60 protein-coding genes and 3 pseudogenes are annotated in these 52,260 nt (G+C 70.8%); 27 read left to right on the top strand and 36 right to left on the bottom strand.

The window, feature by feature from the left end:
- Positions 1 to 380 precede the first annotated feature (380 nt).
- Together AKJ13_RS01280 and AKJ13_RS32500 are read left to right on the top strand one after the other, a co-directional pair.
- Entirely contained in the window at positions 381 to 632 is a 252-nt protein-coding gene (locus AKJ13_RS01280) for a hypothetical protein (RefSeq protein ID WP_050731765.1), read from the top strand.
- Positions 633 to 641: 9 nt separating this feature from the next.
- Positions 642 to 848 (top strand): annotated as a pseudogene (locus AKJ13_RS32500) (hypothetical protein); the annotation flags it as partial.
- A 38-nt stretch (positions 849 to 886) separates the two neighbouring features.
- On the opposite strand, the pseudogene AKJ13_RS30080 reads toward AKJ13_RS32500, so the two are convergent.
- A pseudogene (locus tag AKJ13_RS30080) lies at positions 887 to 1,666 on the bottom strand (IS5 family transposase).
- Between the two features lie 91 nt (positions 1,667 to 1,757).
- Here AKJ13_RS30080 and AKJ13_RS01295 point away from each other — a divergent pair.
- The gene (locus AKJ13_RS01295) at positions 1,758 to 2,711 is read left to right on the top strand and encodes a LysR family transcriptional regulator (protein WP_050731766.1); all 954 of its coding nucleotides are present in this window, start codon (positions 1,758 to 1,760) and stop codon (positions 2,709 to 2,711) included.
- Between the two features lie 130 nt (positions 2,712 to 2,841).
- On the opposite strand, the gene AKJ13_RS01300 is transcribed toward AKJ13_RS01295, so the two are convergent.
- The 5 genes from AKJ13_RS01300 to AKJ13_RS01320 form a co-directional block, all read right to left on the bottom strand.
- On the bottom strand, positions 2,842 to 3,573 hold the full coding sequence (locus tag AKJ13_RS01300) for a DUF1796 family putative cysteine peptidase (RefSeq protein ID WP_050731767.1): 732 nt from the start codon (positions 3,571 to 3,573) through the stop codon (positions 2,842 to 2,844).
- Positions 3,570 to 4,532: an acetyl-CoA carboxylase carboxyltransferase subunit alpha gene (locus tag AKJ13_RS01305; RefSeq protein ID WP_050731768.1), complete on the bottom strand. Its 963-nt coding sequence runs from the start codon at positions 4,530 to 4,532 to the stop codon at positions 3,570 to 3,572. Before AKJ13_RS01305 ends, AKJ13_RS01300 begins: the two co-directional genes overlap by 4 nt.
- A gap of 385 nt (positions 4,533 to 4,917) precedes the next feature.
- Complete coding sequence (locus AKJ13_RS01310) at positions 4,918 to 6,123, bottom strand: DUF2252 family protein (protein WP_082316824.1); 1,206 nt, start codon at positions 6,121 to 6,123, stop codon at positions 4,918 to 4,920.
- Between the two features lie 317 nt (positions 6,124 to 6,440).
- A complete protein-coding gene (locus AKJ13_RS01315) occupies positions 6,441 to 7,814 on the bottom strand; it encodes a PleD family two-component system response regulator (protein ID WP_007560975.1) in 1,374 nt (457 codons plus the stop codon).
- 79 nt (positions 7,815 to 7,893) lie between these two features.
- Entirely contained in the window at positions 7,894 to 8,265 is a 372-nt protein-coding gene (locus AKJ13_RS01320) for a response regulator (protein WP_007560977.1), read from the bottom strand.
- An 80-nt stretch (positions 8,266 to 8,345) separates the two neighbouring features.
- On the opposite strand from AKJ13_RS01320, the gene AKJ13_RS01325 reads away from it, so the two are divergent.
- On the top strand, positions 8,346 to 8,642 hold the full coding sequence (locus AKJ13_RS01325; protein ID WP_050731860.1) for a DUF3572 domain-containing protein: 297 nt from the start codon (positions 8,346 to 8,348) through the stop codon (positions 8,640 to 8,642).
- Between the two features lie 190 nt (positions 8,643 to 8,832).
- On the opposite strand, the gene AKJ13_RS01330 is transcribed toward AKJ13_RS01325, so the two are convergent.
- Both AKJ13_RS01330 and AKJ13_RS01335 read right to left on the bottom strand, forming a co-directional pair.
- Positions 8,833 to 9,753 carry a cell envelope integrity EipB family protein gene (locus AKJ13_RS01330; protein ID WP_050731769.1) on the bottom strand — a complete coding sequence of 307 codons (921 nt, stop codon included), beginning with the start codon at positions 9,751 to 9,753 and terminating at the stop codon, positions 8,833 to 8,835.
- A gap of 192 nt (positions 9,754 to 9,945) precedes the next feature.
- Entirely contained in the window at positions 9,946 to 11,787 is a 1,842-nt protein-coding gene (locus AKJ13_RS01335; RefSeq protein ID WP_082316825.1) for an ABC transporter ATP-binding protein, read from the bottom strand.
- 125 nt (positions 11,788 to 11,912) lie between these two features.
- Here AKJ13_RS01335 and AKJ13_RS29965 point away from each other — a divergent pair, with 125 nt between their 5' ends.
- On the top strand, positions 11,913 to 12,431 hold the full coding sequence (locus AKJ13_RS29965; protein WP_064774595.1) for a helix-hairpin-helix domain-containing protein: 519 nt from the start codon (positions 11,913 to 11,915) through the stop codon (positions 12,429 to 12,431).
- 264 nt (positions 12,432 to 12,695) lie between these two features.
- Here the strand turns inward: AKJ13_RS29965 and trpB are convergent, their stop codons facing one another.
- The 3 genes from trpB to AKJ13_RS01355 form a co-directional block, all read right to left on the bottom strand.
- Complete coding sequence (trpB, locus tag AKJ13_RS01345) at positions 12,696 to 13,937, bottom strand: tryptophan synthase subunit beta (protein WP_050731771.1); 1,242 nt, start codon at positions 13,935 to 13,937, stop codon at positions 12,696 to 12,698.
- A 138-nt stretch (positions 13,938 to 14,075) separates the two neighbouring features.
- Positions 14,076 to 14,198, bottom strand: a complete 123-nt coding sequence (locus AKJ13_RS01350) for a hypothetical protein (protein ID WP_348270927.1) — start codon at positions 14,196 to 14,198, stop codon at positions 14,076 to 14,078.
- 180 nt (positions 14,199 to 14,378) lie between these two features.
- Entirely contained in the window at positions 14,379 to 14,726 is a 348-nt protein-coding gene (locus tag AKJ13_RS01355; protein WP_244471473.1) for a hypothetical protein, read from the bottom strand.
- A gap of 169 nt (positions 14,727 to 14,895) precedes the next feature.
- Between AKJ13_RS01355 and AKJ13_RS01360 the strand changes: the two genes are divergently transcribed.
- Genes AKJ13_RS01360 through AKJ13_RS01370 form a run of 3 tightly spaced genes read left to right on the top strand, consistent with a single transcriptional unit; the run spans position 14,896 to position 17,216 of the window.
- A complete protein-coding gene (locus tag AKJ13_RS01360; protein WP_050731772.1) occupies positions 14,896 to 15,201 on the top strand; it encodes a PepSY domain-containing protein in 306 nt (101 codons plus the stop codon).
- 15 nt (positions 15,202 to 15,216) lie between these two features.
- Entirely contained in the window at positions 15,217 to 15,885 is a 669-nt protein-coding gene (locus AKJ13_RS01365) for a response regulator transcription factor (protein WP_050731773.1), read from the top strand.
- Entirely contained in the window at positions 15,882 to 17,216 is a 1,335-nt protein-coding gene (locus AKJ13_RS01370; RefSeq protein ID WP_050731774.1) for a sensor histidine kinase, read from the top strand. The genes AKJ13_RS01365 and AKJ13_RS01370 overlap by 4 nt, the downstream gene beginning before the upstream one ends.
- 16 nt (positions 17,217 to 17,232) lie before the next feature.
- Here AKJ13_RS01370 and cysC read toward each other — a convergent pair whose 3' ends face one another.
- The 8 genes from cysC to AKJ13_RS01405 form a co-directional block, all read right to left on the bottom strand.
- Positions 17,233 to 17,883 carry an adenylyl-sulfate kinase gene (gene cysC / locus AKJ13_RS01375; protein ID WP_050731862.1) on the bottom strand — a complete coding sequence of 217 codons (651 nt, stop codon included), beginning with the start codon at positions 17,881 to 17,883 and terminating at the stop codon, positions 17,233 to 17,235.
- 70 nt (positions 17,884 to 17,953) lie between these two features.
- Complete coding sequence (locus AKJ13_RS01380; protein WP_050731775.1) at positions 17,954 to 19,075, bottom strand: hypothetical protein; 1,122 nt, start codon at positions 19,073 to 19,075, stop codon at positions 17,954 to 17,956.
- Positions 19,076 to 19,414: 339 nt separating this feature from the next.
- Entirely contained in the window at positions 19,415 to 20,116 is a 702-nt protein-coding gene (gene metW, locus AKJ13_RS01385; RefSeq protein WP_144426152.1) for a methionine biosynthesis protein MetW, read from the bottom strand.
- Entirely contained in the window at positions 20,113 to 21,318 is a 1,206-nt protein-coding gene (locus AKJ13_RS01390; protein WP_050731776.1) for a homoserine O-acetyltransferase, read from the bottom strand. The genes metW and AKJ13_RS01390 overlap by 4 nt, the downstream gene beginning before the upstream one ends.
- Positions 21,319 to 21,529: 211 nt before the next feature.
- On the bottom strand, positions 21,530 to 21,736 hold the full coding sequence (locus tag AKJ13_RS01395; protein ID WP_050731777.1) for a hypothetical protein: 207 nt from the start codon (positions 21,734 to 21,736) through the stop codon (positions 21,530 to 21,532).
- A gap of 90 nt (positions 21,737 to 21,826) precedes the next feature.
- Entirely contained in the window at positions 21,827 to 22,006 is a 180-nt protein-coding gene (locus AKJ13_RS01400; RefSeq protein ID WP_050731778.1) for a hypothetical protein, read from the bottom strand.
- Positions 22,007 to 22,137: 131 nt separating this feature from the next.
- Positions 22,138 to 22,305, bottom strand: coding sequence for a hypothetical protein (locus AKJ13_RS32105; protein ID WP_200905562.1), 168 nt, complete (start codon positions 22,303 to 22,305; stop codon positions 22,138 to 22,140).
- 127 nt (positions 22,306 to 22,432) lie between these two features.
- A complete protein-coding gene (locus tag AKJ13_RS01405) occupies positions 22,433 to 22,726 on the bottom strand; it encodes a hypothetical protein (protein WP_050731779.1) in 294 nt (97 codons plus the stop codon).
- Positions 22,727 to 22,919: 193 nt separating this feature from the next.
- Between AKJ13_RS01405 and AKJ13_RS01410 the strand changes: the two genes are divergently transcribed.
- The 3 genes from AKJ13_RS01410 (at position 22,920) to AKJ13_RS01420 (ending at position 25,600) form a co-directional block, all read left to right on the top strand.
- A complete protein-coding gene (locus tag AKJ13_RS01410; RefSeq protein WP_050731780.1) occupies positions 22,920 to 24,035 on the top strand; it encodes a histidinol-phosphate transaminase in 1,116 nt (371 codons plus the stop codon).
- Positions 24,028 to 24,963 carry a prephenate/arogenate dehydrogenase family protein gene (locus AKJ13_RS01415; protein WP_050731781.1) on the top strand — a complete coding sequence of 312 codons (936 nt, stop codon included), beginning with the start codon at positions 24,028 to 24,030 and terminating at the stop codon, positions 24,961 to 24,963. Before AKJ13_RS01410 ends, AKJ13_RS01415 begins: the two co-directional genes overlap by 8 nt.
- A 421-nt stretch (positions 24,964 to 25,384) precedes the next feature.
- Positions 25,385 to 25,600 (top strand): hypothetical protein, encoded by a 216-nt coding sequence (locus tag AKJ13_RS01420; RefSeq protein WP_050731782.1) that lies wholly within the window; start codon positions 25,385 to 25,387, stop codon positions 25,598 to 25,600.
- 147 nt (positions 25,601 to 25,747) lie between these two features.
- Here AKJ13_RS01420 and AKJ13_RS01425 read toward each other — a convergent pair whose 3' ends face one another.
- Positions 25,748 to 28,003, bottom strand: coding sequence for a lytic transglycosylase domain-containing protein (locus AKJ13_RS01425; RefSeq protein ID WP_050731864.1), 2,256 nt, complete (start codon positions 28,001 to 28,003; stop codon positions 25,748 to 25,750).
- Between the two features lie 296 nt (positions 28,004 to 28,299).
- Here AKJ13_RS01425 and dapA point away from each other — a divergent pair, with 296 nt between their 5' ends.
- From dapA to AKJ13_RS01440, 3 genes and pseudogenes are all read left to right on the top strand, one after another.
- Positions 28,300 to 29,199: a 4-hydroxy-tetrahydrodipicolinate synthase gene (gene dapA / locus AKJ13_RS01430; RefSeq protein WP_050731783.1), complete on the top strand. Its 900-nt coding sequence runs from the start codon at positions 28,300 to 28,302 to the stop codon at positions 29,197 to 29,199.
- A 16-nt stretch (positions 29,200 to 29,215) separates the two neighbouring features.
- Positions 29,216 to 29,689: an SsrA-binding protein SmpB gene (gene smpB / locus AKJ13_RS01435; protein ID WP_007559061.1), complete on the top strand. Its 474-nt coding sequence runs from the start codon at positions 29,216 to 29,218 to the stop codon at positions 29,687 to 29,689.
- A gap of 188 nt (positions 29,690 to 29,877) precedes the next feature.
- A pseudogene (locus AKJ13_RS01440) lies at positions 29,878 to 30,406 on the top strand (peroxiredoxin).
- A 15-nt stretch (positions 30,407 to 30,421) separates the two neighbouring features.
- On the opposite strand, the gene AKJ13_RS01445 reads toward AKJ13_RS01440, so the two are convergent.
- The 3 genes from AKJ13_RS01445 to rpoZ form a co-directional block, all read right to left on the bottom strand.
- Positions 30,422 to 31,063 carry an NYN domain-containing protein gene (locus tag AKJ13_RS01445; protein ID WP_007559065.1) on the bottom strand — a complete coding sequence of 214 codons (642 nt, stop codon included), beginning with the start codon at positions 31,061 to 31,063 and terminating at the stop codon, positions 30,422 to 30,424.
- Positions 31,064 to 31,511: 448 nt separating this feature from the next.
- On the bottom strand, positions 31,512 to 33,758 hold the full coding sequence (locus tag AKJ13_RS01450) for a bifunctional (p)ppGpp synthetase/guanosine-3',5'-bis(diphosphate) 3'-pyrophosphohydrolase (RefSeq protein WP_039902104.1): 2,247 nt from the start codon (positions 33,756 to 33,758) through the stop codon (positions 31,512 to 31,514).
- Between the two features lie 214 nt (positions 33,759 to 33,972).
- Positions 33,973 to 34,383 (bottom strand): DNA-directed RNA polymerase subunit omega, encoded by a 411-nt coding sequence (gene rpoZ, locus AKJ13_RS01455; protein ID WP_007559067.1) that lies wholly within the window; start codon positions 34,381 to 34,383, stop codon positions 33,973 to 33,975.
- Between the two features lie 268 nt (positions 34,384 to 34,651).
- Between rpoZ and fabD the strand changes: the two genes are divergently transcribed.
- The 6 genes from fabD to AKJ13_RS01485 all read left to right on the top strand — a co-directional run bounded on the left by fabD (position 34,652) and on the right by AKJ13_RS01485 (position 39,118).
- The gene (gene fabD, locus AKJ13_RS01460) at positions 34,652 to 35,593 is read left to right on the top strand and encodes an ACP S-malonyltransferase (protein WP_050731784.1); all 942 of its coding nucleotides are present in this window, start codon (positions 34,652 to 34,654) and stop codon (positions 35,591 to 35,593) included.
- A gap of 17 nt (positions 35,594 to 35,610) precedes the next feature.
- Entirely contained in the window at positions 35,611 to 36,348 is a 738-nt protein-coding gene (gene fabG, locus AKJ13_RS01465; protein ID WP_007559069.1) for a 3-oxoacyl-[acyl-carrier-protein] reductase, read from the top strand.
- A 280-nt stretch (positions 36,349 to 36,628) separates the two neighbouring features.
- Positions 36,629 to 36,868: an acyl carrier protein gene (locus tag AKJ13_RS01470; protein ID WP_007559070.1), complete on the top strand. Its 240-nt coding sequence runs from the start codon at positions 36,629 to 36,631 to the stop codon at positions 36,866 to 36,868.
- A gap of 185 nt (positions 36,869 to 37,053) precedes the next feature.
- Positions 37,054 to 38,316 carry a beta-ketoacyl-ACP synthase II gene (gene fabF, locus AKJ13_RS01475; protein ID WP_050731785.1) on the top strand — a complete coding sequence of 421 codons (1,263 nt, stop codon included), beginning with the start codon at positions 37,054 to 37,056 and terminating at the stop codon, positions 38,314 to 38,316.
- Between the two features lie 212 nt (positions 38,317 to 38,528).
- Entirely contained in the window at positions 38,529 to 38,780 is a 252-nt protein-coding gene (locus AKJ13_RS01480) for a DUF4926 domain-containing protein (RefSeq protein ID WP_050731786.1), read from the top strand.
- Positions 38,777 to 39,118: a DUF6883 domain-containing protein gene (locus AKJ13_RS01485; RefSeq protein ID WP_050731787.1), complete on the top strand. Its 342-nt coding sequence runs from the start codon at positions 38,777 to 38,779 to the stop codon at positions 39,116 to 39,118. The genes AKJ13_RS01480 and AKJ13_RS01485 overlap by 4 nt, the downstream gene beginning before the upstream one ends.
- A 285-nt stretch (positions 39,119 to 39,403) precedes the next feature.
- On the opposite strand, the gene AKJ13_RS01490 is transcribed toward AKJ13_RS01485, so the two are convergent.
- The 4 genes from AKJ13_RS01490 to AKJ13_RS01500 all read right to left on the bottom strand — a co-directional run bounded on the left by AKJ13_RS01490 (position 39,404) and on the right by AKJ13_RS01500 (position 43,127).
- Positions 39,404 to 40,117, bottom strand: a complete 714-nt coding sequence (locus AKJ13_RS01490) for a YidB family protein (RefSeq protein WP_050731788.1) — start codon at positions 40,115 to 40,117, stop codon at positions 39,404 to 39,406.
- A gap of 280 nt (positions 40,118 to 40,397) precedes the next feature.
- Positions 40,398 to 40,568, bottom strand: a complete 171-nt coding sequence (locus AKJ13_RS32110; RefSeq protein ID WP_007559075.1) for a hypothetical protein — start codon at positions 40,566 to 40,568, stop codon at positions 40,398 to 40,400.
- 98 nt (positions 40,569 to 40,666) lie between these two features.
- Positions 40,667 to 40,936, bottom strand: coding sequence for a hypothetical protein (locus tag AKJ13_RS01495; RefSeq protein WP_050731789.1), 270 nt, complete (start codon positions 40,934 to 40,936; stop codon positions 40,667 to 40,669).
- 157 nt (positions 40,937 to 41,093) lie between these two features.
- Positions 41,094 to 43,127, bottom strand: coding sequence for a BON domain-containing protein (locus AKJ13_RS01500; protein WP_244471474.1), 2,034 nt, complete (start codon positions 43,125 to 43,127; stop codon positions 41,094 to 41,096).
- Positions 43,128 to 43,340: 213 nt separating this feature from the next.
- Between AKJ13_RS01500 and AKJ13_RS01505 the strand changes: the two genes are divergently transcribed.
- The 4 genes from AKJ13_RS01505 to AKJ13_RS01520 all read left to right on the top strand — a co-directional run bounded on the left by AKJ13_RS01505 (position 43,341) and on the right by AKJ13_RS01520 (position 47,082).
- Positions 43,341 to 45,377, top strand: coding sequence for a molybdopterin oxidoreductase family protein (locus tag AKJ13_RS01505; protein ID WP_082316827.1), 2,037 nt, complete (start codon positions 43,341 to 43,343; stop codon positions 45,375 to 45,377).
- Positions 45,378 to 45,445: 68 nt separating this feature from the next.
- Entirely contained in the window at positions 45,446 to 46,285 is an 840-nt protein-coding gene (locus AKJ13_RS31225; protein WP_050731792.1) for a hypothetical protein, read from the top strand.
- A 107-nt stretch (positions 46,286 to 46,392) separates the two neighbouring features.
- Positions 46,393 to 46,635 (top strand): hypothetical protein, encoded by a 243-nt coding sequence (locus AKJ13_RS01515; RefSeq protein WP_244471475.1) that lies wholly within the window; start codon positions 46,393 to 46,395, stop codon positions 46,633 to 46,635.
- A 123-nt stretch (positions 46,636 to 46,758) separates the two neighbouring features.
- Positions 46,759 to 47,082, top strand: a complete 324-nt coding sequence (locus AKJ13_RS01520; RefSeq protein WP_050731794.1) for a hypothetical protein — start codon at positions 46,759 to 46,761, stop codon at positions 47,080 to 47,082.
- A 40-nt stretch (positions 47,083 to 47,122) separates the two neighbouring features.
- Here the strand turns inward: AKJ13_RS01520 and AKJ13_RS01525 are convergent, their stop codons facing one another.
- On the bottom strand, positions 47,123 to 47,350 hold the full coding sequence (locus AKJ13_RS01525; RefSeq protein WP_050731795.1) for a hypothetical protein: 228 nt from the start codon (positions 47,348 to 47,350) through the stop codon (positions 47,123 to 47,125).
- A gap of 457 nt (positions 47,351 to 47,807) precedes the next feature.
- Here AKJ13_RS01525 and AKJ13_RS01530 point away from each other — a divergent pair, with 457 nt between their 5' ends.
- Positions 47,808 to 48,062 (top strand): hypothetical protein, encoded by a 255-nt coding sequence (locus AKJ13_RS01530; RefSeq protein WP_050731796.1) that lies wholly within the window; start codon positions 47,808 to 47,810, stop codon positions 48,060 to 48,062.
- Between the two features lie 44 nt (positions 48,063 to 48,106).
- Here the strand turns inward: AKJ13_RS01530 and AKJ13_RS01535 are convergent, their stop codons facing one another.
- The 3 genes from AKJ13_RS01535 to AKJ13_RS01545 all read right to left on the bottom strand — a co-directional run bounded on the left by AKJ13_RS01535 (position 48,107) and on the right by AKJ13_RS01545 (position 49,242).
- Positions 48,107 to 48,349 carry a hypothetical protein gene (locus tag AKJ13_RS01535; RefSeq protein ID WP_050731797.1) on the bottom strand — a complete coding sequence of 81 codons (243 nt, stop codon included), beginning with the start codon at positions 48,347 to 48,349 and terminating at the stop codon, positions 48,107 to 48,109.
- 101 nt (positions 48,350 to 48,450) lie between these two features.
- A complete protein-coding gene (locus AKJ13_RS01540; protein ID WP_050731798.1) occupies positions 48,451 to 48,939 on the bottom strand; it encodes a phasin in 489 nt (162 codons plus the stop codon).
- A gap of 102 nt (positions 48,940 to 49,041) precedes the next feature.
- Entirely contained in the window at positions 49,042 to 49,242 is a 201-nt protein-coding gene (locus AKJ13_RS01545; RefSeq protein WP_050731799.1) for a hypothetical protein, read from the bottom strand.
- 122 nt (positions 49,243 to 49,364) lie between these two features.
- Here AKJ13_RS01545 and AKJ13_RS01550 point away from each other — a divergent pair, with 122 nt between their 5' ends.
- Entirely contained in the window at positions 49,365 to 49,559 is a 195-nt protein-coding gene (locus tag AKJ13_RS01550; protein ID WP_007566096.1) for a hypothetical protein, read from the top strand.
- 91 nt (positions 49,560 to 49,650) lie between these two features.
- Here AKJ13_RS01550 and AKJ13_RS01555 read toward each other — a convergent pair whose 3' ends face one another.
- Together AKJ13_RS01555 and AKJ13_RS01560 are read right to left on the bottom strand one after the other, a co-directional pair.
- Entirely contained in the window at positions 49,651 to 49,956 is a 306-nt protein-coding gene (locus tag AKJ13_RS01555; protein WP_050731800.1) for a hypothetical protein, read from the bottom strand.
- A gap of 78 nt (positions 49,957 to 50,034) precedes the next feature.
- Positions 50,035 to 50,292 (bottom strand): hypothetical protein, encoded by a 258-nt coding sequence (locus tag AKJ13_RS01560; protein WP_244471476.1) that lies wholly within the window; start codon positions 50,290 to 50,292, stop codon positions 50,035 to 50,037.
- A 341-nt stretch (positions 50,293 to 50,633) separates the two neighbouring features.
- On the opposite strand from AKJ13_RS01560, the gene AKJ13_RS01565 reads away from it, so the two are divergent.
- Positions 50,634 to 51,023, top strand: a complete 390-nt coding sequence (locus AKJ13_RS01565) for a heme utilization protein (RefSeq protein ID WP_244471477.1) — start codon at positions 50,634 to 50,636, stop codon at positions 51,021 to 51,023.
- 15 nt (positions 51,024 to 51,038) lie between these two features.
- Here AKJ13_RS01565 and AKJ13_RS01570 read toward each other — a convergent pair whose 3' ends face one another.
- From AKJ13_RS01570 to AKJ13_RS01580, 3 genes are all read right to left on the bottom strand, one after another.
- On the bottom strand, positions 51,039 to 51,338 hold the full coding sequence (locus tag AKJ13_RS01570) for a PilZ domain-containing protein (protein WP_050731867.1): 300 nt from the start codon (positions 51,336 to 51,338) through the stop codon (positions 51,039 to 51,041).
- Positions 51,339 to 51,442: 104 nt separating this feature from the next.
- A complete protein-coding gene (locus AKJ13_RS01575) occupies positions 51,443 to 51,625 on the bottom strand; it encodes a hypothetical protein (RefSeq protein WP_050731801.1) in 183 nt (60 codons plus the stop codon).
- Positions 51,626 to 51,882: 257 nt separating this feature from the next.
- Positions 51,883 to 52,245, bottom strand: coding sequence for a hypothetical protein (locus AKJ13_RS01580; protein ID WP_050731802.1), 363 nt, complete (start codon positions 52,243 to 52,245; stop codon positions 51,883 to 51,885).
- Between the last annotated feature and the right edge of the window lie 15 nt (positions 52,246 to 52,260).

Genomic DNA, 52,260 nt, shown 5'->3' on the forward strand with positions numbered 1-52,260 from the left:
TTTGTTACCGCAAGCGCCCGGGTGCAACACTGCACCGGAGTCTCCGGTGGACGGCGATGCCACCGGGCCTGCAGGATAAGGCCTTTTGGGCCGGATCCTCGGCGACGAAAATTCTTTCCCCAACGGGTTCTCGAGCTGTTCAGACGTCCACGCGTCCACGCCGTCATTCCGGGCTCCGCTCTGCGGCCCCGGAATGACGGCGTGATTGATCCGGCCACTCTATCGATGGCGAGACGCGCGCCGCACCGGCCGGCTTGTGCCGGTTCGGTAAAATCGTCAGCTTTCGATGACGGGCAACGGCTGCTGAATCAGCGAACGATGGACACCAATATCCGGATCGATCCAGGCCTGAGGGAAGCCGGAACCGGTTGGCGTCGGCCATGACAGCGCTCTCGCTCGACACTGATGCCCTGGTCCGCCGGCTCAAGGCCCCCGGTCTATCCGAGGATCTGTCCGAGGCGATCACCAGCGCGATCCGCGAGAGCCGCAATGCCGATCTCGCGAACCTCGTCACGAAGACCGATCTGTCCGATGCCAAGCTGGACATCATGAAACGGGTGATCGGATCGCTCGGCTTCCAGACGATCGCCACCGTCAGCGCCATCGCGGCCCTGTCGCGCACCATGCACTGACGGAACCGCAATCCCCAGGACCGCGACGCGATCCACGCGGTGTTCGTGGGCGGACCGGCCATGCCGGCCCGAGTGCGGGTGCTGGTGGACTTTTTGGCGGAGCGGATGCGCGGGGGGGGAGCGAGGGCTTTAGGAACTCACACCGCCCGGCACGTCGGTCTCGGCCGACTCGTCCCGCGGCGCCGCGAGCAGCCCGAGCACCGCCACGGCGCATAGGATCGTGAGGGCGGCCAGGGTCTAGGGTCTGGACTCGATCAGCACCAGAAAGCGGTGACGGCGGCGAAGGCGACGGCTGAGGCATAGTTGCGGGCGAGCTTGTCGTAGCGGGTGGCGACGCGGCGGAAGTCCTTGAGGCGGTTGAAAGTCGCCTCAATGCGCCAGCGTTCACGATAGCGCCGCTTGTCGTGGCGGATGCGTCGCTTGCGACCACGCTTGCCCGGGACGACCGACGTGATGCCCTGCGCTCGCAGGTCGGCGCGCAGCCACTCGGCATCGTAGCACTTGTCGGCAGCCAGACGCCGGATCCGGCCGGGCGCTTCGGCCAACACCGCAGGCGCGGTCGTCACGTCGCTGGCGTTTCCGGTCGTCAGCCGCAGGACGCCGGGGCGGCCGAGGACATCGGTGAGCGCGTCGATCTTGGTCGTCTGGCCGCCGCGCGTCCTTCAACAGGCTCAGGATGAGGGGGCCGATGGCCTGTGTCCTCGCCCCCCTTTGCCGCCGTGGGCCGAGCGGTGAGCCCGCCCATAAGTGCTGTCGAGGGCGGCTGCGTCGCCTGCCCACCCGGCCTTGGCCAGATCTGCCAACATGGCCTTCCAGAAGCCGCGGCGGGACCACCTGTTGAACCGGTTGTAGACGGTGGTGCGTGGCCCATACTCCGCCGGGCAGTCGCGCCAGCGGCAGCCCGAGGTGAGCACGTGCAGGATGCCGGAGATGATCTGCCGGTCGTCCCTCCGCTCGGGTCCGGGCTGATCCCTGGGCATGAACGGTTCGATCACCGCCCAATGCGCGTCCGAGAGCCAGAACAGGTCCGCCATCGCCACCTCCAGGCCGCAAAACGGCCGCCTAAATTTACAAAACGACAAACCCTGCAACAGCTTGGTGCGGTTCACACCCTAATCGGCCGACATGAACAGCCTCGGCGACATCGCAGCCTTCGTGCGCAGCGCGGAGCGGTTGAGCTTCGTCGAAGCCGGGCGCGACCTGCGCCTGTCGGCCTCGGCGGTGGGCAAGGCCGTGGCGCGGCTCGAGGCGGAACTCGGGGTGCGCCTGTTCCACCGGACCACCCGGCGGGTCTCGCTCACCGAGGAGGGCGCCCTGCTGCAGGCCCGCTGCCGGGCGATCCTCGACGACCTGCGCGAGGCCGAGGCGCAGGTCACGCAGAGCCGGCGGGCGCCGCGCGGCATCCTGCGGATCAGCCTGCCGATCGTCGGCTACCGCTTCCTGGTGCCGGTGCTGCCGGAGTTCCGAGCGCTCTATCCCGAGATCGAGCTCGAGCTCGATTTCAACGACCGCCAGGTTGACCTGGTGGAATCCGGCATGGATGCCGCGATCCGCAGCGGCAGCCTGGTCGATTCGCGCCTGATGGCCCGGCGCCTCGGCCCGTTCCGGTTCGTGCTCTGTGCCGCGCCGGCCTATCTCGACCGGGCCGGCACGCCCCGGCACCCGGCCGAGCTCGCGGGCCACGTCGCCCTGCGCTTCCGCTTCCCCACATCCGGCAAGCTGCAGGACTGGACCCTCGCCGAGCCGCCGCCCGCGGGCCTGCGCACCGCGCTCACCTGCAACAACATGGAGGCCCTGCGCGCCGCCGCGATCGGCGGCCTGGGCATCGGCTGCATGCCGGATTTCTTGGCGGAGTCGGCCTTGCGCGCGGGCAGCCTGATCCGGATCCTCGACCCGTACCTCACCGATCCCGGCCAGTTCTCGATCCTGTGGCCGGCCGGGCGGCACATGTCGGCCCGGCTGCGCGCCTTCGTGGATTTCGTGAGCGCGCGGTTGTTTCAGGCAGAAGAGGCAGGACCCGGTGGCTGCCGCACCGAAACATTCCCACCACCCCCTCATCCTGAGGTGCGAACGCAGTGAGCCTCGAAGGAGGGCTCCAGGGATCGCGCCGCTGGCTGGAAGGCTCCTTCGAGGGCTTCGCTTCGCTACGCGGTCTCAGGATGAGGGGAAGATCTGGAATTAAGAGAGCCAGGCCCCGGGCGATCGCCCCCTACGCGAACAACGCCGGCCGCCGTGCCGCTTCGGTGCGGATGATCTCCACGAGCTTGGCGTCCTCGGCCGGGTCGGCGAGGCGCAGGCCGACCGGGGTCGAGCGGGTCTGGATCGTCAGCCAGCGCAAGGTCGGCCGGAGGTCCGTGGCCTCTACCACCGCCACCCCGGGATGCTCCGGCTGGAGCTGCAGGAAGGTCAGGTGGTTGCGGCTCGCCCGGCGGCCGAGGAGGTCGTCGATCGCCTCGACCGTCTCCCGGGGCGTGTGCAGATGGGTCATCATCCACAACCGGTTCTCGGTGCCGGCCGAGTCGAGGGCCACGCGCAGGCGGCGCACGCCCTCGGTCAGGAAGGCGTAATCCGCCGCGTTCGCCGCCGGATCATGGTGATTGAACACGCATTCGAGCCCGTGCCGCTCCCGGTAGAGCCGGTGCCGGCCGCGCCAGATGTCGGGGCCGCGCCGCTCCGCCTCCGGGATGCTCTCGAGCTGGCTCCGGTCGGTGAGCGCGGCGAAATCGTCGTCCAGGCAGTCCCGGACCATGCCGGGCATGGAGAAGATCCAGTCCAGCGGGCCGGACCAGTGGCGCAGGTCCAGGGTCTTGAGCACGTGCGCCATCTGGCAATTGCAGCCGAGCGAGACGTGGTTGTGCCCGCCCGGCTCGCGCGCGTCGCGCCGCCCGAGGAGCCGCCCGAGGGCGCCCAGCAGGCCGCCCGTCGCGCCTGTGGAACTCACAGGGTCCGGCCGATGGCGAGGAATTTTTCGGCGCGGCGGTCGCGGATCTCCACCGGGCTCAATCCCTCGAACTGGGCGAGCGACTCGGCGATGGCGTCGCCCGCGCCGCGGATCGCCGCCTCGCGGTCGCGATGCGCGCCGCCGGTGGCCTCCGGGATGATCCCGTCGATGACGCCGAGCCGCAGCAGGTCCTGGGCGGTGATCTTCATGGCGGTGGCGGCCTCGTGGGCCCGGCCCTGGTCGCGCCACAGGATCGAGGCGGCGCCCTCCGGCGAGATCACCCCGTAGATCGCGTGCTCCAGCATCAGCACCCGGTTGGCGGTGGCGAGCGCGATGGCGCCGCCCGAGCCGCCCTCTCCGATCACCACGGCGACGTTGGGTACGCCGAGCGCCAGGCAGGCCTCTGTGGAGCGGGCGATGGCCTCGGCCTGGCCGCGCTCCTCCGCCTCGATGCCCGGATAGGCGCCGGCCGTGTCCACGAAGGCGATGACGGCTAAGCCGAACCGGTCGGCGGTCTCCATTAGGCGGACCGCCTTGCGGTAGCCCTCGGGCCGGGCCATCCCGAAATTGTGGCGCAGCCGCGCCTCGGTGGTGGCGCCCTTCTCCTGGCCGAGCACCAGAACGGGGCGCCCGCGGAAGCGGCCGAAGCCGCCCAGGATCGCCTCGTCCTCGCCGAAGCTGCGGTCGCCGGCGAGCGGGGTGAATTCGGTGATCAGCCCGGCGCAGTAATCCACGAAATGCGGGCGCTGCGGGTGGCGGGCCACCTGGGTCTTCTGCCAGGGCGTGAGGCTCGCGTAGATCTCGGCCAGGGCCTGGCTGGCCTTGGCCTCCAGCCGGCCGACCTCTTCGGAGATCGAGACGGCGCCATCGCGCTCGCCGACCGCCCGCAATTCCTCGAGCTTGGCCTCCAGCTCGGCAACCGGCTTCTCGAAGTCGAGGTAGGTGCGCGTCACCGCCATCGTGTCACAGGTCTTCCCGGGTTCGCCGCTCCGGAAGCGGCGGGCGCGAGGTGTTGGCGATGGCGGGTGTGGTGTCAACCGGCGCCGGGTTCGAGCAGCTTTGCGCGCGCATCCCGAGGCGGGATTTTTCGGCGGCGCGGTTGCGGTGGCGGGAGGGTGCGTCAGGTCGAGGCGCGCAGGGTCTCGTGAGGTGCGCAAGTCGTCTCCGCACCGGCGCATGCAGGGCGCGACGCGCTCCCTCTCCCGCACAGGAGAGAGGACCCAAGCCTCGTCCAGAAACCGCGTGACTCCAGCCGCCCGCTCGCGAAGGGCGACCTGTGACCAGCGCCATCCGTCATATCGATTGGCCAGCGTTCAACACGGCCTGCCTACCCGATCAAAAAAATCAGGCCGCCAGGTCTTCCCGGGCGATGCGGCGGCAATGCTCCAGGTAGCCGCGCTGGTGCGCGCCCATCAGGTCGGTCACCGCCGACCAGAGCCAGCCGGGGGTGTCGGGGCCCTGGCCGGGCGCGCGCACGGTGTCGCTCCAGCCTTGGCGGTCGGATGCCGACATCTGGCGGCCGTGAGAGCGGCCCAGGATGGCGGCGAGATGGCCGGAGACCCGCACCGCCTCCCCCCGGGAGAACTGCTCGGCGTCGATCTTGAGATCCTGCGGCATCAACTCGCGGACCGTGACCGGGGTGCCCTGGAAATGGGTGGCGACCATCCGGTCGCCGAGATTCGGCGACAGGGCGCGGGCGCCGGCCACGACTCGGGCGGCCGGGTCGGCCGGCATGTCGGCCCCCGGGGCGGCCGGGGCGAGGAACGGCACCGCTTCCTTGATGTCGAGGAGTGCGAGATGCGGGCGGTCGCCGCCCAGGATCTCCACCAGGCCGGCGTAGCGCAGGCGGCCCAGCGAGCTGCACCCCTTGATCCAGTAGGCGGCATCGAGCAGCCGGATCTCCGCCCCGGCCTCGGCGCCGCCGAGCGCCAGGACCAGCCGGTGCACCTCCGAGTCGCGGCTCAGCGCCTCGAACGCCTCCTGCTCGGCGGCGTCGAGGTCGAAGAACCGGTCGCCGCGCGGCAGGCGGGCATCCTTGCCCTTGAGCCGCTCCCGGGACAGGTGGCGCCAGCGGCGGCCGAGCGCCCGGCGGCGCGTGGTGGCGACGATCTCGGATTCGGCGACGCCCCGCTCGGCCTGTTCGGGATCGAGAACGCCGTCGGCGTAGCCCACCGCCATGGCATCCATCATCCGGGCGGTGACGAGGCCCGGCAGGGTCGCGTTGAGCGCGGCGGTGACGAGCGACAGGGCCAGCCGGACGAGGTCGAAGGCCGGGTTCGACACCAGGGTCTGGTCGAGGTCGCGGATCTGGATGTCGATCCGCCCGTCGGGGCCGGCAACCGCGCCGAGATTGCCGAGATGCGCGTCGCCGCAAATCCAGACTGGCGGCCCCGCCGGCAGGGTGCCGGCCGGCATGGCGGCGATCAGGTCGTAGAACTGCGCAGTGCTGCCCCGGACATAGGCGTGCGGCGAGGAAGCGATCTTGCACAGGCGGCGCTGTTCCAGCTCGCTCGCCTCGCGCCCGGACCGGGCCGGCACCTGCATATCCATCCGCGTCGTCCGATCCTCTGCTGCACCCGATCCGAACCAGGTCGGATCGATGTTGGGTGCGAGGTTAGATTTTCATCCTTGAGCGCGGGTGAGCATTTTGCCGCAGCAGAAAGCGGCTTCGCGATCCGGCTTTCCATCCGTGATGCAATGGCGACGGATAAGCACGCCATCATTCCGGCGCAGCGCAGGCCCGTGCGAAATCTAGAAGTGCCCTGGGGTGCAAGATCTTGAGCGGTGAGGCGTTCTGGAACCCGAGTTCCGGTTGCGGCCCCGGAATGAGGGGGCGAGCCTTCACGCCACCGGGGGGCGATGCCTCTTCAGGCCGCCTGCTGCTCGACCCGGTTCCGCCCAGAGGCCTTGGCCCGGTACAGGGCGATGTCGGCGCGCTTGAGCATGTCGCCCGGGCCGGCATCCTCCGGATGGCGGATCGCGACGCCGATCGAGACCGTCACGGGGATCGTCCGGGTCGCGCGCTGCACCGAGAACGGCAGCGCCTCGACCTTCTCGCGGATGCGCTCGGCGATGGCCCGGGCCTCGGCGAGGCCCGCCTCCGGCAGGATCACCACGATCTCCTCGCCGCCGTAGCGGGCGACGATGTCCACCGGCCGCGTGTCCTGGCGGACCCGCTCGGCGAAGGTGCGCAGCACCTCGTCGCCGGCCTCGTGGCCGTAGCTGTCGTTGATCGCCTTGAACCGGTCGATGTCGAGGATCAGCGCGGCGAGGCCCGGGCGCCGGGCGGCCTCGTCGGCAAACAGCGCGCCGAGATGGTTGTCGAGGTAGCGCCGGTTGTGCAGGCCGGTAAGCGCGTCGGTGACGGCAAGCTGCAGGGAAGCCTGCATGGCGCCCCGCAGGGCATCCGTGAAGCGCTTGCGCTTCACCTGGGTGCGGACCCGGGCCATCAGCTCGTTGCGGTCAACCGGGCGCATCAGGAAATCGTGGACGCCGAAATCGAGGCCGCGCACGACGCGGGCGCGGTCGTGCTCCTCGGCCACCATGATCAACGGCATCGCCCGGGTGGCGTCCTGCGAGCGGAGCTGGCTGCACAGGCGCAGGCCGTCGAACCCGGCGAGGTCCAGGCTCACCAGGGCGAGGTCGAACCCGCCCTCTGTGGCCAGGCGCAGCGCCGCCTGCGGGTCGGGCTCGATCGTCACCGCGTGGTGCTGGCGCAGGGCCCCGGCCATGCGCTCGGCCGAGCCGGGCCGGTCCTCGATCAGCAGGATCCTGGCGTCGAGGCCGGTCTCGGCGGTAGCGAGCGCCAGCGGATCGCCGATGCCGAACTCGCGCGAGGCGAGCGCCCGCTGGCGCAGCTCGTCGGTGACCGCCTTGAGGCGCACGAGGCTGCGCACCCGGCTGAACAGGGCGGTGTCGTCCACCGGCTTGGTCAGGAAGTCGTCGGCGCCGGCATCGAGGCCCCGCAGGCGGTCGGAGGGCTGGTCCAGCGCCGTGACCATCACCACCGGGATGTGGGCGGTGACCGGGTTGTTCTTGAGGTAGCGGCAGACCTCGAACCCGTCCATGCCGGGCATCATCACGTCGAGCAGGACCAGGTCGCACAGGCCCTTCTCGCAGATCGCGATCGCGTCCGGCCCGTTCATGGCGGCGATCGTGTCGAAATATTCGAGCCCGAGCTTCGTCTCGAGAAGCTTCACGTTCGGGAACAGGTCGTCGACGATCAGGACGCGGGCCGACATGGTTCCTCGCTGACGCGCGGTTGCGCGATTCCGCCCGGGGCGGTCGGCCGTTCGCCGTTACCGGCGCGCCGCTCCGGCGTCACCGGGGCTCAAGATACGCGCGAACCGTTGCCAAAAACTTCGCGACGGAGATCGGCTTCGACAGATAGGCCTCGCAGCCGCCCTCGCGGATCCGCTCCTCGTCGCCCTTCATGGCAAAGGCCGTGATGGCAATGACCGGAATGCTCTTGAGGTCGTCGTCCTCCTTGAGCCATTTGGTCACCTCGAGGCCCGAGACCTCGGGGAGCTGGATGTCCATGAGGATCAGGTCGGGGTGGTGCGCGCGGGCCAGCTCGATCGCCTCGATGCCGTGGGCGGTCTTCAGGGTCGCGTAGCCGTTCGCCTCCAAGAGGTCGTTGAACAGCTTCATGTTCAGTTCGTTGTCCTCGACGATCAGCACCGTCTTTTTCATGATCCGATGTCCCGGTGCGCGCCGATCATGATTAGCGGGCCGTGAAGCCCCTTGATGACCTTTGTAGCGATCACATGTTGATGAATGGCAAACCTCTTCAAGGGGCCGAATCTGCGGAACGGCTCGCCCTCGACGTTCTGCTGTGGATCGTGGCGGAGGATGACCGCCTCCTGCCCTTCCTGGCGGCGAGCGGCCTGAGCGCTGATACCCTGCGCGAGAGCGCCCAGGAACCGGCCTTCCTGGCGGGCGTCCTCGACCATGTGATGGGCGATGAGGGCGTGCTGCTCGCCTGCGCCGGGGCGCTGGAGATCAAGCCCGAGCGCATCGCCGCGGCCTGGCGCATCCTGTCGCCGCAGCCGGAGGACGATTGGGCCTGAGGCGGCGGTTTGCCGCGTCTGGGGTCGAGCCGCGGACGTCTCGTCACCCACCTGATCTTTCCGGGGTCGCGCAGCGGAGCCCGGAATCCAGAACCTCCGACGCTCCTCGGTTTTGCATCGTCGGCGGATCTGGCTTCCGGGCTCGCCTACGGCGCCCCGGAATGACGGGATGGTTCTGGAGGCTTCAGCCTCACGGCGTGCAGCCCTTGTCCCCCTCCTTGGCGGCGCGGCCGGCCTGGGCGTCGATATCGAGGGCGGTCATGTCGCCCAGGATGGCGAATTCCCCGTAATCGAGCTTGAGCGCGCCGCTGACGCCGTTCTCGTAGAGGTCGAAGCCGAGGGTGTAGATCGGCGTCCGCTCGCCCACCCCCGGCGTGTAGTAGCTCAGCCGCACCGGCCAGTGCGGCATGCCGGCGAGCGGGCCGTCGCGCAGGGGCTTGTCCCGGGCGGTACCCGCGGCCGGGCCAGTTCCGGCATGGCCGATCACCGCGAAGGTGTCGTAGATCTTCTTGCCGTCGTCGGAACCATCGAACACCTTGGCCGAGAGGGTCGACTGGCCGGCGCGGGCTGCCGCGATCAGGTGGCGCATGTGCTCGCTCGGGAATAGGACCGGCCCCTCCACGGTGAACGGCTTGGCCGCGCCCTTCAGTTTCACCGTGACCAATTCCCCCTGCCCCTGCTCCGAGGCGGTGCCGTCCACCGGGGCGGCCGGCTGGTTGTTGGTGAGCGTCGTGGTCTTGAACCGGAACTCGCGGCCCTTGCCGCCCTCGAAGGTGGTGCTGCGCATGTCCGACAGGCGCGGGCCGGTCTCGCCCGAGGAGAGCTCCGTCACCTGCCGGGTCAGCATGGTGTAGCCGCGGCAGGCATCGCCCCGGAAATCGATGACGATGCGGCCGCGGGCGCTTTCCACCGAGCGGGTGCCGCCGCCCTCGGCCAGCGACAGGTCGTAGACCGCCCGGTGGTTGGCCAGAACGATCTCTTTGGCCTCTTGGGCCGGCGCGGGGGCCTCGGCCTTGGCCTCGGGGGCCGGCGGCTCGGATAGGGCCGGCGCAGCGTGTGCCCCCCAGGCGGAGACGAGCAGGCCGGCCGTCAGGAGATGCGAGAGGCGCATGGGTAATCCCGGTTCAAGGTCCGCCAGATAGCAGGCGACGCGAAAGGGGCAATCCTCGGGCATCGGGGCGGCCCGCGATATGGGGTTTCCAAAGGGCTGAGCCCTTTGGCGGGGTATCGGGGCGGAGCCCCGATAGACCAGGGCGCCGCCCTGGACCCGCGAAAGGTCTCGGACCTTTCGAAACCGTGACGCTCACCGGTAGCCCTGCGCCTGCAGGGTGAACAGCTCGGCGTAGCGGCCGCCCTGCCTCATCAGGGCGGCGTGGCTGCCTTCCTCGAGCAGCCGGCCGCCCTCCAGGACCAGGATCCGGTCGGCCATCCGGACCGTCGAGAAGCGGTGCGAGATCAGCACCGTGGTCCGGCCCGCCGACAGCTCCCGGAACCGGGCGAACACGTCGTGCTCGGCCCGCGCGTCGAGCGCCGCGGTCGGCTCGTCGAGGATCAGGATCTCGGCCTCCCGCATATAGGCTCGGGACAGGGCGACCTTCTGCCACTCGCCCCCGGACAGGTCGACGCCCCCGGCGAAGCGCTTGCCGAGGGGCTGGGCGTAGCCCTCCGGCAGGCGCTCGATGACCGGGGCGGCGAGCCCCCGGGCGGCGGCCGCCGCGATCCGGTCCCGGTCGTCGGCGGCCGCGATCCGGCCGACCGCGACGTTCTCGCCGGCGGTGAGGTCGAACCGGACGAAATCCTGGAAGATCGCCGCGACCCGGGCCCGGAGGTCGTCGAGGTCGTAGGCGGCGAGCGGCCGCCCGTCGAGGAGCACCCGGCCCTCGTGCGGGTCGTAGAGCCGGGTCATCAGCTTGACGATCGTAGTCTTGCCGGCGCCGTTGCCGCCGACGAGCGCCACGGTCTCCCCGGCCCGCACCGCGAAGGACAGGCCGCGCAGGGCCCAGGTCTCGGTTCCGGGATAGCGGTAGCCGACATCCTCGAACACCAGCCCCTCCTGGATCGGGCTCGGCACCGGCACGGGCCGCGCGGGCGAGCGGATCTCTGGCCGGATCGCGAAGAACGAGAAGAAATCGTCGAGATACTGCGCCTGACCGCTGATCTGGGTGAGGCCCAGCAGCAGCCCCTCGATGCCGCCGCGCAGGCGCTGGAACGCGCCGGCCAGAAAGGCGAGGTCGCCGATCGTGAAGGCGCCGGCGACCGTGCGCCAGACGATCACCGCGTAGGCGGCGTAATAGGCCAGGGTGCCAAGGCTCGCGAAGGCAAACCCCCAGCGTGCCCGGGCGGTGGCGAGCGCCCGGTTCTCGGCGAGCAGGTTCTGCGCCAGCGCCCCGTAGAGCGCCGTGATGTAGCCCGAGAGGCCGAAGAGCTTGACCTCCTTGGCGGTCTCGACGCTGGCGCCGAGGTAGCGCAGGTAGTCGATCCGTCGCCGCTCCGGGCTGCGGATCCAGGCTAGGCGATAGCCGGCCTTGGTGAAGTGCCACTCGTTGAGGAGCGCCGGCACCAGGGCGGCGGCGATCAGCACCACGAGCCAGGGCGTGAAGGCCGCCACTCCGGCGGTGAGCGAGGCGAGCGTCACCAGGGACTGGAACTGCCCGAACACCGTGCCGATCAACCCGGTGCGGCCGCTGACCTGCCGGCGCGCCCGCTCCAGCCGGTCCTGCTGGGCGCTGTCCTCGAACTGCGCGAGGTCCAAGGAGGCGGCGTGCGCCATCAGCCGCAGGGAGGCGGCGTTGGCGTAGAGGTCGCCGATCAGGGTTTCGGTGAGGCTCGCGAGCCGGCCGATGAGGTCGGAGAGCAGCGCTAGACCGAGCTCGGCCGCCACCAGCCAGACGAGCCGGGCCCGGCCGGGATCGGCGAGCCAGTCTGAGAGGCCCGCCGGCGCCGGTCGGGCATGCTCGGCCAAGATGCCGTCGAGGATCAGCTTGGCGAGGTAGAGCGACAGGATCGGCAGGCAGGCCGCCACAAGGCGCAGGATCAAGCTCGCCGCGAGCAGGCGCGGGCTCGCCGCGGCGATCTCGCGGAACAGGGCCGGCAGGTAGCGCAGCGCCCCCAGGCGCTCGCCGAGGCGGGGGATCCGAACGCTCACCGGCGGCCGACCCGGGTGGATCGCCTGCCGACGGCCGGGTTGTGGTGGCCTTCGTCCGATTGGCCGACGGGTAGAGAGCGCATTATCTGAGGCCTGAAGAGTGTAATTTCATCGTCGAGTGACGCGTGCTGAGCGGTCCTGCAATTCTGCGTATTTCGGTCTTACTGATCTTGGCTGGCATCCTGGCGGCGCTGGTGCAGTTCCTGCTGCCGAACCCGCCGCCCGCGCCGATCCCGGCCCCCGTGGCCGAGGCGCCGGCCGAGCCCGTCCCAGCGGAGCAGACCGCGCTCCCGCCGACCCCGGAGCCTGTCCCCAGGCCCGCCGCGCCGCCCCCGGAGGCGGTGCCCGCGCGTCCCGCCCAGATGCCGTCCGACGCCCTCGCCTTCCCGTCCGACCCCGTGCCGGTCCAGCAGGGCCAGGCCGAGATCGACCGGGCCGAGGAGTCCGCCGGCCCCCGGGCACTGGCCCTGCTGGACCTCAACACCGCCTCGGCGGCCGACCTCAACAAGCTCCGGGGCGGCGGCGCGATCGGCCGGGCGATCATCGCCAAGCGCCCCTACGCCTCCGTGGACCAGCTCTTGTCGAAACGCGTCCTCAGCCGGGCGGTCTACGACAAGATCAAGGATCAGGTGACGGTGCGGTGAGGCGCGCCCGCGATGTCTTGGCTGAGCGCCGTCATCGCGAGCGCAGCGAAGCGACCCAAGGCCGCGCGCGATCTCAAGACGTGGCGCCTCACAGGGTTGCTTCGCTGCGCTCGCAATGACGATGAGGCTGCGGCCCGCCCAAACCGTCGCTCCATCCTAAGATGCCGCGCAGCGGCCCCGAAGGTGGGCTCCTTCGAGGGCTTCGCTTCGTTGCACCGCCTCAGGATGAGGGCGTGGATGGGATGAGCGCGGGACCAAAAAGCCTCAGAGCTTCGTCCCAAAAATCTCCGCCACCTGCGGGATGTCCTTGTCGCCCCGGCCCGACATGTTGAGCACCATCAGGTGATCGGCCGAGCGCTGGGGGGCGATGTCCAGCACCTTGGACAGGGCGTGGGCCGGCTCGAGGGCGGGGATGATGCCCTCCAGCATCGAGCAGAGCTTGAACGCCTCCAGGGTCTCGGAATCGGTGGCCGAGAGGTACTTCACGCGGCCCATCTCGTGCAGCCAGGCGTGCTCGGGGCCGATGCCGGGATAGTCGAGGCCGGCCGAGATCGAGTGCGCGTCGGAGATCTGCCCGTCCGCGTCCATCAGAAGGTAGGTGCGGTTGCCGTGCAGCACGCCCGGCTTGCCGCCGGTGAGCGAGGCGGCGTGCAGGCCGGACTCGACCCCGTGGCCGGCGGCCTCGACCCCGAAGATCTCGACCTCGCGGTCGTCCAGGAACGGGTGGAACAGCCCCATGGCGTTCGAGCCGCCGCCGATGCAGGCGATCAGCGAATCCGGCAGCCGGCCTTCCTGCGCGATCATCTGCTCCCGGGTCTCGCGGCCGATCACCGACTGGAAGTCGCGGACCATCGCCGGGTACGGGTGCGGGCCGGCGACGGTGCCGATGCAGTAGAACGTGTCGGCGACGTTGGTGACCCAGTCGCGCAAGGCCTCGTTCATCGCGTCCTTGAGGGTCTTGGTGCCGGATTCTACCGGGATCACCTCGGCGCCGAGCATCTTCATCCGGAAGACGTTGGGCGCCTGCCGGGCGACGTCGACCGCGCCCATGTAGACCACGCATTTCAGGCCGAACCGCGCGCACAGCGTCGCGGTGGCGACGCCGTGCTGGCCGGCGCCGGTCTCGGCGATGATCCGCGGCTTGCCCATGCGCCGGGCCAGCAGGATCTGGCCGAGCACGTTGTTCACCTTGTGGGAGCCGGTATGGTTCAGCTCCTCGCGCTTGAAATAGACCTTGGCGCCTTGGCCCGCCGGCGCCTTGGCGCGCAGGTGCTCGGTGAGGCGCTCGGCGTAGTAGAGCGGGCTCGGCCGGCCGATATAGTGGGTGCCGTAGCTCGCCATGTCGGCCGCGAAGGCGGGATCGGCCTTGGCCGCCTCGTAGGCCGCCTCCAGCTCGAGGATCAGCGGCATCAGCGTCTCGGCGACGAACCGGCCGCCGAAGATGCCGAAGCGGCCGCGCTCGTCGGGGCCGGTGCGGAAGGAATTCGGTTCGGGGGCGATGGTCACGGGGCAAGTCCTTCCGGACGCGAAGAGCGATCTGTTGCCGGGTGCCTAGACCCATGCGGGCGCCGCCGCAATGCGTCCTCCCGCCCGCGTAAATACGACGGCCGGGGCCGGTAGTCTCGATCGCGGGGCCTTTGCTTCTCACAGGATGGCGTCGATACCCTTCCGGCTGGCCAGCGCGAGCAGCTTCAGCGACGGGCCGCCGGGCTTCTTCTCGCCCTGCTCCCATTTGCTGACCAGCGACGTGGTCACGTTGAGGGCCATGGCGGTCTCGTAGGGCGGGTCTCGCACAAGGACGGCATGGCTCTTCGCGAAACCATCCGCTCGCTACTCGGTGCCGCCACCGGGCTCGTCCTGGCCTCGGCCCTGCTGCTGCGGCGGCACCGTCCATGTCTAGGCGGTGGCGGTCACCTGAGATTTGGCTTCGATCAGATGCGGCCGGCCCTAGGCCCCATCGGCAGCCGCGCAGGCCGGCACCGCGCGATCGCGCGCCGCCAGGCCGCATGGATAGGGAAGGTCCTGGGCGTCCGAACAGGTCTGGTCGGCATCGGGGGCCGCGACGCCGTAGAGGATGACGCGGCGTGAACCGACCATGACGGTCCCGCCGTCGAGCACCTGGGCCGGACCGCGCAGCGGCTCGGCCGCCTTCGCAGGGGCGTGCCAGGCGAGGCCGCCCAGCAGGAGCGCCGCCAGCAGCGGCAGGCGCGAGCGCCGGGCGGAGTCGTCGGGGCAGAGCACGGTGCCGGCGAGGCCGGCGGCACAGGCGAGGAGGGCACCGAGGATCAGGGACATGGAGGCATCTCCGCAAGAGGACGGCCCGCCTTCTGATTGGGTCCGGCCCCGCGACCCTGACGGCGCCTGTCAGCCTCCCGTCAGGCTGGGGGCGTCATGCCGTGCGGGCGCGGGATGATTTCGCGCGCTCGAACCCCACTTGCCCCGCCATGGTCGAGCCCGTCTCCGCATGATCCAGCCTCCGTCGCGCCGCGCCACGCTCCTGCTGCTCGCCGGCGCGGCCTGGCCGGCGCGCGCCTCAGAGGATGCCGACCGCGCCCGCCGCGCCCTGGAGAAGGGTGAGATCCGCCCCCTCGACGAGATCCTGCGGGCCGCCCGCGCCGCGGTGCCGGGGGACGTGGTGGCGGTCGATCTGAAGCGCGACGACGGGCAGTGGCTGTACAAGCTGCGCATCCTCGGTGCCGACGGGAAGCGGCGCTCCGTGAAGGTCGATGCCGGCTCGCTCAAGATCCTGGACGAGGACGACGATGATTGAGCCCGGGACCCGGCCATGCGCGTCCTAGTGGTCGAGGACGAGCCCCGCATCGCCGCGGACGTGAAAGCCGGGCTGGAACAGGCCGGCTACGTCGCCGACGTGGTCGCGGACGGCGAGGCCGCGTGGTTTCGCGCCGAGACCGAGCCCTACGATGCGATGGTGCTCGATCTCGGCCTGCCGCGGCTCGACGGGCTCGGCGTGCTGCGCCGGCTGCGGGCGGCCGAGGTGGTGCTGCCGGTCCTGATCCTCACCGCCCGGGACGGCTGGCGCGAGCGGGTCGAGGGCATCGATGCCGGCGCCGACGATTACCTCGTCAAACCGTTCCGCATCGAGGAGCTGGTCGCCCGCCTGCGCGCGATCCTCCGGCGCACCGCCGGCCACGCCTCGCCGGTGCTGCGCGCCGGCGCCGTGGAGCTCGACACCCGCACCCGGGCGGTCAGCGTCGACGGCCGCCCGACCGAATTGACTGCCCTGGAATACCGGCTCCTGTCGTTCCTGCTGCACCGGCCGGGGCAGGTGGTGCCGGCGGGCGAGCTGCTCGACCATCTGCACGGGGTCGGCACCGAGCGCGAGGCGAACGCCCTGGAGGCGCTGCTCACCCGCCTGCGGCGCAAGCTTGGGCCGGGGGTGATCGAGACGCGGCGCGGCCAGGGCTACTGCGTCCCGGCGCCGGACGGGCCGTGAGGCGCCATTCACTCCGCCTCCGGCTCGGCCTCGCGGCGGCGGCGCTGATCGCCCTGGCGCTGGCGCTGGCCGGGATCGGGCTGACCATAATCCTCGACCGGGTGCTCGACGCCCGCACCGCCGACGCCCTCGACCGAACCGCCAAGCTCATCGCCGGACGGGTCAGCCTCGCGCCGGACGGGAAGCCGACCCTCTCCCGGGAGCCGCCCGATTCGCGCTTCGCCACGCCGTATGGCGGACTCTACTGGCAGGTGGAGGCGGGATCGCACGTCCTGCGCTCGCGCTCGCTCTGGGACAAGAGTCTGGATCTCGGCCAAGCGGACGCGAACGGCACCGTCGATACGACCGGCCCCGACGGCGGCCGGCTCATCGCGGTGGTCCAGCCGCTGACGATCGGTCCGGGCGGCGCCGAGACCAATCTGCGGGTGATCGTGGCCGAGGATCGCCGCAACCTCGCGGCGAGCCGGACGACCTTCCTGCGCCTGCTCGTCCCGGCGCTCGTGGCCCTGTTCGTCGTCCTGGCCCTGGCAATGGCGCTGTTCGTCCGCCGGGCGCTGGCGCCGTTCCGGGTGCTGCAGGCGGATCTGCTGGCGGTCCATGCCGGGACGCGGACGCGGCTGCCGGAGGATTTCCCCGACGAGGTCCGACCGCTGGTCCACGACCTCAACCGGCTGCTCGACGCGCAGGAGCGGGCCCTGATCCGCGCCCGGGACGCAGCCACCGACATGGCGCACGGCCTGAAGACCCCGCTCGCCGTGCTCGACGCCCTGGCGCGGCGCACCGGACCCGCCGACCCAGCCCTCTCGGCCGAGATCGCCGAGCAGGCCCGGGCGATGGGCGGGCAGGTCGAGCGGGCGCTCGCCCGGGCCCGGATCGCCGCCTCCGGCGACCTGCGGCGGCGGTCCTGCCGGGTCGCCCCGGTGGCGAAGCGGCTTGTCGCGACCCTGCGCCGCCTGCCGGAGGGGGATTCCCTCGACTGGGTGGTGTCGGTTCCGGAGCCACTGGCCTATCCGGGGGAGGAGGGTGAGCTGATGGAGGTGCTGGGCAACCTCCTCGACAACGCGCGGAAATGGGCTCACCGCCGCGTGCGGATCACCGGAGCGATGGATGCCGGACGCCTGAGCCTCGCCGTGGATGATGATGGCCCCGGCATGAGCGCGGCGGCGATCGCCGGCATCGGCCGCGGCCAGCGCTGGGACGAGACCCGGCCGGGCACCGGCTTCGGCATCGCCATCGCCCGGGACGTGGCCGAGGCCGCGGGGGCGCAACTGGCGTTCGGGCGCTCGGAGATGGGTGGCCTTCGGGCAGAACTGAAATGGCCGGGCGGGTAGGGCGGCCCTCGACCGTTCACCGCCCCCGCTTCACCCTGCCCTCGACCCGCCGGCTCAGGCGCAGGAGCAGCGCGCTCAAGCGACGGGCGCAGGCCTGCGTCGTGCGGCCCTCGGTGGCGATCGTCAGGTCCGGCCGCTCGGGTGCCTCGTAGGGGGCCGAGATCCCGGTGAAGTCCGGGATCCGGCCGGCCCGGGCCAGACGGTACAGCCCCTTCGGGTCGCGGGCCTCGCAGAGGCCGAGCGGCGTGTCGACGAACACCTCCACGAACGGGATGTCGCCCGCGATCCGCCGGGCGAGCGCCCGGTCCGCGCGGCACGGCGAGATCAGCGAGACGATCACCACCGAACCCGCCTCGGCCATCAGCCGCGCCACCTCGGCGGTGCGGCGGACATTCTCGGCGCGGTCCTGCGCCGTGAAGCTCAGGTCGGCATTCAGGCCGTGGCGGAGGTTGTCGCCGTCGAGGACCGCACTGTGCCGGCCGCTGGCCACCAAGGTCCGATCGGCCGCCGCCGCGAGGGTCGACTTGCCGGCCCCCGACAGGCCGGTCAGCCACGCGATGACCGGGCCCTGGCCGAGATGCGCCCAGCGCTCCTCCCGGGGCTGGAGCGGGTGCCATGTCACGCGGCTCGAAGGCGCGTCGGTCGGGATCTTCTGCAAGACGCACATATCCATCGCCTCAGAGCATCGTCCGCGAACGCGGCTGCCGGTTATCGAACATTGCGCGGGAGGCGCCGCGTCATGGCACGCGCCAGGCCGGGTATCCGGCCACGTCGCCGAGGCGCTCCTTGACGTCCTCCAGCAAAGTGGCGGCCCGCCGCCGCCAGGCGGGGAGCGGCCGGAAGGCGACGTGATCCATCGCGGCTCGCATCATCGCGGCGACCAGGGCCTCCGTCTCCGGCGCGACCGGCCGGGCGGCGAGCTCGTTCGGGGGCGCGGCCGGCGCGGCCGCGATGACCGCATCCCAGGGCCGGCCCCAGCAGGTGGCGGCGAAGCGCTCATTGGCGGCGGCATACCGCGCCGCGACCCGGGCCAGCCCCTCCGGCGCTTCGCCGCGGAACCGGTCCGCGTCCAGCCCCCGCGCCCAGGCCCAGCGATCGACGACATGGCCGAGCTGCCGCGGATGCCCGATCACCTGCCGATGCACGCCGAGCCGGTACAGACGGCGCGCGGCCTCGACGGCGAGCGGCCCCGAACTCCGGTTGGTCCGGTATTCCAGATCGGCCGGCGTCAGCAGCGGCGCGAGGCGATCGCGCAGGCCGAGGTCGCCGATCAGCCGCGCGAGCAGCGGCGCGTCCGACCGCCGGTCGCGAAAGGGCACGGCGGTCACGCGGCCCTGCGAGGCCCGGCGCCACGGCTCCAGCAGGGCGGCATAATCGTAGCGCCCCGAGGTCCCCTCGACGCCCAGGAAGCCCCGGAAGGTGCGGCCCTCGGCGACGACCTGGGTCCGCAGGGCGTAGGCGGACGCCAGCTGCTCGGCCTGCGGCTTGACGACGAGCGCCGTCTCCAGGGCGAAGCCATGCCGCGCGCAGATCCCGGCCAGGACCTCGGGGACGCGCCAGCGCGACCGCTGCACGGCAAAATCCTCATAGGAGAGGATCAGCGTGTCCGCCTGGGTCGTGCCGAGGATCGCGTCGAGCCGCGCGAGGCCGGCTCTGCGCTCCGCCTCGGGCCGGCGCCGGTCGAGCCCCTGGCCGAGCCGGTGGTGGTTGACGTCGAGGCTGTCCGGGGCGCCCGGCGCGGCGAGCTTCGGATAGCAGATCCCGACGGCGTCGAGGCGCGGCCGCAGCCGCGCCAGCACTTCCTGAAACGCGGTGGAGCCGGTCCGCGGCATCCCGATATGCACGATTGCGCGTCGCACGTGTCCTGTCCGACCCTGTTGGATTCCATGATCCCGGACGGTGTCGGCACGGCAGAGCACAGGCCACGCGCGACGCGTGGACGTGAGTATCCGGAAACACAGCCGAGTAGATCCGTAATCACGGTCCGATCACGGAAACGCGACCAGAAATAGCCAAGCTCCGTTTCTGGTCTATTTCAGGACATGTCGCGGATGGATACAGGCCGCACGGCCGGAGCTACACGACAGGGGCCGATCGCATCCAACCCTCCACCTCAGGACGAGGTGGAGGGTTGGAATGCCGGCTTAAGGCTTTCCGGGCTTGTGCGTGTACCGTGAGCAGCGCGATCGGGCCCGGCGCTAGCGCCCGCCCTCGGCGCCGTCGCGGCGGAGCAGGAACACCCCCTGCGCGCCGAACAGGTTCCAGACCCACCAGGGCATGGAGAAGCGCATCGGCCGGCCGCTGGCGTCCAGCGCCGTGGCGGTCTCAATCCGGGCGCCGATCAGCCGGCATAGGCCGACGAAGTCGCGGATCGTGCAATGGTGGATGTTGGGGGTCTCCCACCAGGCATCCGGCATGATCTCGGTGACCGGCATCCGGCCGCGCAGGGCGAGTTCCGACCGGACCCGCCAATGCCCGAAATTCGGGAACGAGATGATCACCTGCCGGCCGATGCGCAGCAGGTGCTCCAGCACGATCCGGGGATTGCGGGTCGCCTGAATGGTCTGGGACAGCACCACCACGTCGAAGGCGTCGTCGGGGTAGTTCGCCAGGTCGGTGTCGGCGTCGCCCTGGATCACCGACAGGCCCCGGGCCAGGCAGGCATTCACCCCGTCGCGCGACAGCTCGATGCCGCGTCCGTCGATGCCGCGCCGGTCGCGCAGCAGCGCCAGCAGCGAGCCGTCGCCGCAGCCGATATCGAGCACCCGGGCGTTTGGCGGCACGAGGCCCAGGACGACGATGTGATCGACCCGGGCGCCGTTGCCCTCGGCGGTGCGGGGCAGAGCGTCCGTGGTGTCCCAGGGCGCGCCGTGGGTCCGGCGGAGGTTGGAATTGCTCACAGGCCGCGGGCCCGGGCGGCGGCGTCGATGAAGCCGCGGGCGGCGGAGAACATCGCCGGCTCGTCGAGCAGGAAGGCGTCGTGGCCCTTGTCGGTCTCGACCTCCACGAAGGCGACCGGCGCCGCGGCGGCGTTCAGCGCGTGCACGATCACCCGGGAATCGGCGGTGGGGAACAGCCAGTCGGAGGTGAACGAGATCACGCAGAACCGGGTCTTGATGCCCCGGAAGGCGTTGGCCAGCGCGCCGCCATGGTCCTCGGCGAGGTCGAAATAGTCCATCGCCCGGGTCAGGTAGAGATAGGCGTTGGCGTCGAACCGCTCGACGAAGCTCAGGCCCTGGTGGCGCAGGTAGCTCTCGATCTGGAAATCGGCGTTGAACGAGAAGGTCGGTGCCGAGCCGCCCTGGAACCGCCGGCCGAACTTCCGATGCAGCGCCGGCTCGGACAGGTAGGTGATGTGCGCGCCCATCCGGGCGACGCCGAGCCCCTTGGACGGCCGCGTGCCCTCCTCGAGGTAGCGCCCGTCGGCCCAGGCCGGATCGGCCATGATCGCCTGCCGGCCCACCTCGTGAAACGCGATGTTCTGGGCCGAGTGGCGGGGCCCGGTGGCGATCGGCATCGCGGCGAAGACCCGGTCGGGGTACAGCGCCGCCCATTGCAGCACCTGCATCCCGCCCATCGAGCCGCCGATGCACAGGAACAGGTCGCGCACGCCGAGCCGCTCCAGCAGCATCAGTTGGGCCCGAACCATGTCGCGGATCGTCACCAGCGGGAAATTCAGCCCGTAGGGCCGCCCGGTGGCCGGATCGATCGAAGCCGGGCCGGTGGAGCCCATGCACGAGCCGATCACGTTCGAGCAGACGACGAAGTAGCGGTCGGTGTCCACCGGCTTGCCGGGGCCGACCAGGGTCTCCCACCAGCCCGGCTTGCCGGTGACCGGATGCGGATGGGCGAAATACTGGTCGCCGGTGAGTGCATGGCAGATCAGCACCGCGTTCGTGCCCGCTGCGTTCAGGGTGCCGGCGGTCTGGTAGGCGATCTGGAAGGGGGCGAGCTCGACGCCGGCATCGGTCAGAAGCGGCGTGTCCGCGCCGAAGCGCATGACCAGGCTCTTGGGGTCGAGCGCCTGCGACGGCTCCGCCAGGCGCCCGGCCGTCTCGTCGATCGGGTCCGGCCGCAGCGCGGTCTCGGGTTGGGTATCCATGCGGGACTTGACGACCGTGTGTCGGCGATCCCGGTCCGCGGCAGGGAAGCGCGGGATCGCATGACGCGCCGCACTCGCCCAACGCGGCCAGCGAGACCGGGAGGTAATGCTCGAGGGGACGAGCGTCAACGCAGGGACCGGTGCAAGAATGCCCAGTCCGCGAGGCCTGGCCCGATCTGTCCAGCCTCGGGCCTGCGCTCCGCGGATCGGCCTACGGCGCGTCGCTCTGCGCGGGCGCCGCGGCAGGGGCCGTCCCGGTGGGCCCAAGAACGTCTCCCGCCGTCGTCACCACGGCTTCCACCGCGGAACCGGTCAGCTCCAGGCCGGTCTGAGCGGGCACGGCCTGCAGCACGCTTTCGAGTGCCGCATGCGCGGCCCAGGCCGCACCGTCCAGAATGACACCAGCGATGAAGTCCATGATCCGTCCTCGGTTCTCGATGACGGGATCTAGGTCGATCAGCCACGCTTCGCGGTGCGCCGAGGCACGTCCCTGGGGTTCAAGCCCGGCTCAGGCGAGCGGGGCCGCCATCAAGGCCAGCCCGAGGGCCGGGAGCCCGAGCGCCAGGGCGGCGCGGGCGTCGAGTCGGTCGGCGCGGACGCCGCCCCGCCAGTTCCGGCTCGCGAGATTCTCGACGCAGAGCCCGGACAGGACGAGCGCGCAGCCGACGATCGCCTGGATCGAAATCATGGAAACCTCACTGAGCCGGCCGCACCACGGAATGCGGCCCAGGATCACGGCTGGGGAAGTGCGTATCGGGGCCGCAGGTTCCTCCGGAGGGGCGCATCCGGGTGCGGCGTGTGCCTGTCTCTGGCGCGCCCTCAGCGGATCGCGACCGCGCAGGCGAAGAACACCATGGCGGCCCCAACGGCGGTGATGCAGCCGTTCGACCAGGCTGAGGCTTCCGCCCGGCGCATCCGGCAATCCGCGGCCACCGAGGTGAGGATCCCGATCAGGAACAGGCTGCAGGGGATCAGGTCACCGGGCATATGGATCCGTCCAGGGGCATGCGGGGCGCGGCGCGCCCGACGCGGTCCCTTCTCCGGGATCAACAGGCCGAAACGTGGCGAGTGCCCCGCGGCATTTGCGCTTCGCCGCGGGGCGGGACCTTCCGCCTCAGAGCGTGGCCGCGCCCGGCGGCGTGGCGAAATCCTCCGGGCCCATGTCGAGCAGGTCGTTGGGCGTCGCGGTCTTGTCGTAGGCCGCGCTGGCGGCGGCCTCGATCGTCGCCTGGTTTTTGGCGAACAGGTCGAGGGGGGCGAGGTCGGCCCCGCCGAAATGCTGGCGCAGCACCGGGATCGGCACGTCGATCCCGATCACCCGTTCGCCGTTGGTCATGGCGAACCGGATCAGGGTCTCGTCGGCGGGCAGGATATGGGCGCCGCCATCCAAGTAGCGTGTGAGGGGCATGGGATCCGTCCTTGTCGCAAGCGGGATCCGGGGAACATAGCGAAGCTCCGGCGACCAACCAGGGCGTGTCCAATCCCGGCAGGCACTTAAACCTTGAGGCGCGGCCCGGACCCTCCGGCTTCACCCACGGAGGAAATGCTGTAGACGGACCCGGCAAACGAAACTTCCGCCCGCGCATCCGAGTCGCAGAGCCATGTCCGCCCCCAAACCCGTCCGCCCGGAACCGCGCCCCGGAATCCTGGCGATCGACACCTACGTGCCCGGCAAGAGCGGGCGGCCCGGCGGCGGCAAGGTCCACAAACTCTCGTCCAACGAGACGCCGCTGGGACCGAGCCCGGCGGCGCTCGCGGCGCTCCACGAGGCCACCGCCAAGCTGGAGACCTACCCGGACGGGCGGGCGACGGTTCTGCGCACGGCCATCGCGAAGCGCTACGGGCTCGATCCGGAGCGGATCGTCTGCGGCGCCGGCTCCGACGAGCTGCTCTCGCTGCTGGCCTATGCCTATGGCGGCCCGGGCACCGAGGGCATCTATTCCGAGCACGGGTTCCTGGTCTACCGGATCGCGATCCTGGCCTCCGGGGCGACGCCGGTGGTGGCGCCCGAGCGCGACTACACCACCGATGTCGATGCGATCCTGGCCCGGGTCACCGAGCGGACCCGGATCGTCTACGTCACCAACCCGAGCAACCCGACCGGCACCTATCTGCCGTTCGACGAGATCCGCCGCCTGCACGCCGCCCTGCCGGCGAACGTGCTGTTGGTGATCGACGGCGCCTACGCCGAATACGTGCGGGCGAACGACTACTCGGCCGGGCTCGAACTCGCGCTCGAAGCCGAGAACGTCGTGATGACCCGGACCTTCTCGAAGATCTACGGCCTTGCCGCCGTGCGGATCGGCTGGATGCTCGCCCCGGCACACGTGGCGGATGCGGTCAACCGCATCCGGGGCCCGTTCAACGTCTCCGGCCCGGCCATCGCGGCGGGCGCGGCCGCCATCGCCGACGAGGCGCACATGGCCGCCGCCGCCGCCCACAACGCCGAGTGGCTGCCCAAGCTCACCGACGGCGCCCGGGCGCTTGGCCTGACGGTGACGCCGAGCGTCGCCAATTTCGTGCTGATCCACTTCCCCGACGAACCGGGCCGCTCGGCCGCCGACGCCGACGCCTTCCTCACCGAGCGCGGGCTGATCACCCGCCGGGTCAGCGCCTATGGCCTGCCCAACGCCCTGCGGGTGACGGTGGCGGGGGCAGAGGCGAACACGGCCTTCCTGGCGGCGTTAGGCGACTTCGTGCGGGGCACGCATGCCTGAGGCCGCGACCCCGCCCATCGGGCGCCTTACCATCGTCGGGCTGGGGCTGATCGGCTCCTCGATCGCCCGGGCAGCCCGCCGCTACAGCCTCGCCGGCACGATCGTCGCCCTGGACCGGGACGCGGCCGTGCGCGAACGGGTCGCCGAGCTCGGCATCGCCGATGTCGTCACCGGCGATCTGCAGGAGGGCGCCACGGAGGCCGACCTGGTGATCCTGTGCGTGCCGGTCGGCGCCATCGGCGCGGCCGCCGCCGAGCTGGCGCCATACCTGAAACGCGGCGCGATCGTGTCGGATGTCGGCTCGGTCAAGGGCGCGGTGGTGGCGGCGATCCGGCCGCACCTGCCGGAGGGCGTCGCCCTGGTCCCCGGTCACCCGATCGCCGGCACCGAGTTCTCGGGGCCGGATGCGGGCTTCGCGACCCTGTTCCAGAACCGCTGGTGCATCCTGACGCCCCCCGAGGGCACCGACCCCGCGGCGGTGGAGCGGGTCCGGGTCCTGTGGGAGGGCATGGGCGCCAATGTCGAGACCATGAGCGCCGAGCACCACGACCACGTTCTGGCGATCACCAGCCACCTGCCGCACCTGATCGCCTACAACATCGTCGGCACCGCCGCGGACCTCGAATCCGCGACCCAGTCCGAGGTGATCAAGTTCTCGGCCAGCGGATTTCGCGATTTCACCCGCATCGCCGCCTCCGACCCGACCATGTGGCGGGACATCTTCCTGAACAACCGCGAGGCGGTGCTGGAGATGCTCGGTCGGTTCAACGAGGACCTCTCGGCGTTGGCCAAGGCGGTCCGCTGGGGCGACGGCGACGCGCTCCACGCGATGTTCACCCGCACCCGGGCGATCCGGCGCAGCATCGTGGCCCAGGGCCAGGAGACCGCCGCCCCCGATTTCGGGCGCCCGCGGCCGCCGGAGGAGTAGGGCGACAAAGGGCTCCTCCAATTCCCCCCCTCATCCTGAGGCGCCGCAGCGCAGCGGAGGCCTCGAAGGAGCCCTCCAGAGATCGCGCGGTGGGCTGGAGGCCTCCTTCGCGGCTCCCTCGCGCGCGCACCTCAGGATGAGGGTGTGGGTGGGATGGCCGTCGCCGGCGGCCGGCGCGGCCAAGCTTCGCGATGCGGGGTGAGCTCGCGCGCGACGCCGAACGGTCCGGTGTTGGGGCTCAGCAGCCCCGGCTCTTGGGGCGACTGCCGCGACGATGATGCAAGCTATCGCGCACCGATCGGACTGATCGGGCGGTATTCCCTAGAAACCTATAAAGATAGCAGGATTGATTTTTTATACAATTTTCTGCATTATAAATTCGGTTCGATTATACCGTATGCCGGTACAGGGATTGTCCCTCATGAGCGGCACCAAGAAGCCGGGGACCCAGACCTTGCTGACGCTCGCCGACATTCTCGGCATCCCGGTCGACCGCTTCTTCGACAGCGAGAGCGGCTCGCCCGCCATCGCCGACATGCAGGAATGCCTGCGCCTCTGGTCCTGTATCAGGACCGACGCCGGCCGGGAACGTGCCCTCACCGCCCTGCGCGCCATCATCGCGAGCGAGCAGCGGTAAGCGGTGCGAGCGCTGGTCGAGCGCGCGGTTCCGTCTGCGAATGATGGCCGCGACTGACGCGCGCGTCTTCCCTTCCCCGCAGAGGAGGGAGATGCGCCGGCATCGGATGCGTGACCATCGCAACCCACGCGGCGAACGTCCGGCTCCCTACCGCGCCCCGCGATGGAGATCCCCGTCGATCAGCAGGGCACTGCGGCCGTCCAGGCGGGAGCGGTAGACCTGCAGGTTCTCCATCACGCGCTGCACGTAGTTGCGCGTCTCGGTGAACGGGATGCGCTCGACCCAGTCGATCACGTCGACATCGCCCTTGCGCGGGTCGCCGTAGGCGTCGATCCACTTCTTCACGTTGCCGCCGCCGGCATTGTAGGAGGCGAAGGCGAGGACGTAGGAGCCGCGCCAATCCTCCATCAGCTCGCCGAGATGGGCCTGACCGAGCTTGGCGCAATAGGCCGGGTCGCTGGTCAGGCGGTCGACGTCGAAGGACGTGGCGACCCGGCGGGCGGTGCGCTGGGCGGTGGCCGGCATCATCTGCATCAGGCCGCGGGCGCCGACCCCGGACTGGGCCCGGGGGTCGAACTGGCTCTCCTGCCGGGCGATGGCGTAGACCATGGCCCGCTCGACCTGGGGCACCGCCGTGAAAGTCTCGTAGGCCGGGATCCCGATGGTCGGATAGGCGTGGGCGTCGAGCGGCAGGCCGCGCTGCACCGCGAGCTTGCCGATCGCCACCAGGGCGCGGGCATCCTTCATCTCGGTGGCGAGGTCGCCGAGCGCCTGGATCTCGCGCGGGTCGGTGAGGTCCCGGGCGGCGTCGATATAGAGCGGCAGCGCCAGGTCCTTGAGCCCCGCCTCGCCCAGCATGCGCAGAGCCCGGATGTAGAGCCTGTCCTCGAAGGCCTGTCGCTCGACGCCCTCGAGATCGGCCGGCGCGCGCAGCGGCAGGCTGGTCTGGCCGAGCCGGGCCCGGGCGACCTGGCCGTAATAGGCGATCGGCTGCAGGGCGGCCCGCTCGTAGAAGCCCTTGGCCGCCTCGCGCTGGCCCAGCGCCTCGGCCGCCCGGCCCTGCCAATAGGCGGCCCGCGCCAGCGAGACCGGGCTCTCCGCGATGGTCGCCATCTGGGCGAAGTGCTGCGCGGCGCTCGCCGGGTCGCCGGCGAACCGCAGGGCGATCCAGCCGGCGTGGAACTCGGCCTCCAGGCGCTTCTCTGGGGTGCGCGCGGCATGGCCGCTCGCCACCGTGAAGGCGGTCTTGGCGTTGCCGAGGTCGAGGAGCTTGCGCGCCACGATCCGGCGCTCGATCCACCACTCGTCGCCATCGACCAGCACGTCCGGGTTGGTGGGCGCCGCGGCCAGGATCGCGGCGGCCTCCTCGGGCTTGTCGGCCCGGCGGAAATACTGCGCCCGGGAGAAGATGTAGGAGGCGTCGCCCCGCAGGGAGGGCGGCACCGCGGCGAGCGCGGCCGGGGCACCGGCCTTGTCCTCCACGGCCCGGCGGGCGCGCACGAGGCTGGCATAAGCGCCGCCCGCATAGCCCGCCGCCCGGCCGGCGCTCTCCCAATCGTCTTTCAGGAGCGCCCGCTCCATCCGGTAGCGGTGGTCGATCCGGGTGAGCACGCCCGGGAAGGCGTCCTGGACCTTGGCCTCGAGGCTCTTGCCGAAGGTCTCGGTGCGCCACAGGTCGCGCACGATCTCGGCGGCGTCGGTGTCGTAGCCGTCGGCCCGGAGCGCCAGCGCCAGGGCGAACTTGCCCGGCGCGCTCACCGGCTTGGCGGTTGCGAAATAGGCCCGGACCACGGCCGGGGGCTTGCGCTCGGAGAGCAGCGCCTCCTCGGCCCGGCGGCGCAGCAGCGGGCCGGCCGGCCAGGTCGGGTTGGCGCGGGTGAAGGCGACGGTGCGGGCGAAGCCGATGCCGGCGCCCGCGCGGATCGCCACCCATTCGAGCAGCGCCCGGGCGGCGGGATCGGTGAAGCCGTCGCGCATCCGGTCGCCGTCGGCGACTCGGCCCTTGCGGTAGAGGTCGATGGCGCCGCGCAGCAGGGTCGGATCGGTGTCGCCCGAGATCTTGGGCTTGCCCGGGTCCGGGACCTCGGGCACCGGCGCGGCCGGCGTCAGCGCAGCGTCGGGCAGCGGGAAGACCACGGGGGCGTCGGGGTCGGCCGAGGCGTAGGCGGTGGCGGCGGCCGGGATCTTGCCGGCGGCCTCCTCGCCCCGGTCGGAGCCCTTGGCGGTCTGGGCCGGATCGAGCTTGAGGGCGTCGGCGGTGACCGGATCGGCGACCGCCTCGGCCTCGGTGCTCCGGGTTTGGGCCGGGGACAGGGCAGCGTCGCTCGCGGGCGGCGTCGGCTGCGAGGCGGGCGCGTCGGTGCCGACCTGGCCCGCGAGCGCGACCCCGAGGGTCGTGACCAGAGCCGCCGCCGCCAGGGGCGTGCGCGTCGAGGCCAGCGCGCGGATCACGGGACCTCGGATCGACTGGGCTCGGATCACGTTTCCCCCCTTCTCGCGACCGGAGTGGAAAGAAATGAAGATCGGCGCGGGGGCATTAAGAACCCGTAAACCCTCGCCACGATCTGTTTGCGCCCCGTGGCGCGACCGCCTATGTCTGCCCGTCCGCGGCCGAACGGCGCGCGGGACGCACGGCGCCGGGAGCGCCGGGACCTGCCCATCCGCCGAGACCCCAGCTGAGCCTCTTTGGGACGCCTGAGATGACTGAGATGACCGGGAGCCGCCTGCGGGGCTCGCTCACCGCGCTTGTGACGCCGTTCCGCGACGGCGCCTTCGACGAGGCCGCGTTCCGGAAATTCGTACGCTGGCAGATCGACCAGGGCAGTCACGGCCTCGTGCCGACCGGCACCACCGGCGAGAGCCCGACCCTGACCCATTCCGAGCACGACCGGGTGGTCGAGGCCTGCATCGACGAGGCGGGCGGGCGCGTGCCCGTGGTGGCGGGCGCGGGCTCCAACTCCACCGCCGAGGCGGTGGCCCGGGCGCGCCACGCCGAGCGAGCCGGCGCCGACGCCGTGCTGGTGGTCACGCCCTATTACAACAAGCCGACGCAAGAGGGACTCTACGCCCACTTCAAGGCCGTCAACGACGCGGTCGGCATTCCGATCATCATCTACAACATCCCGCCGCGCTCCGTCGTCGACATGAGTGTCGAGACGATGGCCCGGCTCTTCGAATTGAAGAACATCGCCGGCGTGAAGGACGCGACCGCCAAGATCGACCGCGTCAGCCAGCAGCGTCAGGCCATGGGGGCGAACTTCCTCCAGCTTTCGGGCGAAGATGCGACGGCGCTCGGCTACAACGCCCAGGGCGGCCACGGCTGCATCTCGGTGGTGGCCAACGTGGCGCCGCGCCTCTGCGCCGACCTGCAGGAGGCCTCGCTCGCCGGCGACTACGCCAAGGCGCTGGCCCTGCAGGACCGGCTGTTCCCGCTCCAGAGCGGGCTGTTCGCCGAGGCCAATCCGGGCCCGACCAAGTACGCGCTGGCCAAGCTCGGCCATATGACCGAGGACCTGCGCCTGCCGCTGGTGCCGGTCTCGAACGCGACCCGGGCGATCGTCGACGCGGCTTTGCGCCACGCCGGTCTGCTCGAAGGCTGAGGAGAGTCACACACACATGGCCCCGAAACCGGAGCCCAGTCGGCGCGTCGTCGCCGACAACCGTGCCGCGCGCTTCCACTACACGATCGAGGACACGCTCGAGGCCGGTATCGCCCTGACCGGCACCGAGGTGAAGTCCCTGCGCGGCGGCAAGGCGACGATCGGCGAGGCCTATGCCGGCCCCTCCGGCACCGACCTGATGCTGTTCAACGCCTATATCCCGGAATACCTGGAGGCGAACCGCTTCAATCACGAGCCCAAACGCCCGCGCCGCCTGCTGCTGCATCGCCGCCAGATCAACAAGCTGATCGGCGCCACCCAGCGCCAGGGCTACACGGTGGTGCCGCTGAAGATCTACTTCAACGACAAGGGCCGGGCGAAGATCGAGCTCGGCCTGGGCAAGGGCAAGCAGGCCCACGACAAGCGCGAGGCCGCCAAGGAGCGCGACTGGCAGCGCGACCGGGCGCGGCTGCTGCGGGACCGGGGGTAGATCGGTTCACGGCCCTTCCGTCATTGCGAGCGCAGTGAAGCAACCCAGGGCAGCGCGCGATCTCCTGATGTCGCGCTGCCCCGGGCTCACGTCGCTCCGCGCGTGATGACTGGCAAGGCGAAGTCCAAAACTGGCGATTCACCTTCGGTCCGTGGCGATCTAGGCTCGCGCGATCCGAGGAGCCGCCGATGCAGCCCAGCATCGACGCCTTGCCCGCCGACCTCCCTGCCCCCGTGGATGACGGCGCGGCCGAACACCTGCGCGGGATGAAGCTGCCCGACGTGGCGCTCACGGCGACCGACGGCACGACCGTGTCGCTGGCGCGGCTCTCGGGCCGGACCGTGGCCTATGCCTATCCGCGCACCGGCGATTCCGGGCGCCCGGGGCTGCACGCCGCAGGCCTGCGATTTCCGGGATCACCATGCCGCCCTGCGGGAGCGCGGCGTCGCGCAGGTCTACGGCCTCTCGACTCAGACCAGCGCTTACCAGCGGGAGGCGGCCGAGCGGCTGCGCCTCACCTTCCCGCTGCTGGCCGATCCGCATCGGGCCTTCACGATGGCCGCGCGCCTGCCGGTCTTCGACGCGGGCGGGCAGGTGCTGCTGCGCCGCCTCACCCTGGTGATCGACGACGGCGTCGTCAGCCAGGTGTTCTACCCGGTCTTTCCCGCCGATCGCGGCGCGCAGCAGGTGATCGATTGGCTCGACGGCGGCGCCTGACGCTTGGCCCCGGTCTCAGCCCTCTTCGGATTCCGGCTGGCGGATGCCGTAGCGGTTCTCGAGGGCCGGGCTCGGGCGGGCTTCGCCGCGGTAGCGGCTGGCAGTCTCGCCGGCAGCCCGGACCGGGCGCTCGCTCGGCTCGCGGCCGATGCGGTTCGAGAGGCTCGCGAGATCCACGAACTCGTCGGCCTGCCGGCGCAGCTCGTCGGAGATCATCGCCGGCTGGGTTTGGATGGTGGAGATCACCGTCACCTTGACGCCGCGCCGCTGCATCGCCTCGACCAGCGAGCGGAAATCGCCGTCGCCGGAGAACAGCACCATGTGGTCGATATGCGGGCTGAGCTCGAGGGCGTCGATCGCCAGCTCGATATCCATGTTGCCCTTGTACTTGCGCCGGCCCATCGAGTCCGTGAACTCCTTCACGGGCTTGGTCACGACGCGATAGCCGTTGTAATCCAGCCAATCGATCAGCGGTCGGATCGAGGAATATTCCTGATCCTCGATCATCGCGGTGTAATAGAACGCGCGCAGGAGGTTGTCGCGAGCCTGAAATTCCTTGAGCAACTTCTTGTAGTCAATATCGAAGCCAAGGGCCTTAGTGGTCGCGTAGAGGTTGGCGCCGTCGATGAAGAGGGCGCTGCGCTGCGGTGCTGCCATGGATGAGTCGAATCCTGAAAGAATATGGGTTGCCGGAAATCGTGTGCTGAAACGGCTGCTCGAAATCCGGGCGGAAAACCCAGGCCGTATCGTCGTGAACGAATGACGAGATAGAAAGAAATCCGGGACGGAAAAGCACGGTCCCCTTCCGGGGTGACCGTCGCCCGGGCGTTTCAACCATTCGGGCGAAACACAGCCCTGTCAAGTCAACCGGAAGGAATGCGGCTCTCGATAGCGCGGTTTCCCTGGGACGTCGAGAAAAAAGTCGTATCGCCACGTATCGCGCCGCGTCCTTGGGATGAAAGACCTGAGTTGATCCGATAAACCTTAGGTCTATTGCGTGTTCGAGCGACCGGTCATCTTGCGCGCGCCCGGTCGCCTCGCTGCTGGGCCCTTGAGATCAGGTGGGCTGGCGCTGTCCCGGGATCCGATCCGGCGGCCGGGCACCCTAGCCGTTCACGCGCTCGACGCTGTTGACCGGGCGCTTGCCGCGCAGCTCCGCGATGATCGCGGTCAAGTGCTGGAGATCCCAGACTGACAGGTCGATGGTGATGTCGGTGAAGTCCTGGGTGCGGCGCTTCATCGAGATGTTGTCGATATTGCCGTCGTGGTCGGCGATCACCTGGGCGATCTGGGCGAACACGCCGGGCTCGTTGATCGACTTCAGCGCCAGCCGGGCCGGGAACCGCTCGCTGCCCGAGGCCTCGGTGTCCCAGCGGACGTCGAGCCAGCGCTCAGGCTCGTTGTCGAAGGCCGCAAGTGCCGCCGACTGGATGGGGTAGACGGTGACGCCGACGCCCGGGGTCAGGATGCCGACGATCCGGTCGCCTGGCACGGCGCCGCCGTTCGGCGCGAAGGTCACGGGCAGGTCGCCTGTGAGGCCGCGGATCGGGATCGCGTCGCTGCGGTCCTCGGCCTTGCCCTCGGCGCCCGGGAAGGTCAGCCGCATGGTCTGATCGGCCGAGCGCACGAGGCGGCCGGCGCCGTTCAGCGCGCCCTGCGGCGTGGACGGCCGACGCTCGTCGCGATGGTCGGGATAGACCGCCCGCACCACGTCGCCGGAGAACATCTCGCCGCGCCCGACGGCGGCGAACACGTCCTCGGTGGTGGCCCGGGCGAGCCGCGGCAGGGCGCCCCGCAGCTTGTCCTCGGAAAACGTCTTGGCGGCACGCTCGAACGCCCGGTCCAGGATCTGGCGGCCGAGCCCGGCATATTGTCGGCGCACCGCTGCCCGGGTCGCCCGCCGGATCGCCGCCCGGGCCTTGCCGGTCACCACCAGGGATTCCCAGGCGGCCGGCGGCGAGGCGCCGTCCGAGCGGCTGATCTCGACCTCGTCGCCGTTGGCGAGCTCGTGCAGCAGCGGCGCCATCCGGCCGTTGATCTTGGCGCCTACCGCCGAGTTGCCGACATCGGTGTGCACCGCGTAGGCGAAGTCGATCGGCGTCGCGCCCCGTGGCAGGGCGATCAGCCGGCCCTTCGGGGTGAAGCAGAACACCTGGTCCTGGAACAGCTCCAGCTTGGTGTGCTCCAGGAACTCCTCCGGGCTGTCGCCTTCGGCCAGGAGCTCGATCGTCCGGCGCAGCCACTGGTAGGCGCCGCTCTCGGCCGCGAGCTTGGGATGCACGCTGCCCTCACGGGCAGGCTCCTTGGCCGAATCGATCCCGAGTTCCTTGTAATGGGCGTGCGCGGCGATGCCGTACTCGGCGATGTCGTCCATCGCCCGGGTGCGGATCTGCAATTCGACGCGCTGACTCTTCGGCCCGATCACCGTGGTGTGGATCGAGCGGTAATCGTTCTGCTTCGGGGTCGAGATGTAGTCCTTGTACCGGCCCGGCACCATCGGCCAGCTGGTATGGACGATCCCGAGCGCGGCGTAGCAATCCTGGACCGTGTCCACGATCACCCGGAAGCCGAAGATGTCGGACAGCTGCTCGAAGGCGACCGACTTGCGCTCCATCTTCGACCAGATCGAGAACGGCCGCTTCTGCCGGCCGCTGACCTCGGCGGTGATGCCCTGGGCGGAGAGTTTTTCGGTCAGCACCTGCGCGATGGTCTCGACCACCCGCTCCGACTTGGCGGTCAGGCGGGCAAGCCGCTGGGTGATGGTGGCGTAGACCTCCGGCTCGATGTTGCGGAAGGCCAGGTCCTCCAGCTCCTCGCGCAGCTCCTGCATGCCCATCCGGCCGGCGAGCGGCGCGTAGATGTCCAGGGTCTCCTGGGCGATGCGGTGGCGCTTGTCCTCCCGCATGTGCTGGAGTGTGCGCATGTTGTGCAGGCGGTCGGCCAGCTTGACCAGCAGCACACGGACATCTGCGGCGACCGCGAGCAGCAGCTTGCGGAAATTCTCGCCCTGGGCAGCCTGCTTGGAGACGAGGTCGAGCCGCTTCAGCTTGGTCAGGCCGTCGACCAGCGCGCCGATCTCCGGCCCGAACAGCCGGCGGATCTCCTCCAGGGTCGCCTCGGTATCCTCCACGGTGTCGTGCAGGACCGCGGCCACGATGGTGGCGTCGTCGAGATGGAGGTCGGTGAGGATCGCGGCGACTTCGAGCGGATGCGCGAAGAACGGGTCGCCGGAGGCGCGCTTCTGCGTGCCGTGCGCCTGCATGGCGTACACGTAGGCGCGGTTGAGCAAAGCCTCGTCGGCGGCCGGGTTGTAGCGCTTGACCCGCTCGACGAGCTCGTACTGGCGCATCATCCGCCGGGCCGTCGTCGGTTCCTGGATGGCGCGCGGGGTCGGGGTCACGCCCGACTCTCCCGCAACGGGCGTGCCCGCGCCAGCCCCCGGCGGCGGAAAAGCGCCGGTTGCGACCGTATCGCCGTCCGAACGAGAGAACCCGGCGTCTCCGCCGGGTCCGGTCTCGTTCAGGTCGTGATCATCCAGACCCACGTCGTGCGGCTCGCGCAGTGGCTTACTCGCCCTCGTCGTCGGTCTCGACGGGCGGGGCGAGGTTCTCGAGGCCGCGCAGCAGGTCCTCCTCGCTCATGCGGTCGAACTGGACCGCCGAATCATCGCTGGAGGATTGCGGGGCCACGGCGGCGGCGGCCGGCGAGCTCGACAGCAGCGGCACGGTCTCGGCCTCCGGCTCGTCCACCTCGACGTATTTCTGCATCGAGTGGATCAGCTGCTCCTTGAGGTCGTCGGCGGTGATCGTCTCGTCGCCGATCTCGCGCAGGGCCACGACCGGGTTCTTGTCGCGGTCGCGGTCGATGGTGAGCGGGGCGCCGGCGGCCAGCAGGCGCGCCCGGTGGCTCGCCAGCAGCACCAGCTCGAACCGGTTCTCGACCTTCTCGATGCAGTCTTCGACGGTGACGCGCGCCATGCGGGGCGGCTCCTCAGCTTAAGCGACGGGTGATGTCGGGTGTGGCGCCACTCTACACGGAATGCCGTTGTGCAACAAGCACAGCGGGTTGCGCCGGGCGCGCGTCTGGCGGTCGGCGACCGGGGCGGCGGGCCTCGCGGATTGTGCGACGCATTGTTGACACTCGCGCCCTCGGGTGCGAGTGCGCGCCGCGCAATCCAGAATTTCGGCCGACAGGGGCCGCGTGTCGCACGGCGACCGCGACGAGACGAGAGCGACAGGACCGACCATGCGCGCACTCATCTTTCCCGGCCAGGGCAGCCAGGCGGTCGGCATGGCCAAGGGGCTGGCGGAGGAATTCCCCCAGGCGAAGGCCGTGCTCGACGAGGTCGACGACGCCCTATCCCAGCCGCTGTCGCGGCTGATGGCCGAGGGGCCGGTGGAGGAGCTGACCCTCACGGCCAACGCCCAGCCGGCCCTGATGGCGGCGAGCCTCGCGGCCCTGCGGGTGCTCGAGGCCGAGCGAGGCCTGGACCTCGCCCGGGACGTGTCCTGCGTGGCCGGGCATTCGCTCGGCGAATACGCGGCGCTCGCGGCCGCCGGCAGCCTGTCGATCGCGGATGCGGCCCGGCTGCTGCGCCTGCGCGGCGAGGCCATGCAGGCAGCGGTGGCCCCGGGCGTCGGCGCGATGGCGGCCCTGATCGGCACCGATGTCGATGCCGCGCGCGGCATCGCCGAGGCGGCCTCGCTCGAATCCGGCGGCGCGGTCTGCGACGTCGCCAACGACAATGGCGGCGGCCAGGTGGTGCTCTCGGGGGACCGGGCCGCGGTGGAGCGGGCGGTCGGCATCGCCACGGAGCGCGGGGTCAAGCGCGCCGTGATGCTCAATGTCTCCGCCCCGTTCCATTGCCGGCTGATGGCGCCGGCCGCCGACGCGATGGCGGCGGCCCTGGCCAAGGTCGACCTGAAGGCGCCGCGGGTGACGCTCTACGCCAATGTCACGGCCGCCCCGGTGGTGGAGCCCGCGGCGATCCGGGCGGCCCTGGTCGATCAGGTCACCGGCACCGTGCGCTGGCGCGAGAGCGTCGCCGCCATGGCGGGCGCGGGGGTCGACCAGTTCTACGAACTCGGCGCCGGCAAGGTGCTCACCGGCCTGGTCAAGCGCATCGCGCCCCAGGCGCGGGCCACGGCGATCGGCACGCCCGCGGACGTGGCGGCCTTCGCGCTTTAAGGTAAAGGGATACCCGCATGTTCGATCTCACCGGCCGGAAAGCCCTCGTGACCGGCGCCACCGGCGGCCTCGGCCAGGCGATCGCCCGGGCGCTGCACGCTCAGGGCGCCACCGTGGCGCTCTCGGGCACGAAGCCGGCGGCGCTCGAGGCCTTTGCGGCGGAGCTCGGCGAGCGGGCAAGCCCGGTGGCGGCCGACCTCTCCGACAAGGATTCGGTCGAGGGCCTGGTCCCGGCCGCCGAGGCGGCGATCGGCCCCCTCGATATCCTGGTCAACAATGCCGGCATCACCCGGGACAACCTGTTCATGCGGATGAAGGACGACGAGTGGGAGCAGGTGCTCGCCGTCAACCTCACCGCCGCCTTCCGGCTCTCGCGGGCGGCCGTGAAGGGCATGATGCGCCGCCGCTCCGGGCGGATCGTCAATATCGGCTCGGTGGTGGGCTCGACCGGTAATCCCGGCCAGGGCAACTACGCCGCCGCCAAGGCCGGGCTCGTCGGCATGACCAAGGCGCTCGCCGCCGAGGTCGCCTCGCGCGGGATCACGGTCAACTGCATCGCCCCGGGCTTCATCAGCTCGCCCATGACCGACGCGCTCAACGAGAAGCAGCGCGAGGGCATCCTGGCCCGGGTGCCGGCCGGGCGGCTGGGCGAGGGCGCGGAGGTCGCCGCCGCCTGCATCTACCTGTCGTCGGCGGAGGCCGCCTACGTCACCGGCCACACCCTGCACGTGAACGGCGGCATGGCGATGTTCTAGGCCCCGACACCCCCGTCCGACACGCGCGTGCCACACCCGTGAAGGGAATCTGAACGGCTCTCGCCAGGGCGGGAACCCTGTGCTACCACGCCCCGCAGCCGTACAGGGGGTTGACGGTTCAGCGGGTTTTCAGTCCAAGGCCCCCCGGCGGGGCCGTCCCGGTTCACCTCGAAACACGCGCGATCGACACCGGCCCGCCAACAAGCCCGAAGGGGCGCGGCGCGGCCACGGCACCACCCCGAGACGACTGACAGACCAAAAGGACGAGGACGGAAGACCGATGAGCGATATCGCTGAGCGCGTGAAGAAGATCGTCGTCGAGCACCTGGGCGTCGAGCCCGAGAAGGTGGTCGAGAGCGCCAACTTCATCGACGACCTCGGTGCCGACAGCCTCGACACGGTCGAGCTGGTCATGGCCTTCGAGGAGGAATTCAACGTCGAGATCCCGGACGACGCCGCCGAGACCATCCAGACGGTCGGCGACGCGGTGAAGTTCCTGGAGAAGAACTCGGCCGCCTGAGGCGCCGGATTCGGTTTCACGCGGCGCGGGTGAGGCGAAGCAGCCCCCGCGCCGTTCTGCGTTTCGCGGTCGGGCGGGCACGGATCCGGCCGCAATCGGTTGTTCAAGATGCGCTCCGGTGGCAAGCCGGCGTCGATGGCGGCGGGGCGCGCTTCCCAAGATAGTCTTGAGACGGGACAGGTAGCATGCGGCGGGTGGTGGTCACGGGTCTGGGGATGGTCACACCGCTCGGCAGCGGGGTGCAGCACACCTGGAGCCGGCTGATCGCGGGCGACAGCGGCGCCGGCCCGATCCGCGGTTTCGAATCCGCCGACCTGCCCTGCCGGGTCGCCGCCCAGGTCCCGTTCGGCGACGGCACCGACGGCACCTTCAATCCCGACGCGGTGATGGAGCCCAAGGAGCAGCGCAAGGTCGATCCGTTCATCGTCTACGCGATGGCGGCGGCCGACGAGGCCCTGAAGGACGCGAACTGGCTGCCCAAGAGCCACGAGGACCAGTGCGCCACCGGCGTGCTGATCGGCTCCGGCATCGGCGGCATCGGCGGCATCTACGACGCCTCGGTCACCCTCCACGAGAAGGGCCCGCGCCGGATCTCGCCGTTCTTCATCCCGGGCCGGATCATCAACCTCGCCTCCGGCCAGGTCTCGATCGCCTACGGGCTCAAGGGGCCGAACAACGCCGTGGTCACGGCCTGCTCCACCGGCGCCCACGCCATCGGCGACGCGAGCCGCCTCGTGGCGCTGGGCGATGCCGACGTGATGGTGGCGGGCGGGGCCGAATCGCCGGTCAACCGCCTGTCGATCGCCGGCTTCTCCGCCTGCCGGGCGCTGACCACCGGCTTCAACGACACCCCGGAAAAGGCCTCCCGCCCCTACGACCGCGACCGCGACGGCTTCCTCATGGGCGAGGGCGCCGGCATCGTCGTGCTCGAGGAATACGAGCACGCCAAGGCCCGCGGCGCGAAGATCTACGCCGAGGTGGTGGGCTACGGTCTCTCGGGCGACGCCTACCACATCACCTCCCCGTCCCCGGACGGCGACGGCGCCTTCCGCTGCATGAGCGCCGCGGTGAAGCGCGCCGGCATCTCCCCGGCCGAGATCGGCTACATCAACGCCCACGGTACCTCGACGCCCATGGGCGACGAGCTGGAGCTGAAGGCCGTGGAGCGCCTCCTGGGCGACGCCGCCGCCAACGCGACCATGTCGTCGACCAAGAGCTCGATCGGCCACCTGCTCGGCGCCGCCGGCTCGGTCGAGGCGATCTTTTCGATCCTCGTCCTGCGCGACGGCGTGATCCCGCCGACCCTCAACCTCGACAACCCCTCCGTCCAGACCAAGATCGACCTCGTGCCCTTCGAGGCGAAGCGCAAGCCGGTGGATGTCGTGCTGTCGAATTCCTTTGGATTTGGCGGGACGAATGCCAGCTTGGTGATGCGGCGGGTCGCCTGACAGGCGAGACATTTGCAGTCTTTCGCTAGCAACGATCTGATGTGATGACCGTGGAAGACTGTGCAGCTGCGCGCGTCCAACGCTCCACCTCAAGATGACGGCGCGGGTGGGAAACATCGGTGAAAAGAGGCTTTCGGGAGCCCGATAGCCTTCAGCCTGGTCTTCGGAAACGGAGCGGTTGCGCAATCCCGGCATGCGCCTATCATGCCGCCATGACGCTGGAATTTGCCTACCAGTTTCGGCAGGACGCATCGCGGTCGGATCTGCGGGATCTCGACCGGGTCGCGTTGATGACGGCTGCGACCAGCGACGATGGCGATGTGTTGGCGCCCGGCACGGAAGGGACGATCGTCAGCGTCTATCGCAGCGGTGAGGCCTACGTGGTCGAGTTTCCGACGCCCGTCGGCGCGCTGGCGACGGTTCGGCCAGAGGACATTAGACTCGTCGAGCGCGCGCCGGTGTGACCGACGACGTCGAAGCGATCGTCTGGACCGTCGCGTGGCCCAAGATCGTCAGCTACCTGCTCAATCCGGCGCACACGGATGGCGCCTCCAAAGCCAGGTATCTAATGGCCTTCGGGTATGTGGCGGCGGAGCCGGAGCGGCTCGCCGGCGATCTGGTGAAACATGCGGTCGATCATTGGCCGGGGCGTGCCGTGGTGCTTCCGCTCGGTCTGCCGCGTCGCGTGTTCGAAGGACCCGTGGAAGCACCGGATCGACGCTTCATGTCGCTTCGCAGTGTTTGGGAAGTCACGAGCGACACCCAGTTGCGGTTCCTGACCGCTTATCCCTGGAAATCCTGATGGGCGATGCGGCTCTTGCAGGACAATGACTGCCGACCACGCAGCAAAGACGTTGAACAATGATCCTGCCCTTCCCTCTTATACTGAGGGGCCAAAGCGTAGCGGAGGCGTCGAAAGAGCCTTCCAGGGATCACGGTGACCTCTGGAGGGCTCCTTCGAGGCGGCTGCGCAGCACATAAGGACGAGGGAGAGCTTAGGAAGTCTTCTGGTAAGACTTGATATTCGATCAAGATACCGGATCGAAGAGCTTTCGGACTCCAATTTACGACGCTTGAAAGCCGCGGCTCACCACCCCCGCCGCTCCTCAGCCCCAGGCAGCCGCCCCTGCGGCGTGAGCGTGTGCACCACCTCCGGCAGCGCCTGGGCGAGCTGCGACAGCAGCGTCTCGCGGTCCATGCCAGTCTGGCTTTGGAGGGTGTCGAGCGTGTCGGGGCCCAGCGCCTGCGCGAGCTGGGCCGGGGCCACCGGGCGGTTGCTGCCGTGGCCGATCCAGGATTCGATCACGTCGCCGAGGCCCCCCTGGCGGAAGCGGTCGACCAGGCCGTCGAGGCCGCCCAGATCGCCCTCCCCCGGATCGTTCTGGCGCTCGGGGGCGGCGCGGCTCCGGGCCGGGCCGGGCTCGCCCGGGCCGTCGAGCATGCCGGACAGGTCCGAAAAGTCGCCGGGCGGCAGGGTCGGATCGGACGGCCCGGCCTCGCGGCGCTGGCCGGACTGGTCCCAGCCGCCGATATCGCCCGGATCGCCGCGCCCGCCGGCATCGGCCGGATGGTGCCCCGGATCGCGCCCGTAGGGGCCGGCGCCGCCGGACCGGTCGGCCTCGGGGCCGGGCTCACGCCCGCGTCCCTGCCCGAAGATGTCGCCGAAGCCGCCGCTCGCGCCCTTGGCCAGCAGCAGCATCAGCAGGGCCTTCACCAGGGGCGACATCCCCCCGGATCCCTGCTTCTGGCCGCCGAACACCTGACCGAGCACGCCGCCGATCGCCGATTCGAGCAAACCCATGCGCATCCCTCCGGGGCGGACGCCGCCCGGCGTGACAACGGCGGGCGGGGGATGGGGGTTGCAGCGGGTGATGTGCCGTCGTGGGGCGCGCCCTTCATCGCTTGCCGGATACGGCGCGGGTCCCCCCTCTCCCGTGCGGGAGAGGGACAGGGTGAGGGGACAGGGTCTTCCGGAAAGGTCGCCTCCCTCACCCCAACGCCCTCCCGCGCGGGGGAGGAGAGCGCGTCGGGGTGGCATGACGGGCGGTCGAATGTCCGGCCCGCCCCTCCCCCGCCGAGCCTCAGCGTTCCAGCGAAGCCTGGGCGGTGCTGGCGGTGGTCGGCTCGACCAGCGGGACCGTCGCGGCCGATAGCGCCAGGGCGGCCAGGAACAGGCCGGTGGCGGCGGCGCCGGCCCGGGGGCGGGGCAGGCGGAGGGCGTAGCGGCGGGCGGAGCGCGTCAGGTTCGGCATCGGATCGCCTCTTCTGGTTGTAGGCCGCGGGGGCCATTCTCGCAGAAGCAACGTCGCCGGGGGGAGGATCGGTTCCCGTCCGGATGCGGGCCGCGGCCCTAGGGACGGGCGACCCGATGGCGCGCCAGGGCGCCGAGCGTGCAGCCCAGGAGATAGGCCGGCAGGAGCAGACCGGCGCCCTCCAGCCAGAGGCCGAACAGGCCCGGCACGATCCCCGCGAAGGCGAGGGCCGCCAGCAGGGCCGCGAGCCCGCACAGGGCCAGCGGCACGGCCGGCCGGACCGGCCAGCCGGCGAGCCCTCCGACCACCAGGCCGAGCGCCCCCGCCCCGGCGAGCCCGGGCCAGAATGCGGTGAGCAGCAGGATCACGACCGTTCCGCCTCCCCGGCGGCACTTCGGCGGCGCTGTCCCACCCGCGCCCTCATCCTGAGATGCGCCGGGCGGATCGGGGTCTGTGTCGGTCTCATACGGGTTCCGTTTGCTTGGCCCGATAGGCCCAAAACGGCGCGGGCGCGCGGCCCGGGCCTCACGGCAGCAGCGCGAAGGCGACGGGGCCGGCCGGCGCGTCCGGCCCGGCGCTGATCTGGTCCGGCCGGACCCCGGCCTGGAGCAAATACTCGATCACCGCCTGCGCGCGCAGCCGCGGCAGGTCGAGGGGCGGATCGTCGGCGGCCTCCTTGGGCTTTTTTTCGGTTTTCTGGGTGGGGTTCGTCTTGGTGCCGGCGGGTTTCGCGGCCGCGGGCTTGGCGGGCTCGGCCTTCTTCGCCGCCGCGTGTGTCTCGGGCGCCGGATGCGGCTTCGCGGCGGGCTTTGCAGGCGACTCCTTGGGGTCGGACTTCTGGGCCGAGCCGGTGGCGGCGGGCGCCTCGGGCGCTGGGGGGGCGGCCATCGGAGTCGGTGGCGTCTCCGTGGGCGCGGCGCCCTCCCCGGGGGCCGGCTTCGGCTTGGCCGGGTCGGCCGGGGCCGAGACCGCGATGCGCAAGGTCGGGCAGACCTTGGCCAGGCCCGCCAGGGAATCGAGCACCGGGTAGAAGGCCGGCCCCAGCGTCGCGCTGCCGGCCGGGAAGCGCAGGGACGCCCGGTCCAGCATCGCGGCGGCCTCGGCCCGGCAGGCGGCCGGGTCGCGGGTCTCGGCGGGCTGGCGCGCTGAAATTGCGGCCTGCCCGGTCCAGCCGGCGGGCAGCGCCTCGGCCAGCCTGTCCGGCAGCCGGGCGGCGGCCTCGCGGTATAGGCTCTCGCCGGTGAGCGTCAGCGCCCGGTCGGACACCGCGACTTCCCCGATGGCGAGGTTCACCACCAGGGGGGCGGCGGCCGCCAACGCCGTGCCGAGATCCGGCGGGGCGCCGTCGGCCAGCCGGGTGCGGTCCACCACCGGCTCGCGGAACAGGCGCGGTCGTAAGGCAGCGAGCACCCGCTCCCGGGTCGCGTCGTCGGGCAGGTGGCCGGTCAGCGTCACCGCCTCCGGGGTCCGGCGGATCACCACCCGGTAGGGCGAAAGCGGCCGGGCCGCCAGCGTCACCGAACCGGGCTTCACCCCGGCGGGCCGGGCCTCACGCATTAGCGCGGCGGCGTCGGGGATCGCCTGGGCGTCGATGGCGTCGCCGGTGACCGCGATGGTGTCCTCCGCGAAGGTGACGGTGCCGGTCTGGATCAGCTCGGCCAGCTTGAACGCGAAGCCGATCAGGGCTTTCGGGTCGATCGCCGGGTCGAGCCCCCGTGCGGTGAGCAGCCGGTCCTGCACGGTGCCGCCGGGCACCGCCTCCGCGGCGGCGCGCAGGGCCGCCTCCCGGTCGGCGGCGGAGGGCGCGAAGCCGTCGAGCACGATCCCCCGGGCCGATTTCTCCACCGAGAACCGGAACTGCGCCACCGCGGGCGGCACGATCTCGATCCGCCCGATGCTGAACCCCGCGGGCGGGTTCGCCAGGGCGGCCCGCAACGCCTCGTAGGCCGGCACGTCCAGGGCCTCGCCCGACAGGTTGAGCACGGTGTCGCTCACCGCCGCCCGGCCGCCCTTGGCGAGCCCCGACAGCCGGGCCGCCAGGAACGCCGCCGCGCTGGCGAAGTCCGGGGGCGCCCCCCGCGCCGCCCGGGCGGTGTCGTCGAGATAGGTCCCGGGCGCCAGCGCCCCGGTGATCCGCGCCTCCAGGGCCCGCCGTCCGATCTCCACCGGGCGGCTGCCCTCCAGCGCCACCCGGGCGGTCCCGGTGCGGATCGCCGCCCACTGGAACGGCGTGGCCGTCTCCACCAGCCCGACCTCCGAGACGATCCGGCGGGGCCCCTCCAGGGCGGCGAGCTTCGCCAGCACGGTCTCGCGCTCGCCGACATCCGGCGCCTCGCCCTCCGCCGCCAGGTCGCGCCCCCGCGCCTCCAGCCGCAGCCAGGGCTCGCCGGTGGCGGTGGCGGTGCCGGCGGCGACGCGCGCGCCGGCGGCTTCGAGGGTCTCGGCGATCTGCGGGGCGGCGTAGAGGGTCGCGCTCGCCCAGATCAGCGCGAGCGCCGGCAGCCCGGCAAGCCAGCCGGCGCTGCGCAAGCCCTGAGCGAACACATCTGGCAAGGGCACAATCGTTGGTTAAAGCGGATCTGGACCGGGAGACCATACCGCCAATCCGGCAGGATGAAGGCCACTTCTTCGGCGGGACGGGGCCGAATTCTGCGCGTGAACCCCGATCCGGTCGCCGAAAAAGCCGCTGCCTGCGCGGGATCCGCCTCAAAAATGCACGGCGCTTGCATCATCCCCGCAACCACCGCGAGACTACGCCACGGAGTTCGTCGCTTGGCCCGGACCGTCTGCCCGCATGATTGCCCCTCCGCCTGCAGCCTCGACGTGCAGGTGGCGGACGGCCGCGTCGTCTCGGTGAAGGGCGGCGACAACCCCTACACCGCCGGGGTGATCTGCGCGAAGGTCAGCCGCTACGGCGAGCGGGTCCATCATCCCGACCGGATTCTGCAGCCGCTGGAACGGGTTGGCCCCAAGGGCGGCGGCCAGTGGCGGCCGATCACGTGGGACGCCGCCCTCGACCGCCTGGCCGGCGCCTTCACGGAGGCCGCCGAACGCCACGGTCCGGAGGCGGTCTGGCCGTACAATTCCGGCGGCACGATGGGGCTGGTCCAGCGCGACAGCATCCACCGGTTGACCCACGTGATGGGCTATTCCCGCCGCAAGCGCACCATCTGCACGTCGATCGCCATCGCCGGCTGGAGCGCCGGGGTTGGTCGTGTCGCCGGCCCGGACCCGCGGGAGATGGCGCTCTCCGATCTGATCGTGGTCTGGGGCGGCAACCCGGTAAGCACCCAGGTCAACGCGATGAGCCACATCAGCCGGGCCCGCAAGACGCGCGGCGCCAAGCTGGTGGTGATCGATCCCTACCGCACCGGCACCGCGGCGGCGGCCGACCTCCACCTCGCGCCGCGCCCCGGCACCGACGGCGCCCTGGCCTGCGCGGTGCTCCACGTGCTGTTCCGCGATCGTTACGCCGACCGGGCCTACCTCGCAGCCCATGCCGAGGATACGGCGGCGCTGGAGGCCCATGTCGCGACCCGAACCCCGGACTGGGCGGCGGCGATCACCGGCCTCAAGGCCGCCGAGATCGAGGCCTTCGCCGCGCTCTACGGCTCGACGCCGCGCAGTTACATCCGCTGCGGCTTCGGCTTCACCCGGACGCGCAACGGCGCGGTCAACCTCCACGCGGTGACCTGCCTGCCGACGGTGACCGGCGCCTGGCAGCATGAGGGCGGCGGCGCCCTCTGGCAGAACGCCGCGATCTTCAACTGGGACAAGACCCTCACCGAGGGTCTCGACGCCAAGGCCCCGGGGGTGCGCGAGCTCGACATGAGCCGGATCGGCGCGATCCTGGCCGACGATCCGGACGCCTTGCAGGGCGGACCGCCGGTGCGGGCCATGCTGATCCAGTCGGCCAATCCAGCAGCCTCCGCCCCGGACAGCAACCGTGTGCGCGCCGGCCTGATGCGGCCCGACGTGTTCGTCGCCGTGCACGAGCAGTTCATGACCGAGACGGCGGCGCTCGCCGACTTGGTGCTGCCGGCCACGACCTTCCTGGAGCACGACGACATCTACGGGGCCGGGGGCCACAGCCATATCCAGTCCGGGCCGGCGCTGCTGGAGCCGCCGGGGGAATGCCGCTCCAACCACGACCTGATCGCCGCCCTGGCCGGCCGGCTCGGGGCCGCGCATGCGGGCTTCGCCTTGAGCGCCCGGGGCCTCGCCGACGCGACCCTGGCACGCTCCGGCTGGGGCGGCCTCGACAGGCTCGCGCAGGAGCGCTGGATCGACGCGCAGCCGAGCTTCGCCGAGAGCCACTTCCTCACCGGGTTCGGCCATCCGGACGGGCGCTTCCGCTTCAGCCCGGACTGGTCGTCGCTCGGGCCGCGCGCCGCCGGCATGCCGACCCTGCCCGACCATTGGGCGGTGTCGGAGCCGGCCGATGCCGAGCGGCCGTTCCGGATGGTGGCGCCGCCGGCTCGCCAGTTCCTCAACACCACCTTCACCAACAGCCCGGAATCGATCCGGCGCGAGGGCCGCCCGACCTGCCTGCTCCATCCGGCGGACGGCGCCCGCCTCGGGATCGCCACCGGCGACGCGGTGGAGATCGGCAACACCCGCGGCCGGGTCCGGCTGCATGCCCGCCTCGCCGAGGGGCAGCCGCCCGGCATCGTGGTGGTCGAGAGCCTATGGCCGGCCGCCGCCTTCTCGGGCGGGCGGGGCATCAACGCGCTGATCGGCGATACCCCGGCCGCCCCCAACGACGGCGCCACCTTCCACGACACCGCGGTGTGGGTGCGGGCGGCCTGAACCGGTCGGAACCCGCCGGAGGCGCCAGGGTTGGCCACGGACACACCGTCTCGTGGTAGCCATCAGCCATGCGCGTCCTCTTCGCCGCCGCCATGCTGCTCCCGTTCGCCACGTCGGCCTGGGCGCAGAACCTGTCCGCCACCGCGACCGCACCCTCGGCGGCCTCGCTGGAGCCGGTCACCGCGATCGCCAATCCGGGGCAGCTCAGCCTCGGCGGCGGATCGACCACAGGCCCGTTCCCGAGGCTCTCAGCGCAGGGCGGCGGCCTGGCGAATGCCGGACAGCTCAGCTTCGGCGGTGGCGGCTCCGGGGGCGGCAGCATCGCGCCGCCGACCAGCGCGAGCACCAGCACGCGTCAGCTCGGCCTCACGGGATCCGGGACGACCGGTGGCGCCGGCATTACCGGTACGACGTCCCGGTCGGGCGGGACCGCGAGCACGATCGGGGCGACCGGGGCGCGTAGCGGCTTCAACACCGCCTCGCGTTCGGCCATCGGGTCGATCTCGGGCAATGCCGTCTCGTCTTTCGGTCTGGGCGGGATCGGCGGTTCGGCCATCGCCAGCGGTCTGAACACCAACGCCAATGCGGCCGCGTCGGTGGCGTCGTCCGGGACGGGCGGCTTCGGCAGCGGCGCCGGGATCGGCGCCAGCGTGACGGGCCTCAACGTCGATCCGGCTGCTTCCGCGACGGCCACCGGCGGCGGGGGCGGGGCCGCTGGCGGCGGCATCGCCGGCAGCGCGAGCGCGGCGACGGGCCGGGATCTCGACGCAGTCGATGCCGCCGGGGTGGCCCGCGGTGGCGGCGGGGCGGTCGGAGGTGCCGGGATCGCGGCCGGTGCCGGGCAGGTCGATACGGCCTGCAACGGGCCGCTGGCGGTGACCTGTCTCGGCGGGGCGAACGCCTTCTGACGGCTCTGCCAAAGCGGGCGGAACCGCGCTGGAGCGGTGCCGTTCCTTGTGTTCCGGCACCTCGGCCGGAGCAGGAGGCGACGATGCAGAGAGCCATGAGATCCGTCATGCTGGGCCGCGTTTCGCTCGCGGCTGTTCTGTTCGTGGGGCTGTCGAGCGCGGCGCTGGCGCGCGATGCGGGCTCACCGGCGCAGGGCGCCAAGGGCCGCGCGGGGAGCCTTCACGGCATCGGATTCAACCCGCCGAAATTCGGCGCCGATATCCGGACCGGCAAGGACCAGCCCTATACCTGGCCGGTGAGCGACCGGTATCACCCGGTATCGAAGCCGTTCTACGGCCGGGCCTACTAGCGTGCTTGCCGCCGAAGTCGGTACTGGTCCGACGGGAGCGAGCACGTCACTCTGAGCGCCCACCCGGCCGGCGCGTCACGGCGCGCCGGCTGCCATCGAGCGGAGAGCCGCGGAGAGAGCGTCATGCCGGTGCGGTGTCGGCCGATCGTCTTAGCCCTGGTCTGCATGCCACTGCAGGCTCAGGCGGGCGAGTTCGCCCAAGTCCCGCCGGCCCAGGGAATGGTGATGCCCCTCCCCGATCCCGGCATGGCGAACAGCGCGCCCAGTCCGGCTCCGGAGCCCGAAGCAGCCTCACCCGCGCCGCCTCCGGTCGTCGATCCGGCCGGCGGTCGGCGTCGGTATCAGGCGCTCGGCAGCGGCTTCCCGTCGACGGAGGGGCGGCTGCCGAACCAGCGGACCGGCCCCCGCCGGGAGCATGTGGTGCACGACATCTGCATCGGGTGCTGAGCGGGCAGCCCCGGAGCCTCCGGCAGACCGGACCTTCCGATCACTGCAGCGCGTAGGACTCGGTGTTCGCCCGGATCCAGCGCGGCGACAGCACGTCGCCCGCCTCGGTGATGATCCAGGGCTGCGCGTCTTCGGCGGCGATCTCCTGGGCTGCGGCGGCGAGCGCCTCCCGCAGCGTCGCGAACGGACGTCCCTGGGCGGATCGACCGAGCGAGCGGCTCGGCCACACAGTCAACTCGGCACGCTTGTCGAGGTCGGCGGGCGTCATGATCGCGCTCCGGGCATATGAAGATTGGACTCCATCTAACCCACCTATGTGACGTGGGGCTGGCGATCGTGTTGCTGATTCGTGTCAGCGGGCTGCAGTCGATCCCGGGGCGTCGGCCGCTTCCGCCAGGCAGTAGCCTCCATTGCGATCGCATCAATGCGGCTACGGGCCTTCGGTGCAGTCGTCAGGCCGGTTTTGCCGCCGCAGTCCAAAATTAAATCTCGGTGCAGCTCAATTTATATTTGAGAGTTCACCGAATGAAATTTAGTTCCTTTGCTGGGAGCGCATGGCCCAAATCGTGGCGGGTCTGATTTTTCCCTGCGCAGCGCGCGCGAGAACTGCAAAACTTTGCCGACGTGGCGTTATGTTGCAATGCGCAATCAGCATGCCGCATCGCACAAATCCGTGGTCTCATGCACTCAGCGATTGCATCCCGCGATCGAACCGGAGTCGCACCATGCGCACGATCCTCATCCTCGCGTCGGCGGCGCTCACCTCCGCCGCCATCTTTACCGGCCCCGCCGCCGCCGACGACAGCCTGCACCTGACGCCGCCGCTGTACCGGGATCAGGCTCGCGCGACCACGCAGGCCCGCGCCGTCGGCGACCTGACGACCACGCCCCAGCCGGTCTCGGCCGCCCGTCCCGGCAGCCGCCCGGTTGCGGCTCTTCCGCGCTCGATTGTCCAGGCATCCGCCGACACGACCCGCTGAAGCCGATAGCGGCGCTACGTTCGGCCCCCTCTTTCGAGGCCGTTTCAGACGATGTGCAATTCCTGGGCGGCGACGCTCGGGGAGACGCCGCGCTGGATCAGGCGCCGGGTCCGGGCCTGGTGCCCGAGTTCGCTGCTCACCGCAGCGCCTGTCGCGCGATAACCCTCAAGGCACAGGTCCAGCCAGGCGTATTGCACCGCGACTGCGAGAAGAGCGGCATTCTCCGCCTGGCGGATGCTCAGCCGGATGGCTTCGTCCATCAGACGGCCCACCTCGCCGTACATCATCGGCAACTCCACATCCTGGATGGGCCGGCGGCACCAGGCACGTCGCCGGCCCAGGACCAGAGGCACCGGCTCCGAAGAACCCGCGCTCCTGGTCCGTGCGCTCAGTGCGACGCCTGATCGGCGGCGTGCTGCGTCTCCTGACCCATCTGCTGGGCCGCGTCCTGGCCCTGTTTTACCGCCTTGCGGGTCTCCTCGACACCCTGCTGCATCGCGGCCTTGGCGTGCTCGGCACCCTGCTGGAACGCGCCCTGGGTGAGGCCGCCGAGATCCTTGGCCTGCGCCTGCATGGCGGCGAAGCGCTCGCGCACATACTCGGCCTGAAGCTGCATCGCCTCCGGGAAGGACTTGGCCGCAGCGAGCTTCTGCGCCAAGTCGAACGCCGCGCGGACGTTCTGCTCCGCATAGTCCAGGCTGCGCGCGTAGATGTCCTGCGCGTTGGTCCGAGCCACGTCCGTCGAGCCCTGAAGGGTATCGGTCGCGCGGCGGGCGGAGCCGATGAAGGTTCCGAACGCCTTGCGGGCCTGCTCGACGCTGGTTTCGGCCAGATCGCGCATTTGCGGCGGGACCTCGAAGCTGGGAATATTCGCCATGACTGGTCTCCTTCGGCCGCACATCTGGCCGCGGCCATCGCCGTTGTGCACCGCACAAGCGAGAAGGTCCAGGGATCGACGTGTGACGGGAACCCGTCTCTGTCAGATCTCGGTCTCGCGCCGGATGATCGCATCCTCGTCGCTGCCCTTTTGCGACAGACCGACCTCCGGCTCGTCCTCTCCGATCGGCAGTGACTTGGTGGAGGGGCTCGGCGCGATGTCCGCCAGCCCGGCCTCCGAAACCAGATCGATCGGAGCAAGGAGCGGTTCCGGAACAGTCCTGGGCTCGCGCGACTCTGTCATTCGAGGCCTCCCTGTCCCAGAGCAACGCGGCGCCAGGCCTACGGGTCCCGGGGGCTCAGTATCGGTAGAGCGGGATCGCATGCGCCGCGCTATATGCGGGCGTGAAAGCTAAGGAGAGCGTCGTGTTCACCGTTAAGGGGATCGATCCGTCCGGCCGCGTCATGACCTTCGCGTGCGGGACCGACGAGCAGGCTATGGAGAAGACCTGGGAGCTCGCCCGCCGCGGGTTCCGGGAGATCATGGTGGCCGATCCCAAGGGCAAGGAGATGTCCGCGGCCGCGTTCGAGCGGTCGCTGGACATCGATTGGGGCGAGTGAGCCGGGATCCGGCCCGCCCCTGAACCCGTTCCCGATCGCCGCGCGATCGGGCTCGAGTCGCGTTCCGTGATTCGACGTGCGCGCTGGCGCCCTAGCGATTGCCGAGCGCCGGACCGCCCGCGGTGCCCCCGGTACCGGGCGGCCCGCTCGTCGGGGTGCCGCCGATATTGACCCCCGGCGTCGTCCCCGGGACGGAGGAGTTGCTGGGGTTGGCCGTCGTGCCCGTGGTGATCTGGGCGTTCGGGCCGTTGCCCACGGTGCCGGCTCCGACGCCGCCCGTGGTGGGCGGTGCGGTCACGCCGGTATTGCCGGCGCCGCCGGTGGTCACCTGCGCGGCGGCCGGGCCGGCCAGCAGGAGGGTCAGGGCGCCCGAAAGCACCAGCGTCATGCGTGTCATGGATCGGTCCGTTGTCGGGAGTCGGACGCCAACGGATGCGAGCCGGCGAAGTTCACGGCGGCGCGGCTGCGACCGCGCTCAGTGCAGTTCGTAGCAATTCGTGATGACGCGCGGGTTGCGCGTCACGTCGTACAGGATCGAGCACTGGACGAGGTATTTGGTGTCCTTCTTCCGAAACAGGATCAGGGAGGACCGATTGTCGAACGTGCCGGTATAGCCGGCAATCTCCCAGCCATCGGCGCTCAGCCGTTCGATGCTCAGCGGCTCGGCGGCAGAGGCCGCAAGGACCGCGCCCAGAGGGAGCGCGAAACCCAGTCCCCAGCGCACGGCCTTCACGGACCCGGCACCACGTCGATGTCCGGTGCGGGGCCGGGCTGTGGCGACCCAGGATCGTCCGCGGGAGGGGACGGGAGCCTGGGTGGCGGCATCTCGCCGGTGTTCGGCGGCGTCGGCAGGCCCTGGGGCAGATCGGGCATAGGCACGTCGTCGGCGCTGGGCGATCGTTGATCCGACATGGATGTTCCTTGCAGCGGTGCCGCAACCGGGAAGGAGCGGGCCCGGCACGGGGAGAACACGCGGTGCGGTCGAAGGTGCCCATCGGCCGCCGCAACCGTTCAACGGCTACGCGGTTCTGTCCCCACGTGGCCGATCCCGGCTACGCCAGCATGAGAGCCCCCGTGACCCGCTGCCTCGTTCCGTTCCTGACCGCCACTTTGATCGTGGGTGTCCTCTCGCCAGCCGCTGCGGTCACCCGGAAGGTGAAGGTGCCGAATCGCTACGACGGCGCCTGGACCATCGTGGCCACCACGTCCGAGGGGCCCTGCGCGGCGCAGACGAGCTACCAAGTCCAGATCAAGGACAGCGACGCCTCGATCCCCGGGGACGCGGTCGATATCGATGGCGGCGTGTCGTCGAGCGGCAGCGTGCAGGCCACGATCACCAGCGGCTCGAACACGGTGCCGATCGCCGGCAGCCTCGACACCCAGGGCGCCGGCAGCGGCACCTGGCGGACGACCGGCGGCGCGATCAGCTGCAGCGGCCGGTGGAGCGCGCGGCGCTCGAGCTGATTCGCGGGGGGCGCATCAGACCGAGGTGATGCCGCGCCGGATCCGCGATCGGACCGACCGGTCGGCCTCCGGCTCGTTCGTCGCCGCGCCGATCTCCTCCGCCTTGCGCCAGACCGAGCGGCAAACCAGGATCTCGTTGCTCGCATCGAGGCTGAGGACAAACCTGTCCGGCACGATCTCGGCCTCCGGCAGGGCGACCCGAACGCCGCCCAGGGAGCGATCGTAGACGATGCACGGCAGGCTGCGATGCTCGTCGATCGAGATGCTGCCGGTCTCGTTCAAAACCGTGCGCGGCGCATTCCGTCGATCAAGCATCGCCGTCTCGTGAACCTCGAAGCGCACAGCTTCGGCGCTGCGGGTTCAGATGACGTGTCGGAAATTCATCGGATTGTCCTCATCCCGGCCTGCAGGCCGGCGCGCTATCCGGTGACCACCTCGACCAAGGTCGCGAGAAATCCGAGCGCGACGGCGCCGATCCCGCTCATGAACATCACGTCCCAGCCCGCGAAGTCCTTCGACCGGGGGGCGCGGGTGAAGGCGAAGGCCGTGAGCGCAGCGCCGCACACGACGAGTGCGACGGCGATGGTGATCGATGTCGACATGGCGCAATCCTCCGACGCCGGTCTTCTGGCCCTTGGGGCTCTTGTCGGAACGATCACAGCCGGCGTGATCTGCTTTCGCTCGTCCGCGCTCGAAACATGACAGACGTTCCCAGTGCGAACAAGGAGATAATCTGTTCTGCACTGCAGAACGGAGGTTGAGGCCGGCACCGATATCTCGTCTTCGGCGCAACTCTGTCTCGAGGTAGTCTCGGATATCTCGAACCGTGCGTTGCAACGGCCGGAGAGAATTGGGCGCCTCAGTCGACGAAGACCCGAACGCCGTCGGTGTTGAGGATGTCCCGCTGGTCCGCGCACCATTGGTCCGCGCCGACCTCCGCAATCGTCCTGGCGACGCGCTGGCCTTCCTCGGCGATGGCGGTCTTCGCCTGACGACGGCCGATGGCGGCGTCGAGCGCGCGGCGCACGGTCCGCGACAGGCCTTCGGATACCGTGTCGTCCACGGTGTAGAGCTTGCGGCAGTAGAGGACGATGCCGGCCTGGGCGCCGACGATCCGGACCAGCCCGTCGATCGTCTCGGTCCGCTTCGCGTCCTGCGCGGTCGCGGCTCCCGGAGCCAGGATCGAGGCGGCCAGCGCGGCGGCGAGCAGGGCGCGTCTCATGGGCGGGCGGATCCT

The sequence above is a fragment of the Methylobacterium sp. ARG-1 genome (assembly GCF_001262595.1).
Lineage (GTDB): Bacteria > Pseudomonadota > Alphaproteobacteria > Rhizobiales > Beijerinckiaceae > Methylobacterium > Methylobacterium brachiatum.

What these genes read in the sequence shown, in the direction of transcription:
- AKJ13_RS01400 (WP_050731778.1), bottom strand. Translation starts at nt 22,006, where the DNA reads ATGATTTCGATCCAGGCGATCGTCGGCTGCGCGCTCGTCCTGTCCGGG.
- AKJ13_RS01305 (WP_050731768.1), bottom strand. Translation starts at nt 4,532, where the DNA reads ATGGCGGTGACGCGCACCTACCTCGACTTCGAGAAGCCGGTTGCCGAG.
- AKJ13_RS01525 (WP_050731795.1), bottom strand. Translation starts at nt 47,350, where the DNA reads ATGACGCCCGCCGACCTCGACAAGCGTGCCGAGTTGACTGTGTGGCCG.
- dapA (WP_050731783.1), top strand. Translation starts at nt 28,300, where the DNA reads ATGACTGAGATGACCGGGAGCCGCCTGCGGGGCTCGCTCACCGCGCTT.
- AKJ13_RS01280 (WP_050731765.1), top strand. Translation starts at nt 381, where the DNA reads ATGACAGCGCTCTCGCTCGACACTGATGCCCTGGTCCGCCGGCTCAAG.
- AKJ13_RS01395 (WP_050731777.1), bottom strand. Translation starts at nt 21,736, where the DNA reads ATGGACTTCATCGCTGGTGTCATTCTGGACGGTGCGGCCTGGGCCGCG.
- AKJ13_RS01555 (WP_050731800.1), bottom strand. Translation starts at nt 49,956, where the DNA reads ATGACACGCATGACGCTGGTGCTTTCGGGCGCCCTGACCCTCCTGCTG.
- AKJ13_RS31225 (WP_050731792.1), top strand. Translation starts at nt 45,446, where the DNA reads ATGCGCGTCCTCTTCGCCGCCGCCATGCTGCTCCCGTTCGCCACGTCG.
- AKJ13_RS01405 (WP_050731779.1), bottom strand. Translation starts at nt 22,726, where the DNA reads ATGCCCCTCACACGCTACTTGGATGGCGGCGCCCATATCCTGCCCGCC.
- AKJ13_RS01325 (WP_050731860.1), top strand. Translation starts at nt 8,346, where the DNA reads ATGAATGGCAAACCTCTTCAAGGGGCCGAATCTGCGGAACGGCTCGCC.
- AKJ13_RS01390 (WP_050731776.1), bottom strand. Translation starts at nt 21,318, where the DNA reads ATGGATACCCAACCCGAGACCGCGCTGCGGCCGGACCCGATCGACGAG.
- AKJ13_RS01490 (WP_050731788.1), bottom strand. Translation starts at nt 40,117, where the DNA reads ATGGGTTTGCTCGAATCGGCGATCGGCGGCGTGCTCGGTCAGGTGTTC.
- smpB (WP_007559061.1), top strand. Translation starts at nt 29,216, where the DNA reads ATGGCCCCGAAACCGGAGCCCAGTCGGCGCGTCGTCGCCGACAACCGT.
- AKJ13_RS01420 (WP_050731782.1), top strand. Translation starts at nt 25,385, where the DNA reads ATGAGCGGCACCAAGAAGCCGGGGACCCAGACCTTGCTGACGCTCGCC.
- AKJ13_RS01480 (WP_050731786.1), top strand. Translation starts at nt 38,529, where the DNA reads ATGACGCTGGAATTTGCCTACCAGTTTCGGCAGGACGCATCGCGGTCG.
- AKJ13_RS01410 (WP_050731780.1), top strand. Translation starts at nt 22,920, where the DNA reads ATGTCCGCCCCCAAACCCGTCCGCCCGGAACCGCGCCCCGGAATCCTG.
- AKJ13_RS32105 (WP_200905562.1), bottom strand. Translation starts at nt 22,305, where the DNA reads ATGCCCGGTGACCTGATCCCCTGCAGCCTGTTCCTGATCGGGATCCTC.
- AKJ13_RS01320 (WP_007560977.1), bottom strand. Translation starts at nt 8,265, where the DNA reads ATGAAAAAGACGGTGCTGATCGTCGAGGACAACGAACTGAACATGAAG.
- AKJ13_RS01350 (WP_348270927.1), bottom strand. Translation starts at nt 14,198, where the DNA reads ATGGCCCTCAACGTGACCACGTCGCTGGTCAGCAAATGGGAGCAGGGC.
- AKJ13_RS01365 (WP_050731773.1), top strand. Translation starts at nt 15,217, where the DNA reads ATGCGCGTCCTAGTGGTCGAGGACGAGCCCCGCATCGCCGCGGACGTG.
- AKJ13_RS01330 (WP_050731769.1), bottom strand. Translation starts at nt 9,753, where the DNA reads ATGCGCCTCTCGCATCTCCTGACGGCCGGCCTGCTCGTCTCCGCCTGG.
- AKJ13_RS32110 (WP_007559075.1), bottom strand. Translation starts at nt 40,568, where the DNA reads ATGCCGAACCTGACGCGCTCCGCCCGCCGCTACGCCCTCCGCCTGCCC.
- fabG (WP_007559069.1), top strand. Translation starts at nt 35,611, where the DNA reads ATGTTCGATCTCACCGGCCGGAAAGCCCTCGTGACCGGCGCCACCGGC.
- AKJ13_RS01545 (WP_050731799.1), bottom strand. Translation starts at nt 49,242, where the DNA reads ATGACAGAGTCGCGCGAGCCCAGGACTGTTCCGGAACCGCTCCTTGCT.
- AKJ13_RS01575 (WP_050731801.1), bottom strand. Translation starts at nt 51,625, where the DNA reads ATGTCGACATCGATCACCATCGCCGTCGCACTCGTCGTGTGCGGCGCT.
- AKJ13_RS01580 (WP_050731802.1), bottom strand. Translation starts at nt 52,245, where the DNA reads ATGAGACGCGCCCTGCTCGCCGCCGCGCTGGCCGCCTCGATCCTGGCT.
- AKJ13_RS01570 (WP_050731867.1), bottom strand. Translation starts at nt 51,338, where the DNA reads ATGCTTGATCGACGGAATGCGCCGCGCACGGTTTTGAACGAGACCGGC.
- AKJ13_RS01530 (WP_050731796.1), top strand. Translation starts at nt 47,808, where the DNA reads ATGCGCACGATCCTCATCCTCGCGTCGGCGGCGCTCACCTCCGCCGCC.
- AKJ13_RS01520 (WP_050731794.1), top strand. Translation starts at nt 46,759, where the DNA reads ATGCCGGTGCGGTGTCGGCCGATCGTCTTAGCCCTGGTCTGCATGCCA.
- AKJ13_RS01445 (WP_007559065.1), bottom strand. Translation starts at nt 31,063, where the DNA reads ATGGCAGCACCGCAGCGCAGCGCCCTCTTCATCGACGGCGCCAACCTC.
- AKJ13_RS01450 (WP_039902104.1), bottom strand. Translation starts at nt 33,758, where the DNA reads ATGATGCGCCAGTACGAGCTCGTCGAGCGGGTCAAGCGCTACAACCCG.
- rpoZ (WP_007559067.1), bottom strand. Translation starts at nt 34,383, where the DNA reads ATGGCGCGCGTCACCGTCGAAGACTGCATCGAGAAGGTCGAGAACCGG.
- AKJ13_RS01295 (WP_050731766.1), top strand. Translation starts at nt 1,758, where the DNA reads ATGAACAGCCTCGGCGACATCGCAGCCTTCGTGCGCAGCGCGGAGCGG.
- fabF (WP_050731785.1), top strand. Translation starts at nt 37,054, where the DNA reads ATGCGGCGGGTGGTGGTCACGGGTCTGGGGATGGTCACACCGCTCGGC.
- AKJ13_RS01310 (WP_082316824.1), bottom strand. Translation starts at nt 6,123, where the DNA reads ATGGATATGCAGGTGCCGGCCCGGTCCGGGCGCGAGGCGAGCGAGCTG.
- AKJ13_RS01415 (WP_050731781.1), top strand. Translation starts at nt 24,028, where the DNA reads ATGCCTGAGGCCGCGACCCCGCCCATCGGGCGCCTTACCATCGTCGGG.
- AKJ13_RS01515 (WP_244471475.1), top strand. Translation starts at nt 46,393, where the DNA reads ATGCTGGGCCGCGTTTCGCTCGCGGCTGTTCTGTTCGTGGGGCTGTCG.
- cysC (WP_050731862.1), bottom strand. Translation starts at nt 17,883, where the DNA reads ATGTGCGTCTTGCAGAAGATCCCGACCGACGCGCCTTCGAGCCGCGTG.
- AKJ13_RS01540 (WP_050731798.1), bottom strand. Translation starts at nt 48,939, where the DNA reads ATGGCGAATATTCCCAGCTTCGAGGTCCCGCCGCAAATGCGCGATCTG.
- AKJ13_RS01360 (WP_050731772.1), top strand. Translation starts at nt 14,896, where the DNA reads ATGATCCAGCCTCCGTCGCGCCGCGCCACGCTCCTGCTGCTCGCCGGC.
- AKJ13_RS01535 (WP_050731797.1), bottom strand. Translation starts at nt 48,349, where the DNA reads ATGATGTACGGCGAGGTGGGCCGTCTGATGGACGAAGCCATCCGGCTG.
- AKJ13_RS01355 (WP_244471473.1), bottom strand. Translation starts at nt 14,726, where the DNA reads ATGTCCCTGATCCTCGGTGCCCTCCTCGCCTGTGCCGCCGGCCTCGCC.
- fabD (WP_050731784.1), top strand. Translation starts at nt 34,652, where the DNA reads ATGCGCGCACTCATCTTTCCCGGCCAGGGCAGCCAGGCGGTCGGCATG.
- AKJ13_RS01315 (WP_007560975.1), bottom strand. Translation starts at nt 7,814, where the DNA reads ATGTCGGCCCGCGTCCTGATCGTCGACGACCTGTTCCCGAACGTGAAG.
- AKJ13_RS01470 (WP_007559070.1), top strand. Translation starts at nt 36,629, where the DNA reads ATGAGCGATATCGCTGAGCGCGTGAAGAAGATCGTCGTCGAGCACCTG.